This window comes from Streptomyces sp. SD15 (genome assembly GCF_054462255.1).
Window position 1 is genome coordinate 1 of record NZ_JBTLMO010000046.1, and the last position, 55598, is coordinate 55598.

At 69.1% G+C, this 55598-nt stretch carries 53 protein-coding genes and 10 pseudogenes (1 of these 63 running past the window's edge); 41 read left to right on the top strand and 22 right to left on the bottom strand.

What is annotated here, in order from left to right; translation table 11 throughout:
* Positions 1-240: 240 nt before the first annotated feature.
* Positions 241-804, bottom strand: a complete 564-nt coding sequence (locus ACX28W_RS33575; protein ID WP_459003783.1) for a hemerythrin domain-containing protein — start codon at positions 802-804, stop codon at positions 241-243.
* Between the two features lie 237 nt (positions 805-1041).
* On the opposite strand from ACX28W_RS33575, the gene ACX28W_RS33580 reads away from it, so the two are divergent.
* A complete protein-coding gene (locus tag ACX28W_RS33580; RefSeq protein ID WP_459003784.1) occupies positions 1042-1581 on the top strand; it encodes a hypothetical protein in 540 nt (179 codons plus the stop codon).
* 161 nt (positions 1582-1742) lie between these two features.
* On the opposite strand, the pseudogene ACX28W_RS33585 reads toward ACX28W_RS33580, so the two are convergent.
* A pseudogene (locus tag ACX28W_RS33585) lies at positions 1743-2065 on the bottom strand (plasmid stabilization protein).
* A gap of 435 nt (positions 2066-2500) precedes the next feature.
* Between ACX28W_RS33585 and qcrB the strand changes: the two are divergent.
* Entirely contained in the window at positions 2501-4054 is a 1554-nt protein-coding gene (gene qcrB, locus ACX28W_RS33590; protein ID WP_459003785.1) for a cytochrome bc1 complex cytochrome b subunit, read from the top strand.
* Here the strand turns inward: qcrB and ctaF are convergent.
* Positions 3972-4373, bottom strand: a complete 402-nt coding sequence (gene ctaF, locus ACX28W_RS33595; protein WP_459003786.1) for an aa3-type cytochrome oxidase subunit IV — start codon at positions 4371-4373, stop codon at positions 3972-3974. The genes qcrB and ctaF overlap by 83 nt on opposite strands.
* Positions 4370-6040: an aa3-type cytochrome oxidase subunit I gene (ctaD, locus tag ACX28W_RS33600; RefSeq protein WP_459003787.1), complete on the bottom strand. Its 1671-nt coding sequence runs from the start codon at positions 6038-6040 to the stop codon at positions 4370-4372. The genes ctaF and ctaD overlap by 4 nt, the downstream gene beginning before the upstream one ends.
* Before the next feature lie 504 nt (positions 6041-6544).
* Here ctaD and ACX28W_RS33605 point away from each other — a divergent pair.
* The gene (locus ACX28W_RS33605) at positions 6545-8083 is read left to right on the top strand and encodes a CYTH and CHAD domain-containing protein (RefSeq protein WP_459003788.1); all 1539 of its coding nucleotides are present in this window, start codon (positions 6545-6547) and stop codon (positions 8081-8083) included.
* Positions 8084-8102: 19 nt separating this feature from the next.
* Here the strand turns inward: ACX28W_RS33605 and ACX28W_RS33610 are convergent.
* Both ACX28W_RS33610 and ACX28W_RS33615 read right to left on the bottom strand, forming a co-directional pair.
* Positions 8103-8279: pseudogene (locus tag ACX28W_RS33610) on the bottom strand (IS5 family transposase); the annotation flags it as partial.
* 395 nt (positions 8280-8674) lie between these two features.
* A pseudogene (locus ACX28W_RS33615) lies at positions 8675-8761 on the bottom strand (NADPH-dependent oxidoreductase); the annotation flags it as partial.
* Positions 8762-9193: 432 nt separating this feature from the next.
* On the opposite strand from ACX28W_RS33615, the gene ACX28W_RS33620 reads away from it, so the two are divergent.
* The 4 genes from ACX28W_RS33620 to ACX28W_RS33635 all read left to right on the top strand — a co-directional run bounded on the left by ACX28W_RS33620 (position 9194) and on the right by ACX28W_RS33635 (position 11480).
* The gene (locus tag ACX28W_RS33620; RefSeq protein WP_459003839.1) at positions 9194-9400 is read left to right on the top strand and encodes a hypothetical protein; all 207 of its coding nucleotides are present in this window, start codon (positions 9194-9196) and stop codon (positions 9398-9400) included.
* 5 nt (positions 9401-9405) lie between these two features.
* Positions 9406-9756: a hypothetical protein gene (locus ACX28W_RS33625; protein ID WP_459003789.1), complete on the top strand. Its 351-nt coding sequence runs from the start codon at positions 9406-9408 to the stop codon at positions 9754-9756.
* Positions 9757-9823: 67 nt separating this feature from the next.
* Complete coding sequence (locus ACX28W_RS33630) at positions 9824-10789, top strand: LLM class F420-dependent oxidoreductase (protein WP_459003790.1); 966 nt, start codon at positions 9824-9826, stop codon at positions 10787-10789.
* 19 nt (positions 10790-10808) lie between these two features.
* On the top strand, positions 10809-11480 hold the full coding sequence (locus tag ACX28W_RS33635; protein WP_459003791.1) for an HAD family hydrolase: 672 nt from the start codon (positions 10809-10811) through the stop codon (positions 11478-11480).
* Positions 11481-11485: 5 nt separating this feature from the next.
* Here ACX28W_RS33635 and ACX28W_RS33640 read toward each other — a convergent pair.
* The 6 genes and pseudogenes from ACX28W_RS33640 to ACX28W_RS33665 all read right to left on the bottom strand — a co-directional run.
* Positions 11486-11641 (bottom strand): annotated as a pseudogene (locus tag ACX28W_RS33640) (IS630 family transposase); the annotation flags it as partial.
* Between the two features lie 151 nt (positions 11642-11792).
* Positions 11793-12023 carry a hypothetical protein gene (locus ACX28W_RS33645; RefSeq protein ID WP_459003792.1) on the bottom strand — a complete coding sequence of 77 codons (231 nt, stop codon included), beginning with the start codon at positions 12021-12023 and terminating at the stop codon, positions 11793-11795.
* A gap of 59 nt (positions 12024-12082) precedes the next feature.
* Complete coding sequence (locus tag ACX28W_RS33650) at positions 12083-12238, bottom strand: DUF6131 family protein (protein WP_459003834.1); 156 nt, start codon at positions 12236-12238, stop codon at positions 12083-12085.
* Positions 12239-12447: 209 nt separating this feature from the next.
* Positions 12448-12714: a DUF4235 domain-containing protein gene (locus ACX28W_RS33655; protein ID WP_459003793.1), complete on the bottom strand. Its 267-nt coding sequence runs from the start codon at positions 12712-12714 to the stop codon at positions 12448-12450.
* 203 nt (positions 12715-12917) lie between these two features.
* Entirely contained in the window at positions 12918-13982 is a 1065-nt protein-coding gene (locus ACX28W_RS33660; protein WP_459003794.1) for a YihY/virulence factor BrkB family protein, read from the bottom strand.
* Between the two features lie 71 nt (positions 13983-14053).
* Positions 14054-14171: pseudogene (locus ACX28W_RS33665) on the bottom strand (DUF6766 family protein); the annotation flags it as partial.
* A 1170-nt stretch (positions 14172-15341) separates the two neighbouring features.
* Here ACX28W_RS33665 and ACX28W_RS33670 point away from each other — a divergent pair.
* Both ACX28W_RS33670 and ACX28W_RS33675 read left to right on the top strand, forming a co-directional pair.
* Positions 15342-15503 (top strand): annotated as a pseudogene (locus ACX28W_RS33670) (flavoprotein); the annotation flags it as partial.
* Positions 15504-15534: 31 nt separating this feature from the next.
* A complete protein-coding gene (locus ACX28W_RS33675; RefSeq protein ID WP_459003795.1) occupies positions 15535-15744 on the top strand; it encodes a hypothetical protein in 210 nt (69 codons plus the stop codon).
* 59 nt (positions 15745-15803) lie between these two features.
* Here the strand turns inward: ACX28W_RS33675 and ACX28W_RS33680 are convergent, their stop codons facing one another.
* Positions 15804-18335, bottom strand: a complete 2532-nt coding sequence (locus ACX28W_RS33680; RefSeq protein WP_459003796.1) for an alkaline phosphatase D family protein — start codon at positions 18333-18335, stop codon at positions 15804-15806.
* Between the two features lie 705 nt (positions 18336-19040).
* On the opposite strand from ACX28W_RS33680, the gene ACX28W_RS33685 reads away from it, so the two are divergent.
* The 3 genes from ACX28W_RS33685 to ACX28W_RS33695 all read left to right on the top strand — a co-directional run bounded on the left by ACX28W_RS33685 (position 19041) and on the right by ACX28W_RS33695 (position 21888).
* On the top strand, positions 19041-19856 hold the full coding sequence (locus ACX28W_RS33685) for an endonuclease/exonuclease/phosphatase family protein (protein WP_459003797.1): 816 nt from the start codon (positions 19041-19043) through the stop codon (positions 19854-19856).
* Positions 19857-20695: 839 nt separating this feature from the next.
* A complete protein-coding gene (locus ACX28W_RS33690; RefSeq protein ID WP_459003798.1) occupies positions 20696-21610 on the top strand; it encodes a HipA family kinase in 915 nt (304 codons plus the stop codon).
* Complete coding sequence (locus ACX28W_RS33695) at positions 21607-21888, top strand: Rdx family protein (RefSeq protein ID WP_362072111.1); 282 nt, start codon at positions 21607-21609, stop codon at positions 21886-21888. The genes ACX28W_RS33690 and ACX28W_RS33695 overlap by 4 nt, the downstream gene beginning before the upstream one ends.
* 12 nt (positions 21889-21900) lie before the next feature.
* On the opposite strand, the gene aceB is transcribed toward ACX28W_RS33695, so the two are convergent.
* Positions 21901-23526 (bottom strand): malate synthase A, encoded by a 1626-nt coding sequence (gene aceB / locus ACX28W_RS33700; RefSeq protein WP_459003799.1) that lies wholly within the window; start codon positions 23524-23526, stop codon positions 21901-21903.
* Between the two features lie 103 nt (positions 23527-23629).
* The gene (locus tag ACX28W_RS33705; RefSeq protein ID WP_459003800.1) at positions 23630-24229 is read right to left on the bottom strand and encodes a nucleotidyltransferase family protein; all 600 of its coding nucleotides are present in this window, start codon (positions 24227-24229) and stop codon (positions 23630-23632) included.
* 231 nt (positions 24230-24460) lie between these two features.
* Here ACX28W_RS33705 and ACX28W_RS33710 point away from each other — a divergent pair, with 231 nt between their 5' ends.
* Complete coding sequence (locus ACX28W_RS33710; RefSeq protein ID WP_362072105.1) at positions 24461-24775, top strand: DUF5955 family protein; 315 nt, start codon at positions 24461-24463, stop codon at positions 24773-24775.
* Positions 24776-24947: 172 nt separating this feature from the next.
* On the opposite strand, the gene ACX28W_RS33715 is transcribed toward ACX28W_RS33710, so the two are convergent.
* Positions 24948-25757, bottom strand: coding sequence for an IclR family transcriptional regulator (locus tag ACX28W_RS33715; RefSeq protein ID WP_459003801.1), 810 nt, complete (start codon positions 25755-25757; stop codon positions 24948-24950).
* A gap of 278 nt (positions 25758-26035) precedes the next feature.
* Between ACX28W_RS33715 and allB the strand changes: the two genes are divergently transcribed.
* From allB to ACX28W_RS33730, 3 genes are all read left to right on the top strand, one after another.
* Positions 26036-27373 carry an allantoinase AllB gene (gene allB / locus ACX28W_RS33720; protein WP_459003802.1) on the top strand — a complete coding sequence of 446 codons (1338 nt, stop codon included), beginning with the start codon at positions 26036-26038 and terminating at the stop codon, positions 27371-27373.
* A 51-nt stretch (positions 27374-27424) separates the two neighbouring features.
* A complete protein-coding gene (gene alc, locus ACX28W_RS33725; protein ID WP_459003803.1) occupies positions 27425-28540 on the top strand; it encodes an allantoicase in 1116 nt (371 codons plus the stop codon).
* A gap of 117 nt (positions 28541-28657) precedes the next feature.
* Complete coding sequence (locus ACX28W_RS33730; RefSeq protein ID WP_459003804.1) at positions 28658-29692, top strand: hypothetical protein; 1035 nt, start codon at positions 28658-28660, stop codon at positions 29690-29692.
* Between the two features lie 12 nt (positions 29693-29704).
* Here the strand turns inward: ACX28W_RS33730 and ACX28W_RS33735 are convergent, their stop codons facing one another.
* On the bottom strand, positions 29705-30454 hold the full coding sequence (locus ACX28W_RS33735; RefSeq protein ID WP_459003805.1) for an SDR family oxidoreductase: 750 nt from the start codon (positions 30452-30454) through the stop codon (positions 29705-29707).
* A 102-nt stretch (positions 30455-30556) separates the two neighbouring features.
* On the opposite strand from ACX28W_RS33735, the pseudogene ACX28W_RS33740 reads away from it, so the two are divergent.
* From ACX28W_RS33740 to ACX28W_RS33765, 6 genes and pseudogenes are all read left to right on the top strand, one after another.
* A pseudogene (locus ACX28W_RS33740) lies at positions 30557-31075 on the top strand (AIM24 family protein); the annotation flags it as partial.
* A gap of 43 nt (positions 31076-31118) precedes the next feature.
* Positions 31119-31727 carry a dihydrofolate reductase family protein gene (locus ACX28W_RS33745; RefSeq protein ID WP_459003806.1) on the top strand — a complete coding sequence of 203 codons (609 nt, stop codon included), beginning with the start codon at positions 31119-31121 and terminating at the stop codon, positions 31725-31727.
* 125 nt (positions 31728-31852) lie between these two features.
* Complete coding sequence (locus ACX28W_RS33750; protein WP_459003807.1) at positions 31853-33265, top strand: alpha/beta hydrolase family protein; 1413 nt, start codon at positions 31853-31855, stop codon at positions 33263-33265.
* Between the two features lie 180 nt (positions 33266-33445).
* Positions 33446-34351, top strand: coding sequence for a DMT family transporter (locus ACX28W_RS33755; RefSeq protein ID WP_459003808.1), 906 nt, complete (start codon positions 33446-33448; stop codon positions 34349-34351).
* Positions 34352-34392: 41 nt separating this feature from the next.
* Positions 34393-34641 carry a MerR family transcriptional regulator gene (locus ACX28W_RS33760; protein ID WP_459003809.1) on the top strand — a complete coding sequence of 83 codons (249 nt, stop codon included), beginning with the start codon at positions 34393-34395 and terminating at the stop codon, positions 34639-34641.
* Between the two features lie 36 nt (positions 34642-34677).
* Complete coding sequence (locus ACX28W_RS33765; protein ID WP_459003810.1) at positions 34678-34917, top strand: hypothetical protein; 240 nt, start codon at positions 34678-34680, stop codon at positions 34915-34917.
* A gap of 245 nt (positions 34918-35162) precedes the next feature.
* Here the strand turns inward: ACX28W_RS33765 and ACX28W_RS33770 are convergent, their stop codons facing one another.
* Positions 35163-36320 carry an alpha/beta hydrolase gene (locus ACX28W_RS33770; protein ID WP_459003811.1) on the bottom strand — a complete coding sequence of 386 codons (1158 nt, stop codon included), beginning with the start codon at positions 36318-36320 and terminating at the stop codon, positions 35163-35165.
* A gap of 232 nt (positions 36321-36552) precedes the next feature.
* On the opposite strand from ACX28W_RS33770, the gene ACX28W_RS33775 reads away from it, so the two are divergent.
* Positions 36553-37236, top strand: a complete 684-nt coding sequence (locus tag ACX28W_RS33775; RefSeq protein WP_459003812.1) for a transposase — start codon at positions 36553-36555, stop codon at positions 37234-37236.
* Here ACX28W_RS33775 and ACX28W_RS33780 read toward each other — a convergent pair.
* A pseudogene (locus tag ACX28W_RS33780) lies at positions 37184-37692 on the bottom strand (hypothetical protein). The gene ACX28W_RS33775 and the pseudogene ACX28W_RS33780 overlap by 53 nt on opposite strands.
* 440 nt (positions 37693-38132) lie before the next feature.
* Between ACX28W_RS33780 and ACX28W_RS33785 the strand changes: the two are divergent.
* From ACX28W_RS33785 to ACX28W_RS33800, 4 genes and pseudogenes are all read left to right on the top strand, one after another.
* Complete coding sequence (locus tag ACX28W_RS33785; protein WP_459003813.1) at positions 38133-38972, top strand: enoyl-CoA hydratase/isomerase family protein; 840 nt, start codon at positions 38133-38135, stop codon at positions 38970-38972.
* Between the two features lie 125 nt (positions 38973-39097).
* A pseudogene (locus ACX28W_RS33790) lies at positions 39098-39254 on the top strand (citrate/2-methylcitrate synthase); the annotation flags it as partial.
* A 172-nt stretch (positions 39255-39426) separates the two neighbouring features.
* Positions 39427-39567: a hypothetical protein gene (locus ACX28W_RS33795; RefSeq protein WP_459003840.1), complete on the top strand. Its 141-nt coding sequence runs from the start codon at positions 39427-39429 to the stop codon at positions 39565-39567.
* 330 nt (positions 39568-39897) lie between these two features.
* Positions 39898-40101 (top strand): hypothetical protein, encoded by a 204-nt coding sequence (locus ACX28W_RS33800; RefSeq protein WP_459003814.1) that lies wholly within the window; start codon positions 39898-39900, stop codon positions 40099-40101.
* Between the two features lie 39 nt (positions 40102-40140).
* Here the strand turns inward: ACX28W_RS33800 and ACX28W_RS33805 are convergent, their stop codons facing one another.
* A complete protein-coding gene (locus ACX28W_RS33805) occupies positions 40141-40536 on the bottom strand; it encodes a guanyl-specific ribonuclease (RefSeq protein WP_459003815.1) in 396 nt (131 codons plus the stop codon).
* 279 nt (positions 40537-40815) lie between these two features.
* Here ACX28W_RS33805 and ACX28W_RS33810 point away from each other — a divergent pair, with 279 nt between their 5' ends.
* The 6 genes from ACX28W_RS33810 to ACX28W_RS33835 all read left to right on the top strand — a co-directional run bounded on the left by ACX28W_RS33810 (position 40816) and on the right by ACX28W_RS33835 (position 47220).
* The gene (locus ACX28W_RS33810; RefSeq protein ID WP_459003816.1) at positions 40816-41154 is read left to right on the top strand and encodes a CU044_2847 family protein; all 339 of its coding nucleotides are present in this window, start codon (positions 40816-40818) and stop codon (positions 41152-41154) included.
* Positions 41151-41978: a S1 family peptidase gene (locus ACX28W_RS33815; RefSeq protein WP_459003817.1), complete on the top strand. Its 828-nt coding sequence runs from the start codon at positions 41151-41153 to the stop codon at positions 41976-41978. Before ACX28W_RS33810 ends, ACX28W_RS33815 begins: the two co-directional genes overlap by 4 nt.
* 934 nt (positions 41979-42912) lie before the next feature.
* Positions 42913-44301, top strand: coding sequence for a S8/S53 family peptidase (locus ACX28W_RS33820; RefSeq protein ID WP_459003835.1), 1389 nt, complete (start codon positions 42913-42915; stop codon positions 44299-44301).
* Between the two features lie 418 nt (positions 44302-44719).
* Entirely contained in the window at positions 44720-45994 is a 1275-nt protein-coding gene (locus tag ACX28W_RS33825) for a hypothetical protein (protein ID WP_459003818.1), read from the top strand.
* A 267-nt stretch (positions 45995-46261) separates the two neighbouring features.
* Positions 46262-46516, top strand: a complete 255-nt coding sequence (locus ACX28W_RS33830; RefSeq protein ID WP_459003819.1) for a hypothetical protein — start codon at positions 46262-46264, stop codon at positions 46514-46516.
* Between the two features lie 350 nt (positions 46517-46866).
* Positions 46867-47220, top strand: coding sequence for an ArsR/SmtB family transcription factor (locus ACX28W_RS33835; protein WP_459003820.1), 354 nt, complete (start codon positions 46867-46869; stop codon positions 47218-47220).
* Between the two features lie 39 nt (positions 47221-47259).
* On the opposite strand, the gene ACX28W_RS33840 is transcribed toward ACX28W_RS33835, so the two are convergent.
* Positions 47260-48243 (bottom strand): LysR family transcriptional regulator, encoded by a 984-nt coding sequence (locus ACX28W_RS33840; RefSeq protein WP_459003821.1) that lies wholly within the window; start codon positions 48241-48243, stop codon positions 47260-47262.
* Between the two features lie 199 nt (positions 48244-48442).
* Between ACX28W_RS33840 and ACX28W_RS33845 the strand changes: the two are divergent.
* Both ACX28W_RS33845 and ACX28W_RS33850 read left to right on the top strand, forming a co-directional pair.
* A pseudogene (locus tag ACX28W_RS33845) lies at positions 48443-48553 on the top strand (type 1 glutamine amidotransferase domain-containing protein); the annotation flags it as partial.
* Between the two features lie 39 nt (positions 48554-48592).
* Positions 48593-49108 carry an SRPBCC family protein gene (locus ACX28W_RS33850; protein ID WP_459003836.1) on the top strand — a complete coding sequence of 172 codons (516 nt, stop codon included), beginning with the start codon at positions 48593-48595 and terminating at the stop codon, positions 49106-49108.
* A 112-nt stretch (positions 49109-49220) separates the two neighbouring features.
* On the opposite strand, the gene ACX28W_RS33855 is transcribed toward ACX28W_RS33850, so the two are convergent.
* Entirely contained in the window at positions 49221-50231 is a 1011-nt protein-coding gene (locus tag ACX28W_RS33855) for a Gfo/Idh/MocA family protein (RefSeq protein ID WP_459003822.1), read from the bottom strand.
* 128 nt (positions 50232-50359) lie between these two features.
* On the opposite strand from ACX28W_RS33855, the gene ACX28W_RS33860 reads away from it, so the two are divergent.
* The 6 genes from ACX28W_RS33860 to ACX28W_RS33885 form a co-directional block, all read left to right on the top strand.
* Positions 50360-51097, top strand: a complete 738-nt coding sequence (locus ACX28W_RS33860) for a GntR family transcriptional regulator (protein WP_459003837.1) — start codon at positions 50360-50362, stop codon at positions 51095-51097.
* A 118-nt stretch (positions 51098-51215) separates the two neighbouring features.
* Positions 51216-52208, top strand: coding sequence for a sugar ABC transporter substrate-binding protein (locus ACX28W_RS33865; RefSeq protein ID WP_459003823.1), 993 nt, complete (start codon positions 51216-51218; stop codon positions 52206-52208).
* A 233-nt stretch (positions 52209-52441) separates the two neighbouring features.
* Complete coding sequence (locus tag ACX28W_RS33870; protein WP_459003824.1) at positions 52442-53446, top strand: sugar ABC transporter substrate-binding protein; 1005 nt, start codon at positions 52442-52444, stop codon at positions 53444-53446.
* Entirely contained in the window at positions 53443-54510 is a 1068-nt protein-coding gene (locus ACX28W_RS33875) for an ABC transporter permease (protein ID WP_459003825.1), read from the top strand. The genes ACX28W_RS33870 and ACX28W_RS33875 overlap by 4 nt, the downstream gene beginning before the upstream one ends.
* Before the next feature lie 80 nt (positions 54511-54590).
* Complete coding sequence (locus ACX28W_RS33880; RefSeq protein WP_459003838.1) at positions 54591-55388, top strand: ATP-binding cassette domain-containing protein; 798 nt, start codon at positions 54591-54593, stop codon at positions 55386-55388.
* A gap of 171 nt (positions 55389-55559) precedes the next feature.
* Positions 55560-55598, top strand: the start of a protein-coding gene (locus tag ACX28W_RS33885; protein ID WP_459003826.1) for an ROK family glucokinase. It continues 1107 nt past the right edge of the window; 39 of the gene's 1146 nt are visible here — the first part of the coding sequence; its start codon is at positions 55560-55562; its stop codon lies off the right edge, out of view.

Below are 55598 nucleotides of genomic sequence, written 5' to 3' on the forward strand. Positions count from 1 at the left end.
GCGCAGGTGAGCGGGGTCTGGTGCGTCGAGCTGCAAGGCGGAGGAGGGCGTCGACGCGATGGGGGTCCCCCCTGTTCGAGCGAAGCCGAGAACTTGGGGGAGTCGGCAACCGACGGCAACGCCGCAGATCGGCGTGCCGGACCCCGCGTCTCCGGCATGATCCGCCGGACAGGCCCTAAGCAACGGGCATTCCGTCCTCCGCGGATGTTCGATCACGCCGTCCGGCACCGCCGTGCGGCTTCAGCTGTCCTTGCCGCGGCCCGAGAATGCGTCGCGCATGCGGTCGACCATTCCGACGCCCGGAGCGAGGAGCTTGTTGGCGGGCGGCTTGTCGGGAGCGGACGGGTGAGGACGCGTGGGTGCGGTCTTCTTGGCCTGGCGGACTTTGTCGCCCAGCTCGTTCAGAGCCTCAGCGGAACAGGAGTCACGCAACCGGGGGAAGAGGTTGCCCTCCTCGTCGGCGATATGCGTCCTGATCTCCGTCATCAGCTGGGCGATCAGCCGGTCGAATTCGGGGTCGTCCGCCTGGCACCGTTCCAGGTCCTTCATGGTGCGCTCGGCCGCGGCGTGGTCCTCCAGCTCCCGGTCGGCGAGCGCATCGCCACCGGGGACGTGTTCGCGGACCGCCGGGTAGAGGTAGGCCTCCTCCGCGACCGAATGCCGGACCAATTCGATGGTGGCCTTGTCCGCGTACAGCTTTCGCTGCGGATCGCCGGGAGGCAATTCCTCGAGATGGGTGAACAGCTCCTCCACTTCCTGGTGATCAGTGGTCAATTCGGCGATGACATCCCCGCCGTGTCCCATTCTCTTGCTCCTTCGTGTGTGGTGACGCGGCCTTTTCGGTCTTGCAAAGGCTCTTCCGGACGCCAGTGAAACTCCTCGGGGCCCGCCCGCGGCGCATTGCCGCACGTGCGGGCGCGGCGACTCGGCGATGTGGCCGAAGCCACTTCTTTTCCGTGGTCTGCGTCATTTCCCCGCCGGAAGCCAAGGGCTACGGTCTTACCGTCTGTCTCCCCGCTCCCCAGTAATTCGGACGGTCCAGTGCTCGCAGATCTCTCCCCGCTCATCGCGGCGACCGCTCAGTGGCTGACGTGTTCCTATCCGTCGGGCGAGAGCGCAATGGACCGCGTTCTTTCCGAGGTGCAGGCCCGGCAGGCCGTGACCGTCGCGGCGTGGCTGCGCTATCCGACGCCGATGGACGCCGAGCTGGTCGTCATGGCCGGGCCCCGGGGCTCCGCGCGGCTTGACTGGGTCACCGGCGCGGATGGGGGAGCGTATGGGCCCGTAGCCGACGCAGCGGACGGCCAGGCGTGGCGCACCTGGGTGGACGAGGTCGTGGCGAGCTGGGCCGCATGCCTGCTTACCGACTCCGAGCTGGCCGATACGGCGGTCGCCGCGCTCGCGGAAGACAGCCGTACGAGCGGAGTGCCGGTCGACTTCCGGCGTTTGGTCGCACCCGGCGACCGTGATCGGAAGGCAGCCGCCCTGTTGCGCCATCCGGACCTCCTCTCGCCTATAGCCGAACTGCACCGGGAAGGCCTCCTCGACCTTCTTGCGCCGGGACCGGCGCTGACCGCCTGAGCCGTGACACCGGGCTGGTTGAAGGAGGGCAGTCAGGTTCTGACGCCGATCGGTTTCGGCCAGGAGATTACGGCCGAGCTCGGCGCCCGTACGGCGTACGGGCTGCCGCGGTGTCCGCGGAGCCGCGGACTTCACGTGCGCGATCGGTCGGCGGCGCGTGGTCAGCGGCCGAGCGCCCTTTGCAGCTGCTCCTTGTTCATGGAGGATCGGCCGTCGATGTTGCGCTTCTTCGCTTCCTCGTAGAGCTGGTCCTTGGTCGGCCCCTCAGCACCCCTGTGCGAGCGTTGTCCACCGCGTTGGGCGGCGGACTTCGGATCGTGGGTGGATGTCTTGCTGGAGGTCTTCGCCTCGCCGGAACGAGCACGCTCCTTGTTGACCGTGCGGGCCGCGATCTCGTTCGACGCGGGGATTCGCCCCGGTCTTCGGCGTTTTCCTTGATGTGTTCGTACTGCCGTTCGCGCTTCTTGTTCGATCCTGCGGGCATCGCGTCGTCCCTTTCCTCGGTCGGTGGCTGATCAGCGGCTTCGTTCGGCAGGGTTGAGCCCGAGCCTTCGAGGCCGGGTGGACGCTCCCCGAGTCCCCGCACCGCGGATCGCATAAACGCGGTGGCGAACCCCCCTGAAGACGGGACGCGGTCGGTCGGCGGCTGCCCATTCGGACGCGCAGTGATGTCGCCCTGCGCGGTCCGAGGGCGATGGTGGGGGTACGCACGACCCCGCGTCCGAAGGTGGATTTCCCGTGTGTTTCTGCGGGCTCTGGCGGGTTCGGTGCGCCGGGCGAGTGTCGCGCGAGGTCGGGATACTCGCCCGGCGGCTTGGCGGCAAGACATGACCAGAAGCATGCGGAGCGTGCGCGCAGAGGAGGCATCCGTGGGACAGGAGCGGTGCGGCCGGTTCGTCGGCGAAGGGCCGGAGGCGAGGTGAGGGCGGCGCGGCGACGACGGGTCGAGCCGTCTCAGGACGCCGAGGGCCGACCGCCCGGTGAGCGCTTTGCCGACGCGTTCGATGCGAGGCTCCCGTTGACGGACGGTGGCGGGAGACTCCTGCGCAAGGCATTCCCGGACCACTGGTCGTTCCTGCTGGGCGAACTGGCGCTCTACAGCCTGATCATGCTGGTGTTGACCGGGGTGTGGCTGACGTTCTTCTTCGAGCCCGACATGGGTGAAGTGACGTACGGCGGAACGTACGTACCGCTGCGAGGCGTCCTTGTGTCGGAGGCGTACGACTCCACCCTGCGCATCGGTTTCGACGTTCGGGGTGGACTCCTCGTCCGGCAGACGCACCACTGGGCAGCCCTGGTGTTCGTCGGCGCGATCGGACTGCATCTGCTGCGGATCTTCTTCACGGGTGCGTTCCGAAGGCCCCGGGAAGTGAACTGGGTCATCGGACTGACGCTGTTCGTCCTCGCGCTCGCCGAGGGGTTCGCGGGCTACTCGCTGCCCGACGACCTCCTCTCCGGGACAGGGCTGCGCATCGCGCAGGGCATCATGCTGTCGATCCCCGTTGTGGGCACCTACGTGAGCATGTTCGCGTTCGGCTCGGAGTTCCCCGGCGAGGACATCGTCCCCAGGCTCTACGGCATGCACATCCTGCTGTTGCCCGGCGCGTTGATCGCGCTGGTCACCGTCCATCTGATGCTGATCGTCTACCTGAAGCACACCCAGTGGCGCGGACCCGGCAGGTCGAACGGGAACGTCGTCGGCAAACCGCTCTTTCCGCAGTTCGTAGCCTCCTCAGGAGGCCTGTCCTTCATCGTTTTCGGCGTCCTGACGCTGCTCGGCGGCCTCGCCCAGATCAACCCGATCTGGACATACGGCCCCTACCGCCCCGACCAGGCGTCGACCGGTGCCCAACCCGACTGGTACGTGGGGTTCCTGGAAGGCGCGCTGCGACTCGTGCCGCCGTGGGAGACGAACCTCGCCGGTCACACCCTCATGTGGAACGTCCTGCTTCCGGCCGTCGTCCTGCCCGGACTGCTCTTCCTCGTCCTGTACGCGTACCCGTTCGTCGAACAGCGGCTCACCGGCGAGTGGCGCCAGGAGGAGCACTTCTGCGACCGGCCACGCGAACGCCCGGTCCGCACGGGCCTCGGCGTCGCCGGTGTCACCTTCTACGGTGTACTGCTGCTGGCCGGCGGCAACGACGTCGTGGCCCAGACGTTCCGGATCTCGCTCAACACCTTGACCTGGGTGCTGCGCATCGCCCTCGTGGTGGCGCCTGTCATCGCGTTCATGCTGACGCGCCGGCTGTGCCATGCCCTGCTGCACGCTGAGCGGGAGCGCCTGGTGGAGGGTGAGGAGACGGGCGAGGTATGGCAGTCGGTGGAGGGCGGCTACGGCAGTGGACACCGGCCGGTCGAGAAGTTCCGGCCTGGATCGCCCAGGGCGCCGCTCACCCCTCCTGACGCGTCCCGCGGTCCGCGTACTGGAACGTCATCCCCAGAACACCGCAGGCCAGCACGCCGAAGCCGATGAGGAACAGCCACAGCCCGTAGACCACTCCTGTACACATGACGGTGAAGCCCGCGGCGGTGATGACGGGCCATGGGCTCTGGGCCGGGAAGAACTCCAGGGGACCCGCCCCGTCCGCCACCTCGGCATCGGTACGGTCCTGGGGGCGGCGTCCTTTGCGGCGGTACTGCATGGCGCAGAAGAAGGCGATCAGGGCGGCCATCGCGAAGGCGACGGAGAGGGCCGCAGTCCCGGCCGGTTCGCCGGACCAGAGGTGGTAGAGGGCGGTCGCGCCTGCGAAGAAGGCCGCGACGCCGCCGAAGAGCAGTGCCTCGACCTTCATCGCAGACCTTCCTCCTGCGCCTGTTTGACGATCTGTGGATGGCGCAGGTCGAAGGCGGGAGCCTCGGACCGCACCCGTGGCAGGGCCAGGAAGTTGTGGCGGGGCGGTGGGCAGGACGTCGCCCACTCCAGTCCTCGGCCATAACCCCAGGGGTCGTCAGAAGCGACCTGCTGTCCGTGCCTGGCCGTGTGCCACACGTTGTACAGGAACGGCAGGGTCGAGATACCGAGCAGGAACGCTCCGACGGACGAAAGAGTGTTGAGGAGAGTGAACCCGTCGGTGGGCAGGTAGTCGGCGTACCGGCGAGGCATCCCCTCCTCCCCGAGCCAGTGCTGCACGAGGAACGTGAGCTGAAAGGCCGGTAGCAACAGCCAGAAATGCAGCTTGCCGAGACGTTCGTCCAACAGTTTCCCGGTGAACTTGGGCCACCAGAAGTAGAAGCCGCCGAACATCGCGAAGACGACGGTGCCGAACAGCACGTAGTGCAGGTGCGCCACGATGAAATACGAGTCGGTGAGGTGGAAGTCGAGTGGCGGGGAGGCGATGAGTACACCGCTGAGGCCGCCCAGCAGGAACGACACCAGGAATCCCATCGCCCAGAGCATCGGTGTCTCGAACGACAGCGAGCCCCTGTGCATCGTCCCGATCCACGCGAAGAACTTGATGCCGGTGGGCACGGCGATCAGGAACGACATGAGGGAGAAGAACGGCAGCAGCACCGCGCCGGTGGCGAACATGTGGTGCGCCCAGACCACGGCGGACAGCATGGTGATCGAGATCGTCGCGCCGATCATCGGAAGGTAGCCGAACAGCGGTTTGCGCGAGAACACCGGAATGATCTCCGAGATGATGCCGAAGAACGGCAGGGCGACGATGTAGACCTCCGGGTGCCCGAAGAACCAGAACAGGTGCTGCCACAGAATGGCGCCGCCGTTGGCCGCGTCGAAGATGTGCGCGCCGAACTTCCGATCCGCCTCCAGGGCCAGCAGAGTCGCGGTGAGTACGGGGAAGGCGGGCAGTACCAGAATCGATGTGAAAAGGATGTTCCAGGTGAAAATCGGCATCCGGAACATCGTCATTCCCGGGGCGCGCAGGCACAGGATCGTGGTGATGAAATTGACGGCGCCGAGCGTCGTCGACACTCCCGTCACCACCAGTCCCATCACCCACAGGTCGCCGCCCGCGCCGGGGGAGTGGTACGCGCTGTTCAGCGGCGCGTAGGCGAACCAGCCGAACGCGGCGGCACCCCCCGGCACCAAGAAACCGGAGACGACCATCAGACCGCCGAAGAGGTACATCCAGTACGACAAGGCGTTGAGCCGGGGAAAAGCCACGTCCGGCGCCCCGATCTGCAGCGGCATCACGGCGTTCGCGAAACCCGCGAACATGGGCGTCGCGAAGAGCAGCATCATGATGGTGCCGTGAATCGTGAAGAGCTGGTTGTAGGTGTGCTCATTCACAAACTGCAGTCCGGGGCGGGCGAGTTCGGCCCGCATGGCCAGGGCGAGCAGCCCGGCGAAGAGGAAGAAGCAGAAGGCGGTGACCATGTAGAGGTTGCCGATCACCTTGTGATCGGTCGTAGTGGTCCAGCGCAGGGCCGCCCGGCCCAGAGAGCCATGGTCCGCGGTCCGCTCGGTTTCGGTGCCGCGTTCTGAAAGCTCGGTCATCGTCCTCCTCCGCGGACTGTCGCAGCCCGGCGCCGTTGGGGAGGCATGCGGGCCGGCGGCAGAAAAGCGCCTCGCGAGTGCCCCGGCCGACCCAGTGGAATCCGGAGGCCGGCGAAGTGCGTGCGTGGCGACTCACGCGACAACTCGGTCCCGCACCGCGAGCTACCGGCCAGGCCGGAGCGTGATCGTCCGGAGTGACGCTACCCGCGCCGCCGCTCGAGCCGCGCGCGCCACGCCTTACCGGGCACCCGACGCCTTGACGCGTTTACGCACGGCTGCACGTTCGGCGGAGGCCGCGTCATTGCTGGAGCCCTGATGTGGGCGGTCCGTCCGGGCATCAGGTGCGTCGGCGGTGGAGGGCCGACAAGACGTGATCACTGATGCGGCCCTGATCAGGTTCAGACCATGTCCTTCGATGCCGCCTTCGGCCGGGCCTCCTGGCCGGAGGCTGCATATGTTGCCTCACGAGTGTTTGAGCGGCGCTGAGGCGTGCACGCGGCCGGTATGACCCATTCGAAGCGAGAGACAGAGCGAAAGTACGAAGCCCCGTCGGCCCATGACACCTCGTGGCTGCCGGACCTCACCAGCGTGGACGGCATTGCATCGGTCGTGGGAAAGGGCCTCGACGAACTGGACGCCGTGTACTACGACACAGACGACCTGCGCCTGGCCGGCGCGTCGGCAACGCTCCGGCGAAGGACCGGCGGGGCTGATGCGGGCTGGCACCTCAAACTGCCCCTGCCCGGGGACAGCCGGGAGGAGGTGCAGGCCCCGTTGTCCGACACGGTTCCGGACACCCTGCGTGACCTGGCCCTTTCCCGCACCCGAGGGGTAGAGCTGAGGCCAGTCGTCCGTATCCGGTCCACCCGCAGCACACGGCACCTTGTCGATTCCGAAGGCGCGGTCCTCGCCGAGCTGAGCCTCGACGCCGTCCGCGCCGAGTCCCTGCTCGGCATGACCAAACGGGTGTCATGGACCGAGATGGAGGTCGAGCTCGCCGAGGACGCCGATCCCTTGCTGCTCGACCTCGTGGACCAGGCGCTGCGCAAGAACGGCATCGAACGTGCGGATAATCCGTCCAAGCTGAGCCGCGCCCTGGAGGAAACAGGCATGGGAGCGCCGCACCTGACGGACGCCCCTGCCGAGACCGTCGTACCCGGATCGGCCGCCGAAGGGGTCCTCAGGTACGTGGACGGGCAGGTCCACGCCCTGGTGGACCTCGATCCCGCGGTACGCCGCGGCCTGCCGGACTCGGTGCACAGAATGCGCGTCACCTGCCGTCGACTGCGCAGCACCCTGCGTTCCTACCGGGCGGTGCTGGAGCGTGAGGTCACCGATCCGATCCGCGAGGAGCTCAAGTGGCTGGGCGGCGAGCTCGGCGCCGAACGCGACCAGGAGGTCCTCATGGAACGGCTCGGCGCGCGCGTCGGGGCCTCGCCCGGGGAGCTGGTCCTAGGGCCCGTCGAAGCCCGGTTGCAGGTGTGGAACGTCTCCCGCACCTCCGAGGCGCGGCAGCGCACCCTCGACGCCCTGCTCTCACCCCGTTACCTGGCCCTTCTGAATTCTTTGGCCACGCTCACGCAGCAGCCCCCGCTGCGTCGTAAAGCCGCTCGCAAGCCGGAGAAAGTGATGGTCAAGGCAACCCTCAAGGAGTACGACCAGCTGGCCGGCCGGGTAGCACAGGCGCTGGAGCTCTCCCCGGGGACAGAATGCGACGCGGCCCTCCACCAGGCCCGCAAGGCGGCGAAGAAGACGCGGTATGCCACTGAACCGGCGCGCGCCTCGCTCGGTAAACCCGCCAAGCGGCTCGGTAAGCGCGTCAAGGCCGTGCAGAAGGTGCTCGGGGACCATCAGGACAGCGTCGTGGCGCGGGACGCCCTGCGGCACCTGGCCCTGGCGGCGCATGCGGCAGGAGAGCCCGGTTTCACCTGGGGCCTGTTGTACGGCCAGGAGCAAGCCGTGGCCGAAGGGCGCGAACGGGAACTGCCGACCGCGTGGGCCGATGCATCGAAGCCCGGGCTGCGCAAGGCGCTCGTTCACTGAGAGGTCGTTCCCTGCAGCGTTTTGGTCCTGGGACGCGCGCGGAGATCTCCGTGTCGATGCCGAGAGTGGCGGTGTGTTCTACGAGGCGCCTGTAGCAGCCACCGTCGAACCAGACTCTGCGGATGCCGGGGTGGTCGGTGGCGACCTGGTCGAGAAGCCGGGTGCCGGCCACGGAGTCCTGCCTGCCGGCCGCGGTGGGACGGCAGCGGCGAGGTGCAGCGAAGACCGTGAGGGCGGCGACAGGGCGCCTCGTGGTCGGGGCGGCAGTGGCGTGGAGGTCACCGGACGGGCCGGTGCCCGCGAGCGCGTCACTGGGCTACGTCCGGATGCGCGGGCTGTGGCTGCGAGCGATGCTTGCCGAATGACCGAGCGTTCCGTGATCGTTTGCCCGCCCGTCCAGGGGGAGGGGCGCCAAGTGCGCGTGGACGGGGAGCCCATGGGGGCGGCCTGCAGTCTGCGTGACTTGTCCGAGATCATGCGGCGGGCGGGCTGGGCTGGTATGGATGAGATCGATGTGGCGGACTCACCGGTCATCGAGTGGCACGGCGGCGGGCCTGAGGTGTGGTGACGGCATGTTTGAGTCTCCAGCGCCATGGCTTGGCCGACCCAGTAGGTGACGGCGTTCGGGGTGGGGAAGAACCCGACGTCGTTGAGGCCGCGGGAGAGGTTGGCGCTGACCCCTTAGCCCGCTGGTTTACCAAGATCACCGTGAAGGAGCTCGGGCGGGAGAAACACCGTGTCAACGGCTTACACCCCGGCGTCAGCGGGACACCGTCGGCCTACGACCCCGCCACCGGCGAGCTGATCGTCGGCGTCAACGATCAGCCGATCCCGCGTCCGGCCGAACGAGATCAGCAGCCTCGCAGCCTCGTCCTGTTCCGCGTCGGACGACGCGGGATACTCGACCGGCGCGACGTGCTTCGCCGACGGCGGCTACCTACTCGCTCCCGCCCCCGCCGCGCAGCCCTGACCGCAGTCGACGTCCGGGGCATCCCATGCCCGACGAACCGCCCGCCTGACGCTCCGCGCGCCGCGGGAGCCCCGACGGGTGACGCTGGGAGGGATGCCCGCGACTGTCGACAGGAGTCCGGCCGCACGAGAGGACACGTCATGGGTGTACGCACCTGGGTCAGCGACTGGCCCGTCTATCGACAGCTGACCGGAGCCGACCGCCGGCGCGTGGCCGGGCGGCCGTATCCGGGTGGGCTCGCACTGCCGGCGTGTTCGGTCTGCACCCGCATCGGGGTCTTCGCGGCGGGCATCGCCTCCGCGGAGGACCCGAAGTACACCGTCGTACCTGAGCGGAAAGGAAGGTGACCCCGATGGTCACTGTGTGTCTCACCGGAGCGTCCGAGCAGGACGCTGCCACCGTCTTCGACGTCCTGCGGACGGCGTTCCCCCCCATCGACCAGCCCGCCGACGCCGTGCCCCATGAGCAGCCGGGGGACCGCCCTGCCGTGTGGACCGCGGAGTTCGAGCCGACGCAGAAGCGCGTACCCACTGGGCCGACCCCGCTGAAGGGTTCGCTCAGCGCAACGCTGCAGGGCGGCTACGTCGCCGTGGACCAGCTCTGCGAAGCCCTGAGAGCCGCGTTCGCCGTAGACGAGCGGGGCACGGCGTCGGGAGACCAGGAGAAGGAGGTCGACCTGCAGCTCCGGGGGAAGCGGTCCTGACACGGAGACCGCGTTTCGCGGCGCCCCGCGCGCATGAGCGGCCCCCGACCACGAGGAGAAGAGCGACATGGTGCAGATCGGGTACACGATGATGACCGAGCAGGCCGGCCCGCGAGAGCTCGTCGGCCATGTGGTCGGAGCCGAACGCGCCGGCTTCGACTTCTCCGTCACATCCGATCACTACTTCCCCTGGCTGGAATCCCAGGGACACGCCCCATACGCATGGAGCGTACTCGGCGCCGCCGCGCAGGCCACCGAACGCATTCCCCTGATGACGTACGTGACGTGCCCGACGACCCGCTACCACCCGGCGGTGGTTGCCCAGAAGGCCGCCACCATGCAACTCCTCTCCCAAGGGCGCTTCCGCCTGGGACTCGGCTCTGGGGAGAACCTCAACGAGCATGTGGTGGGAGGCGGATGGCCCGCCGCGCACGTCCGGCTGGAGATGCTGGAGGAGGCCGTGGAGATCATCCGCTCGCTCTTCACGGGAGAGAACGTCAACCACCATGGTGTCCACTTCGACGTCGAGAACGCCAAACTGTGGGATCTGCCCGACACGCCCCCGCCGATCGGTGTCGCCGTCTCCGGTGACCGCTCGTGCGAACTCGCCGGTCATCTCGCCGACCTTGTGATCGCCACTGAACCCGAGCAGGCGCTGATCTCCGCGTTCGATCGGCACGGCGGCGCGGGCAAGCCCAAGGTCGGCCAGTTGCCGATCTGTTATGACACCGACCGCGACGCGGCGATCGCCCGCGCCCACGACCAGTTCCGCTGGTTCGGCGGCGGCTGGCCGGTCAACTCCGAACTGCCCGGACCCGCCGGATTCGCCGGTGCCACCCAGTTCGTACGGCCCGAGGACGTGGCCCGGTCCATTCCCTGCGGTGACGACGTGGACGCCGTCGTCGAGGCCGTATCCACCTACGTCGACGCGGGGTTCACCGAGGTCGCCCTCGTCCAGATCGGCGGCGGCCACCAGGAACCGTATCTGGAGTGGGCCCAGCAGAAGCTGCTTCCCGCCCTGCGCGAACTGTGAAAGGCCGAGGACACCTGAGATGACCACGAAACGTGCTGCGATCTTCGATGTCGACGGAACACTTGTCGACACCAATCACCTGCATGTCGTCACCTGGTGGGAGGCCTTCCGGCAGGCCGGTCACCACATCCCCATGCATGAGATCCACCGGGCCGTGGGCCTCAGGGGCGGCGACCTGATCGACCACCTGCTCGGCGACGACCGCGACCCTGACGACGACGAGCAGCTCAACGCGGCCCACCACGCCCTCTACGCGACGTACTTCGAGCGACTGCCGTCACTGGACTCGGCGGGCGACCTGCTGCGCGCCCTGGCCGCGCGAGGCTGGGCGATCGTACTGGCCACCTCGGCGAGCGGCGCGGAACTCGCCGCGCTACGAAGTGCCATCGACGCGGACGACGTCATCCTCGGATCAGCCAGCGCGGACGACGTCGCCGACGGCAAACCCGCCCCCGACCCCGTCGAACAGGCCAGGGAACTCGCCGGCGTGCCGAGCGAACGAGCCATGTTCGTCGGCGACACCGTCTGGGACATGAAAGCCGCCGTACGGGACGGCGTAGCCCCCGTAGCCCTGCTGTCCGGCGGGATCCCGCGTGCAGACCTGGAGGCAGTCGGCGCTTGCGCGGTGTACCGAGACCCCGCCGACCTCCTGGCACGCCTGGACACCAGCGTCTTTGCCGACCGGGAGTGACCGGATTGAGCGATGACCGGGACGCGGCTTCCGTCGGCGGAAGCCAGCAGCATCATCGCGCGGCGACAGCGCACCGAGCTGGTACTGCCCCGGCGCACGATTTGCTGCAGCTTCTGTCCTTCCTGATCGGTCAGTCCGCGCACCCGCACAGGCTCGGCCACCCCACCTCCAGCCGTCGGAACGGACTTCACCGATTCCGTCCGCCAGTGCAGATGGAGCCCGCCGGCGCAGATTCCGGTGGAGGCGGATGCGTCCTTGGTCCCGCTCGGACGCCGGGAGCGGCCCCTGGGGCCGGTGTCGCGCGCCTTCTCGTCACTGCCGGGCTTGCTCTGCTCTTCTCCGCTGTGACTCACGCTCTTCCACGGGCCTGCCGTGCGGATTCCCGGCGTCCTGGTCGGAGACCTTGCACCTGGGGTCCTTGTCGGGAGCGTACTGGTAGGGGTGGAACGCGTGGTGGGCGCCCAGGTCGTCCTGTCGGCGGGTCCCGTCGGCGTCCGGAGACCAGCCGTGCTGGTGGACGTCCTTCTGGGCCGGGGCCCTCACCGCGCGCAGGCTGGGATGACTTCGGCTGCTTTCGGAACTCCCTGTGCCGATCTTGGTTGCTACCAGTAGTGCTTGCGTCCGCCGACAGCGTGGCCGAGGGCGCCCACAATCCAGAGGATTGCCCCGATGATGACGAGGATGACGCCGATGGTCCACAGGATGCTGATGCCGGCGACGAGACCGATGACGAGCAGAATGACACCGAGGACGATCATCATGCCCTCCGACTAGTCGCTGTGATGCCTCTTCCACAGTAGGCGCGTTCGCCCCTCACTGCTCTGCCATACGCGTGCCACCTCCTCCGGTATTCGGCCGGCCCAGGTCTGACCGGCGCCGGCCTGCTTCGGTACTTGCCCGGCAGAATCCGCGGCGCCGCGGCCTGCCCGTCGGCGTCCGCAGAGCTGGGGTGAAGCCGGCCGAGAGGTCAGCCGGGCCAGATGCCGGTCAGGCGGCGGGCTGCTACGGCGCCGCCTCGGTCGACCGCGGCCTTGACTCCGGCGAAGATCGCGCCCTGCAGGACAGCCGCCGACAGGATCTCGCGCCAGTCGCGCTGCTCGTCGGTGGCGTCGGGGGCGTCCTCTTCATGCCCGAGCTTCTTCCAGACCTGCTTGAACACTTTGCCGGCCAGCACGCCGCTCACGGTGCCCAGAACCAGCCCCACAGGCTTGTAGACGATCTTCGAGGCTTTCATCGCCGCCTCCTGACACGACGTACGACCGGCAGTGCGATCAGCGTTGTCGTGCTGATCGGTTACCCGAGTACCCCCGACGCCTCGCCTCACCGGTCGTCAGAGCACTCGTCGCCGAAGGATCACGGCCCCCACGCGATCGCTCGCCTGGCCGGCCGACGATCCCCCTCGCTCAGCGCACCCGCCGCGCGCACGTGCTCCTCCACTCAGGATCCGAGGCGGCGGCGGTCCTGCTCGTCCCACTTCCGGGTGTCGCGTGGCTGGACGTACGGCTCATCGTCGGCCGGATGGCCGCCGGCGACGGCGCGTTGGCGTACCAGCTCCGCATCGAACTCCAGGCCGAGCAGGATCGCCAGGTTGGTGATCCACAGCCACACCAGGAAGACGATCACCCCGGCGACGGTTCCGTAGGTCTTGTTGTACGAGGCGAAGTTGGCCACGTAGAGCGCGAACCCGGCGGAGGCGATCATCCAGATCAGCAGCGCGAGGAAGCTGCCGGGCGTGATCCAGCGGAAGCCGCGGACCTTCGCGTTCGGGGTCGCCCAGTACAGGATCGCGATCATGACGGTGACCAGGACCACCAGCACCGGCCACTTCGCGATCGACCACGCCGTCAGCCCCGCGTCGCCGACCCCGAGCGCGGTGCCCGCCTGCCGTGCGAGACCGCCGGTGAAGACGACGATCAGCGCGCTGATCACGGCCATCACCATCAGCACCACGGTCACCCCGACCCGCACCGGCAGCACCTTCCACACCGGACGGCCCTCGGGGATGTCGTAGACCGCGTTGGCGCTGCGGATGAACGCGGCGACATAACTGGACGCCGACCACACCGCGAGCACCAGGCCCACAATCGCCATGACCGACCCCAGCCCTGCGTTGCCCTGCATCTGCCGCACCGCGTTGCGCAGGATGTCCTGCGCGGGGCCCGGGGCGAACTTCTGGATGTTGTCCAGCACCTGCTGCGTCGCCGACTGTCCGACGATGCCCAGCAGCGACACGAGCGCGAGCAGCGCGGGGAACAGTGCCAGGATTCCGTAGTAGGTCAGGGCCGCTGCCCGGTCAGCCAGTTCGTCCTTCTTGAACTCCTTCAAGGTGCCTTTCAGCACCGCCCCCCAGGCGCGTCTGGACAGGTTCGTCGGGCTGTCCGGCGCCCGCCGCTCCACCTGCTCGTCCGGCCCGGCGGCGGCCGGAGCCTGTACGGTCTCGCCGTCGCGGTCGGCCGTGAATCGCCCGCTGTGCCGTCCATGCCGCTTCAATGTCCGTACCATTCCGCACGGGTATCCGGCCCGGCGCCGCCCATGCGCGGATGTGTGGCATATCGGACTTTTCTTCTCTGTCCTCAGCCTTCCACGCCGGTGGCGCCGTGGGCCGCTCCCGCCGGTTTCGACACTGGGGAACCTCGTTGCCGCAGGGTAGATCGAGAGCACTGCCATGGAGGCGACGGCGAGCAGTTCGGACGCCGTCCGTCCACGGCGAAGCTCGTGGCAGAGGTCGTCCGGGAGCCGGCCCGAGACCGCCCACTGCACGAGCGGTTCGGCGCGTTGCCTCGAAGGACCGGCTGTGCGCCGCGTGGTCGAAGACGCCGTGGGCGCCGTGGTCGGTGCCTTGCGACTGGTCGACCGGTTCGAAGAGGTTGCGCTCGGCGCTCGGCGGCTGCTGGCCGGTCTGCTGGGCGTCGCAGCCGGTGCGGGTGAGGTAGCGGTCGAGCAGGGCGGGGGCCAGGCGATTGGCCCAGAACGTCGCCCCTGTCGTAGCGCCGACGTAGTACTGCTAGCAGGGCCGCGCGGTCGACGCGCACCGCTGGCTCGAACGGGGCCGCGGCGCCTGCGGAGCGTCCGGCCTGTACGCCGAGGAGTTCGACATCGCCCACTTCATCCACCGCTTCCGCCACGACGACCGACCCCTCTGTCGCGGCTGGAGATCACACGGGAGACCGTCGCGCAGGTGCTGGCGGAGTTGTCGGCCGCGGAGGCCGAACCGGACGTTCCGGCGAGGGATGTGCCGGAACCGAACGAGACGTCGGCGCCTCATGGCATCGGGGTGATGATGGTGCCGCCGTGGCGGGAGGGCCTGGTCGTGGCGGTGTTGCCGGATGTGTACCGGGACTTCGTGGAGCTCATCGCTGATGCTCCGGGACCGTTGCAGGCCAAGCAGATCGTGCCGCGGATCGGTCTGCCGACGACGACCGGGAAGATCAAAAGTCTAAGACCGACCGGCAATTGGAGGGTGGGAGAAGGAGCGGGGTCTGGTGCGTGCAGCTGCAAGGCGGAGGAGGGAGTGATGGCGGAGCCATCGCGACCGACGACAACGCGGCAGATGTGCGTGCCAGACCCCGCGACGCCGCCCTCCAATTGCCGGTCGGTCTAAAGCGAGGCGTTGCCCGCCCGGCAGCCACGAGATGTCACGATCCGGCACTCGAACATCCCGAGGAACAACCGCTCTCTCGGAGCGCCCTTAGCAAGGGATTAGGTGCCAACCAAACCGAATCACTCCCGAAGAAGAGCCCCGAGGGAACCGTACGACGCCCTGGGTGAAGCTGATCCGTACTTCGCCTCCCGTGATGCCTTCGAACGCCTCGTCCGGGCGCTGGCCGTCGGCCGGCGCGGGGCATGGCCCACGACGAGCTGGAGTTGCTGGAACTGACCCTGCCGGAGACCGGCGTGTGCGGCGGCGCGGGCCTGTTCGACGACCCCGACGCCGCCCAGGGCAACGAGGGCGGTGGGTGCTGCGCCGCCCCGCCCGCCCTGCAGATCGGCACCGGCGCCCCGCTCTTCTCCGGCGGCTGCTGACCTCTCAAGCCACCCCAGCAGGAGGTACGCCATGTCCCGCCTACAACTCGCCCTCCGCGTCCCCGACCTGGACGCGTCCGAGGCCTCCTACAGCAAGCTGTTCGTCACTCGTCTCGACCTCGACGCCGAGGTTGCAGAGCCCGCGCAAGGCCGTCGGGTCACGGACCGCTCTGGACGCCTCGTCGCTGAGGGCACTCGCGTCCCAGAGCCGCTCGGGGGTGGTTGCGGATGGCGGAGGTGACCGTGCTCGGCGGCACCCTCCGGCCCCGTCCACGCCGGACGGGGCCGGGACATGCTGAGTCAGAGTGTCGCCAGGACCGCGAACGGGTCGGCGGTGCCGCCGTTGTCCACGGCCGTGATCCGCCGGCGGAGCGTGAACGTCTGCCCGGGCTGGAGCGTCAGTTGACGCTGGGTCATGGCCCAGATCCCGCACGCGTACGCAGTGAATCCGGCCTCCTCGTACAGCAGTCCGTACGTCTGGCGGTCGGAGCCGGACATGCCGATCCACGGCGCGGTCGGCGTGAAGTCCTGCGGGGTGGAGGCCGTGATGGTGCCGTGCCCTGCGACACCGCTGCGCTGGCCGGTACCGTCGTGGTCCAGGACATCACCCACCCATACGGTCTGCGGCGTGGCACCGAGGTTGGTGAACACCGTCTCCGCCGTGACCCACGGCTGGCCCGCGCGCACGCTGTACGTCGTGGTGACACCGAGGTCGGGCACCGAGGTACTGGCGCCGACGGCCCGGACCGAGGCGACGGGGCCGCCCGCCGAGACCACCTCGACGGACGTGGAGCGCACGGTCCGCTGCTGCCAGGCGTTGGAGCCGCGCGGCTGCTGGGCCGACGCGTACGGGAGGTTCAGCCAGTCGAGCTGGTCCAGGTGGCCTACGGCCGCCAGGTCCAGCGGCTTGCCGAGGGTCACCCCGGAGAGCTGGGAGTCCTCGGAGCCCGCCGACACGGCCAGCGCCAGCTTGTCGTTGGACAGCACGATGTCGTCCGCCGTCGCCTGCGACTGGGGGCCCGGCACTGTGCGGCCCGTGCCCGCGCGGACCGCTCCGGGCGCGAGGGACAGCACTGCCCGCGTCTGGGTGCCCTTGGTGATGGTCGCGGTCGCCGACTCGGGCTCGTAGCCGGCGCCGACGGCGGTCAGGTTGTACGTCCCCGGCGGGGCGAACGCGAGGAACTCGCCGTCGGGGTCGGTGATGCCGGCGCCGACCCGGGTGCCGTCCATCGCGGTCACGGTCACCTCCACGTTGGGCAGCGGTGCGCCGGAGAGCCGGTCCGTCACGTGGCCCGAGAGCCCGTCGCCGGCGTCGATGCGCCGTGCGCCGGGCCTGCCGTCCTGTACCTCGAACGCGGCGATGGTGAACGCGGGCGAGGCCGGATTGCGCGCGTCGAGCACGATCCGCAGGTCGCTGCGCCAGCGTTCGGGGGTGACGTCGCACAGGACGTAGCCGCGGTAGGACCCGTTGTAGAACCGGACATGGGGGTTGGCGGGCAGACCGAGCCGCACGTCCGCGTCCCAGCCGGCGCCCGAGGAGATCGAGGTGCCGACGAACTCGGTGGCGACGGTGGGGGAGTGGGGGTCGTCGAAGTCGGTCTTGAGGTCGTTGACCCAGTGCGTGTGCCAGTCGCCGCTGAGCACCACCGGGTTGGCCGGCCTGTGCTCGGCGATGAAGTCCAGGATGCGAGAACGGGCCGCGGCGTAGCCGTCCCACTGGTCGAGGTTGACGATCTTGCCGGGGCCGAGGTCGTAGTCGAACTGGGCCATGATCGTCTGCTGGGCGATGACGTTCCACCGGGCCTTCGAGTGGCTCAGACCGTCCAGCAGCCACTGCTCCTGGACCGGTCCGGTCAGGGTCCGGGCGGGGTCCAGGACGTCGGGGCCCGGTTCTTTGCGGCCGTCGCCGTACGCCTGGTCCGTGCGGTACTGGCGGGTGTCCAGGATGCTGAACTCCGCCAGCCTGCCTGCCCGCACGCGCCGGTACATGGTGGCGTCGGGGCCGTGCGGCTGCTGCGCCGGCCGCATCGGCAGGTGCTCGTAGTACGCCTGGTAGCCGTTGGCGCGGCGCTCCAGGAAGGGGCGGCCGTCCCCGGCGCCGCCGGGCACGTCGCCGGCGTAGTTGTTCTGGACCTCGTGGTCGTCCCAGGTGAGGAAGAACGGGAAGCGGGCGTGAGCGGCCCGCAGGTCGGGGGAGGTCTTGTACAGCGCGTGCAGCCTGCGGAACTCGGTCAGGCTGCCGGCCGTGGTCTCGTAGATGTAGTCGCCGAGGTGCAGGACGAAGTCGACGTCCTGCTCTGCCAGGTCACGGTAGGCAGGGTAGGGGCCGCCGACCCAGGACTGGCAGGAGACGAACGCGAACCGTATGCGATCGGTCTCGGCGCCGGGCGGCGGCATGGTGCGGGTACGCCCGACACGGCTGCGGACGCCGTTGTGGCTGAACCGATACCAGTACCAGCGGTCCGGCGCCAGCTCGTCGACGACCACGTGGACGGTGTGCGCCGACGCCGCGTCGGTCGTCACCCGGCCCGCGCGCACCACGTGCCGGAACTGCTCGTCGAGCGCCACCTCCCACTCCACCAGGGCCGGTACGGCGGGCATACCGCCGGTCGAGGCGTCGAGGGGATCGGGCGCCAGCCGGGTCCACAGGACCACGCTCTCGTGGTCGGGCTCACCGGAGGCGACGCCGAGGGTGAAGGGGGCCGGGTCGAGCTCGGCGGCCCGGGCGTCCAGGGCGTTGGCCAGTTGCGCGACCGCGATGCCGCCCAAGGCACCGCCCGTCAATGCGAGGAATCTACGGCGGTCAAGTGTCCGGAAACCAGTGCTTGTCATGGCTGAATCCTGCGTTCCTATACCGGCAGGGCCATGACATTTCTGTGAATGTCGTGCGTACGGCGGCTGTCGTGCTGCACGTCCCGTCCGTACCAGCCGAGGCCCGAACGGCGATGACGCCCGCGTGGCGCCGGCCGTCAGTGGACAGGGTCACGGTGCCCTTGCGGTGCGCGGTGACCCGGTCGACGGAGGCGACGCGGGTATCGCTGGAGGGCCAGACGTGCGAGGCCGGGTCGGCGATGGGCGTCGTCAGTCGGCCAGGTTGTCGCCGCCGATCAGGGTGCCGGTGGCGCTCGGTGGCACTGTGTCACCCGTGTTGAGCGTCGCCGCCGGGGCGGTGACAACACCGGAGGTGAGCGCGGGTTCCACGGAGAACCGGATGCCGCCTGTCGGGGGCGATGTGCAGGAGGCCGAAGTGGTGGAAGTCTCCCCGATCCGCCGAGGCGTGGGCGGACATGTCCCCCGGCACCGCCTGGATCGGGGGCACGACACGCGGGCCGCGACGCGCCGCACCCGCCAACTGCCTTGTACCGCAAACCGGTTCGGCCCACCCAGGCCCCGTGCAGCGGGGGTCCGCACGCTCGGACGGGACGTGGCTCCTGAAAACCGCGGCCCTGCCGACGTCAGTGACGCCCGCATGAGGCGATGATGAACACTTTTCGGCCACTCTTCCGGATCTTGTGGTGGCGCCAGGAGAATCCCACCGTGATCCGACCTTCCCTGACACATCTGCGTGCACTGACCCTCGCCTGCCTGGGCGCCGCCGGACTGCTGCTGTCCCCGAACGTCGCCGTGGCCGACACCGCAACGCAGTCCACCAAGGCTCCGTCGCGGGACGCGCACCCGCCCTACTCGCTCCTGCACATGAACGTCTGCTCCAGCGGATACGCCCGCTGCTACGCCGGCACCGAGTACCCGAAAATCGTCGACGAGGTGGTGGCCCGTATCCAGGCCAACGACGTCAACGCGGTCACCCTCAACGAGGCGTGCAGCGGGGACGTGGCCGACATCGCCGCGCGCACCGGCTACCACTACCGCTTCGCCACGGTGATCTACAGCGGCGCCCCCCTGCCGTGCAAGTCGCCCGACGGGCGCGGCGTGTTCGGCAACGCCGTGCTGACCAAGGAGGCGATCCGCGCCTCCGAGGACGCGCCGTTCTCCGTGTTCAGCGGAGTGGAGCAGCGACGCTGGCTCTGTGTGACCACTGCCCGCGGCCTGGACGTGTGCACCACCCACCTCTCCACCGACGGAGAGGCCTCCGGCACCACCAACTCGATCCAGTGCGCGGAGCTGACCCAGGTGCTCGCGTCCCGCGGCCGGCCGACCATCTTCGCCGGCGACGTCAATCGGCGCTCCTCGTGCGCGCCGGAGGGCTACTGGACGCTGACCGACGCGGCCGCCACCCAGGCACCGGGCATCCAGCATGCCTACGGAAACCTCGCGGCGCCGACACTGGAGATCGAGTCGACGACGTACACGGACCACGACGCGCTCGTGGTCCGGGCCGGGCTCCCGAACTGACGTGAGTTGACGGCTGGTCCGCGGCGCCGCGCCCGGACCAGCCGTACCCGTGCCCCCATGCGCCACCTTCCGCTGCGAGGGGCCCAGCGTTGCGTGGACGCGTAGGCAAGGCAGGTCACTGGGCGAAGGCGCGAGCCGTGGTCAGTCCCATCCCGGCCGGCACGCGGCTCGCAGCGGCCGCCCACAAGGGTGCCGACATCCGCCGCTGGGATATATCGCCTGGGCTGTGTCCCCGGATCCCATCCGGACGGGAGGGAGCCATCAGCGCGGCCCAACCCGGTGAACCTTCGCGGTCACAGCACTGGTCGCGGCGTACTGGCGGACGAACTTAGCCTCCGCGTGGGAGAAACCGGGGGCGGACAGGCCGCGGAGGAAGTTCTCCCTTCTGGTCACCACACGGTTCGGCAACGCCGTGGCCGTGAACACGTGGAACACCTACACCTGGAAACCCGCGCCGGCCAAGGCCGGCATCATCCCACCGCGCCCCAAGGGGGCAAAGCCGTGGCAGTGGGAGGCGGCGCTGAAGGACGGGTTCCATATGCTGCGGCACACCTATGCCTCGATCATGCTGGAGGTGGGGGAGTCCGTGGTGACTCCGGCGCGGTGGCTCGGGTACTCCTCGCCGGCTGTCACGCTCGGTTACTATGCTCACTCCATGCCGGAGGCCGGAAGTACGGGGCGCACCGTCATGGACGGGATGCTCGGGAGGCAGAGGAATCGGCATGCCAGTCGAAACTCCCCAGATTCTCCCCAGGGCTGATCGCGGCAGACTCCCTGGAGTGAGAGCGTCTGGAGTGGATCGTGGTTTGTAAGGCAAAAGACTCGGATGGCCTGGGAAAGTGTTGAGGGAAGTCACCGTAACCCGCTATGTCGCACCCCTGACGGCCGGCGGCTCCGTCCCCGGAGTCATCGAGGCCGACGACCTGGGGACGTACGTCGTGAAGTTCACCGGTTCCGCGCAGGGCCACAAGGCGCTGGTCGCCGAGGTGATCGTCGGGGAGCTGGCGCGCGCCCTCGGGCTGCGGTTCCCCGAGCTGGTCCTCGCGCACTTCGACCCGGCGGTCGCGGAGCACGAGCCGCACCAGGAGGTGCAGGACCTGCTGCGCGCCAGTTCCGGGATCAATCTCGGCATGGACTATCTGCCGGGCGCGAAGGACTTCACCCCGGAGATGGCGGGGACCTTCCCCGTGGACCCGCTGGAAGCGGGCAGGGTGATCTGGCTGGACGCCCTCACCGTCAACGTGGACCGCACGGTGCACAGCTCGAACCTGATGATCTGGCCCACGTTCGGCATCGCGCCCCCGCGCCTGTGGCTGATCGACCACGGCGCCGCCCTCGTCTTCCACCACCGCTGGGACGCGTCCGCGCCGGACAAGGCGTACGACTTCCGACGCCACGCGCTCGGCGGCTACGCCCCGGACACGCGCGCGGCCGACGCCGAGCTGGCACCCAGGGTGACCGAGGAACTGCTGCGCGAGGTCACGGCCGAGGTGCCGGACGCCTGGCTGGCGGAGGAGCCCGGGTTCGCGACCCCGGACGAGGCACGCGAGGCGTACGTCGGCTACCTCCTCGCCCGGGTGAAGGCGTCCGCGGCATGGCTGCCCACGGATTTCCCGAGCCGCGAACAGCTCGCCGCGGAAGAAGCGGATCGCGCGGCGAAAACCCAGCAGGGCCGACCGAACTGGCTCAAGCGGGTCCCTGACCTGCACGGCAAACCGGCGGCGGAACAGGATTGGTCGGTGCACCTCGGATGACCACGGAAAACACGCACAGGGTGCAGATCGAGTACTGCACCCAGTGCCGCTGGCTGCCGCGCGCCGCGTGGTTGGCCCAGGAGCTCCTCACCACGTTCGAGACCGAGCTGACGGAGCTGGCGCTCAAGCCCGGCACCGGCGGTGTCTTCGTCGTGCGCGTCGACGACGAGGTCGTCTGGGACCGGCGGGAGCAGGGCTTCCCCGAGCCGACGGCCGTGAAGCGCCTCGTACGCGACCGAGTGGCCCCGGAAAAATCCCTGGGCCACTCGGAGAAGTGAGACGGGGTCGGCTCAGCCGACCAGCTGCTCGTACGCCGGCAGGGTCAGGAAGTCCGCGTAGTCCTCGTCCAGCGCCACCTTCAGCAGCAGGTCGTGGGCCTGCTGCCAGTTGCCCGCCGCGAAGGCCTCCTCGCCGATCTCGGCGCGGATGGCCGCGAGCTCCTCGGCGGCGACCATGCGGGCCAGCTCCGGCGTGGCCTTCTCGCCGTTCTCGAACTCGACACCCGCGTTGATCCACTGCCAGATCTGCGAGCGCGAGATCTCCGCTGTCGCCGCGTCCTCCATGAGGTTGAAGATCGCGACCGCGCCGAGGCCGCGCAACCAGGCCTCGATGTAGCGGATGCCGACCTGGACGGCGTTGACCAGGCCGTTGTACGTCGGCTTGGCGTCGAGGGAGTCGACGGCGATCAGGTCACCGGCGGCGACGGAGACGTCCTCGCGCAGCCGGTCCTTCTGGTTGGGCCTGTCGCCGAGGACCGCGTCGAAGGACGCCATCGCGATCGGGACCAGGTCGGGGTGGGCCACCCACGATCCGTCGAAGCCGTCGCCCGCCTCGCGGTCCTTGTCGGCCTTCACCTTCTCGAAGGCGACCTTGTTGACCTCTTCGTCGCGGCGGGACGGGATGAACGCCGCCATGCCGCCGATCGCGTGCGCGCCGCGCTTGTGGCAGGTGCGGACGAGGAGTTCGGTGTACGCGCGCATGAACGGGGCCGTCATCGTCACCAGGTTGCGGTCCGGCAGCACGAACTTCTGGCCGCCGTCACGGAAGTTCTTGACGATGGAGAAGAGGTAGTCCCATCGGCCCGCGTTCAACCCGGAGGCGTGGTCGCGGAGCTCGTAGAGGATCTCCTCCATCTCGTAGGCCGCCGTGATCGTCTCGATCAGGACGGTCGCGCGGACCGTGCCCTGCGGGATGCCGACGTAGTCCTGCGCGAAGACGAAGACGTCGTTCCAGAGCCGGGCCTCCAGGTGCGACTCCGTCTTCGGGAGGTAGAAGTACGGGCCCTTGCCGAGGTCGATCAGCCGCTGCGCGTTGTGGAAGAAGTACAGGCCGAAGTCGACGAGCGCGCCGGGGACGGGCTTGCCGTCGGCGTCGACGAGGTGGCGCTCGTTCAGGTGCCAGCCGCGCGGCCGCATGACGACGGTCGCCAGCTCGTCATTGGCCTTGAGGGCGTACGACTTGCCGGACTTCGGGTCGGTGAAGTCGATGCGGCGGGTGTACGCGTCGGTCAGGTTGAGCTGGCCGAGGATCACGTTCTCCCAGGTGGGCGCGGAGGCGTCCTCGAAGTCGGCGAGCCAGATCCTGGCGCCCGAGTTGAGGGCGTTGATGGTCATCTTGCGGTCGGTGGGGCCGGTGATCTCGACCCGGCGGTCGTTCAGGGCGGCGGGGGCGGGGGCCACTCGCCAGGAGTCGTCCGCGCGGATCGCGGCGGTTTCCGGGAGGAAGTCGAGAGTGGAGGTGCGGGCGATCTCGGCGCGGCGCTCGGCGCGGCGGGCGAGGAGCTCGTCACGCCGGGGCGTGAACAGCCGGTGCAGCTCGGCCACGAAGGCGAGGGCCGCGTCCGTGAGGACCTCCTCCTGCCGGGGCAGGGGCTCGGCGTCGACGATGGCCAGCGGGGACGGCGCTGGTGCGGACATGAGCTGTCACTTCCTTCGGGTGGCACGGGGTGTAGTGGATATTAGTTTCCTCATGGTGGAAGTTCAATGATTTGTTGATGTCGAGATAGAGCTGCTCGGGGTGTCACTCAAGATGGACCAGGTCCTCGTCCGTGTCGATGTCGAACGCCTGCGCCACATCCCCGCACTCGACGAGGGTGATTGCGCCACCATGGGCCTTCAGGTAGGCGCGTGCCCCCCGGTCACCCGTGGCGGTCGCGGCGATCCCGGCCCAGTGGTCGGCGCCGAAGAGCACCGGGTGGCCGCGCTCCCCGTCGTACGCCGCCGCGGCGAGCGACAGCGGCGATTCGTATACGGCGAGCACCCGGGCCACCGCCTCCCGGCCGATCCCGGGCTGGTCGACGAGCGACACCAGCGCCGCCCGCGCGCCCGTGCCGGCCAGCGAGTCGAGCCCCGCCCGCAGCGAGGAGCCCATGCCCTCCTCCCACTGAGGGTTGTCCACGAGGACGCAGCCGGGCAGCTCCGCCCTTTCCCGTACGGCATCGGCCTGGGCGCCCAGGACCACATGGACCCGGGTGCAGCCGCCCGCGCGCAGGACCGCGACCGCGTGTTCGACAAGGGGCCGTCCGCGGTGGGGCAGGAGCGCCTTGGGGCGCCCGCCGAGCCGCCGTCCACCGCCGGCCGCCAGCAGCAGCCCGGCCACCTGGGGCTTGTTCTCCGTCATGTCCCCTGCATACCCGATGCGTACCCGACCCGGCCGGGGCGCGCGCCGTAATCCGGGTGGGCCTTGCGATGTCTGGGGACTGAATTTCGGTCATCGGAGTGGCGCCCACCGCGCCGGGTGGCGTTTACTGGCCCGCGTCCCATGGCGCCCGACCACCGCCACGGGTGTTGGTCCGGCATACGAACGGCATGGGAACGACTTGCGCACAAGGGCGTGCGAGGGGGGAGAGCTGTGTTGCGGAGCTTGGGGCAGAGGTCAGTGACCGGCAGTGACGAGGACCCGAGGGTGGCGGAACTGCGTACGGCCGTCTCCCGGCTGCGCCGTGAACTCGCCGCGCACCCGGCGGAGTTCCCCGACCGGGGCATCGCCGAGGACGAACTCGCGGCGCTCGCCGCGATGGCCGTCGGCGGCGTCCCCGAGATTCCGCGGCTACGCCGCTCCCTGTTGCTGATCGCGGGCGCGATCGGCTCGGTCAGCGCGCTGGCGACGCGCCTCGCGGACGTGCGCAGCGCGGTGGAACTGTTCGGGGAACCGCCGCGCCGGTGACGCGGTCGGCGGTGGTGCCCCGGTCATGGCCGACCGCGCGCCGGGCCGCCGATCCACCCGGTGGCCGCCAGGGCCTGTCCGGCGGGACGGGTCGCAGGAAAGCCACGGAGCCTGATCAGCGCCGGTGGGCGTGCCAGGCCCCGCGTCTGCGGCATGATCCGCCGGACAGGCCCTACGGCTGGGCCGTCGGCCCCGAGCTCGCCAGTGCCTCCGACAGCTCCGCCGCGACCTGTTGCAGCACGGGCACGATCTTCTCCGTGGCCGCGTCGGTGACACGACCCGCGGGACCGGAGATCGAAATGGCGGCGGCGGTGGGGGAGTCGGGCACGGAGACGGCGAGGCAGCGGACGCCGATCTCCTGCTCGTTGTCGTCGACCGCGTAGCCGAGTCGGCGCACCTCCTCGAGCGCGGTGAGGAAGCCGTCCGGCGTGGTGATCGTCTTCTCCGTCGCGGCGGGCATGCCGGTACGGGAGAGCAGCGCGCGCACCTCGTCCGCCGGGGTGTTCGCGAGCAGCGCCTTGCCCACGCCCGTGGAGTGCGGCAGCACCCGGCGGCCGACCTCGGTGAACATGCGCATCGAGTGCTTGGAGGGCACCTGGGCCACGTACACGATCTCGTCCCCGTCGAGCAGCGCCATGTTCGCGGTCTCGCCGGTCTCCTCGACCAGGCGCGCGAGGTAGGGACGGGCCCAGGTGCCGAGCAGCCGGGACGCGGACTCGCCGAGGCGGATCAGACGGGGGCCGAGCGCGTACCGGCGGTTCGGCTGCTGACGTACATAACCGCAGACCACCAGCGTGCGCATCAGACGGTGGATGGTGGGCAGCGGCAGTCCGCTGCTGGCCGAGAGCTCGCTCAGGCCGACCTCGCCCCCGGCGTCGGCCATCCGCTCGAGCAGATCGAAGGCGCGCTCGAGAGACTGGACACCACCGCTCGGAGCGGATGACTTGGCGGCGTCGGTGGTGCTGGCGCTGGACGTCGGCACGGCGCGGTCCTTTCACGACTGACAGGCAGTGATGCAGCCTACCCGGCAGTCGGTTGACTCCTTGGTTGCGCACGGTTACGTTCTGCTGTGTGGAATTATAATTCCGCGTTGCGGAAACGTCCAGAGGGGGCGCATCGGGGGCAGAGTGAAGAAGCGCGCTCTTGACGGCGCGAGGGCTGGAGTGAAGACTCCTTCAACAGAACGTTGAATTCCGTTACGTGGAAGTTAACAGGGTTGACAGCGGTATCGGGAGTCAACAGCGGCAGAGAGGGGTCCGGGTGTCCGACGTCGAACTGGTGCTGCGCTCGACGCGCGTCATCACTCCCGAAGGGACACGCGCCGCCTCGGTCGCGGTCGCCGCCGGGAAGATCACGGCCGTACTCGCGCACGACGCCGACGTACCGGCCGGTGCCCGCCTGGAGGACTTCGGTGACGATGTCCTCCTCCCCGGCCTCGTCGACACCCACGTGCACGTCAACGACCCCGGCCGCACGGAATGGGAGGGCTTCTGGACCGCGACGCGCGCCGCGGCCGCCGGCGGCATCACGACCTTGATCGACATGCCGCTCAACTCCCTCCCGCCGACGACGACGGTCGACAACCTCCGCACGAAGCGGGAAGTCGCCCGCTCCAAGGCCCACATCGACGTCGGCTTCTGGGGCGGCGCGCTGCCCGACAACGTCAAGGACCTGCGCCCCCTGCACGACGCGGGCGTCTTCGGCTTCAAGGCGTTCCTGTCGCCGTCCGGCGTGGACGAGTTCCCGCACCTCGACCAGGACCGGCTCGCCGGGTCCCTCACCGAGATCGCCGGATTCGGCGGCCTGCTGATCGTGCACGCCGAGGACCCGCACCACCTCGCCGCCGCCCCCCAGAAGGCCGGCCAGAAGTACGGCGACTTCCTCGCCTCGCGCCCGCGCCACGCCGAGGACGCCGCCATCGCGAACCTCGTCGCCCAGGCCAAACGCCTGCACGCGCGCGTGCACGTGCTGCACCTGTCGTCCTCCGACGCGCTGCCACTGATCGCCGCGGCCAAGGCCGAGGGGGTACGGATCACCGTGGAGACCTGCCCGCACTACCTCACCCTCACCGCTGAGGAAGTCCCGGACGGCGCCAGCGAGTTCAAGTGCTGCCCGCCCATCCGCGAGGCCGCCAACCAGGACCTGCTGTGGCAGGCGCTGGCCGACGGCACGATCGACTGCGTCGTCACCGACCACTCGCCGTCCACGGCCGACCTGAAGACCGACGACTTCGCGACCGCCTGGGGCGGCATCTCCGGCCTCCAGCTGAGCCTTTCGGCGGTCTGGACGGAGGCCCGGACGCGCGGCCACGACCTCGAGGACGTCGTCCGCTGGATGTCCGAGCGGACGGCGCGGCTGGTGGGGCTCCGTCAGAAGGGCGCCATCGAGGCGGGCCGCGACGCCGACTTCGCGGTCCTCGCACCCGACGAGACGTTCACTGTCGACCCGACGGCCCTCCAGCACCGCAACCGCGTCACGGCGTACGCGGGCAAGACCCTCAGCGGTGTCGTGAAGTCCACCTGGCTGCGCGGTGAACGCATCGTGGTCGACGGTGAGTTCACCGAGCCGAAGGGTCAACTGCTCACTCGTAGCACCTGATCGAATCCCGCACCCGCAGCGGCCGACACCTGAAAGGCAGACCTGATCACCGTGACGGCGATTCCCAGCTTTACCGGCGACGCGAACCCCTACGGAGGCGGCGACCCGTACGCGGACCACCGCACCGCCGACTTCCCGTTCACGCAGTACGCCAACCTCGCGGACCGGCAGCTCGGCGCCGGCGTCATCGCCGCCAACGACGAGTTCTTCGCCCAGCGCGAGAACCTGCTCGTGCCCGAGCGCGCCGAGTTCGACCCCGAGCGCTTCGGGCACAAGGGCAAGGTCATGGACGGCTGGGAGACCCGCCGCCGACGCGGCGCCTCGGCCGAGCATCCGTGGCCGACGGCCGAGGACCACGACTGGGCCCTGATCCGCCTCGGCGCGCCCGGCGTCGTACGAGGCCTGGTGGTCGACACGGCCCACTTCCGCGGCAACTACCCGCAGGCGGTATCGGTCGAGGGCGTGTCGTTCCCCGGCTCCCCGTCGCCCGAGGAGCTCCTCGCCGACGACGTGAAGTGGACGACGCTCGTGCCGCGCACGGCGGTCGGCGGTCACGCGGCGAACGGCTTCGCCGTCTGCGTCGAACAGCGTTTCACGCACCTGCGCCTCAACCAGCACCCCGACGGCGGCATCGCCCGTCTGCGCGTGTACGGCGAGGTCGTACCCGACCCGAAGTGGCTCTCCGCGCTCGGCACCTTCGACGTCGTCGCCCTGGAGAATGGCGGCCAGGTCGAAGACGCCTCCAACCTCTTCTACTCGCCCGCCACGAACACCATCCAGCCGGGCCGCTCCCGCAAGATGGACGACGGCTGGGAGACGCGCCGGCGCCGCGACACCGGCAACGACTGGATCCGCTACCGGCTGGTCGCCCAGTCCGAGATCCGCGCGATCGAGATCGACACGGCGTACCTGAAGGGCAACGCGGCGGGCTGGGCTTCGGTGTCGGTGAAGGACGGCGAGAACGGCGACTGGACCGAGCTCCTGCCCCGCACCCGCCTCCAGCCCGACACCAACCACCGCTTCGTCCTCGCCGCACCCTCCGTCGCCACCCACGCGCGCGTGGACATCTTCCCCGACGGCGGCATCTCGCGACTGCGACTGTTCGGCTCACTGACGGAGGCGGGCGCCCTGGGCCTGACGGCCCGGCACCAGGAGCTGGGCGGCTGACCCTCCGACACCGTGGGGCGCACCGGCTGTACGGCCTGGGTGCGCCCTGCGCGCCGTCGTGTTCCGCTAGGTTGAACTACCGTTTGTAGGCGGGAAGTTCGCGCCCAGGGAGATGCGATGGCCGTTCTGCTCTACTACCCGTTGGTGACCCCGCCCACGGAGATCGTCCATCAGGCGCTGCTCTACTGGGACGGCGTCGCCTCGGTCGTACCGCGAGACTCCGAGATCTACGACGCCGCGGTGTCGGCGGAGCTGAAGGACCTGAAGCAGCGAGGCCTGTACAAGCCGCTCACCTTCGGCCGCGACTCCATGGACTCGCTGGACGACCCCCAATACCGGGGCGCATTCCGTGGCGGTCTGGCCTCCCAGGTGCTGCGGGAGGAACTGCGCCGGCTTTCCTGGGACCCTGGCTGGCGTGAGTTCCGAAACCGTGACCGGCAGGCGCTCCCACCGGCCGCTGTCATCTACGGCTCCAAGCTGAGCTATTGGCTCGAGCGGGAGCTGCTGGACCTCGACCTGGCCGTGCCGAACCGTGAGCGCGGCTTCTGGAGTCTGACCGTGCCGGCCGAGGTCTGGGAGCTGATCATCGGCGTCACGGTGCCGGAGCTGGCCTGCGGCAACCGCGCGTCGTACGTCCCGTACACCGACGACGACGTGGCGTCCAGCTGGGCCTTGAGTGCCCCCGCACAGGACCGTGTGCCCGCCTGGGAGGTTGAACTCGGCAAGCTGCTGCCCGTCCCCGCCCCTGGCACCGCGACCGCCGACGTCCTCGCCTTCCGTGAGCGCTACGAAGACGAACGGCTGCGCCTGATGCGCGCCCTGCACCGCATGCTCGGAGACCTGCGGCGGGACTACGACCATCCCGCCGACGTCCTGGCGCAACTGGAAGTGGAACTGAAGCAGGCGGTGAAGGACTACGGGGGAGCGGCGAAGAGCAGCCGGATGGCGTGGGTGAGCAGGAGCGTCACGGTCACGGTGGGGGTGGCCGCCGCGGCCCTGGGCGCCCTGGTGGTGCCCGACCTCGGGTGGCTCCTGGGCGTCGGCGGCGGCTACGCGATCAACGTGGCGACCCGAGAGATCCGCCCGCTGAGCAAGGCCCGCGACGACCACGACTTCAGCTATGTGCACCGGGTGGAGCGGGGCCTGTCCTGAATCCCTCGGCCGTCAGGCGGCGTGCCCGCCGTCGACCGCGAACTCCGCCCCCGTGACGTACCCGCCCCCGGCTCCCGCCAGATGCGTGACCATCGACGCCACCTCCTCCGCGGTCCCGAAGCGTCCCAGGGCGGTCATCGCCGCCTGGGCCGGAGCGTACGGCCCGTCGGCCGGATTCATGTCCGTGTCGATCGGGCCGGGGTGCACGATGTTCGCGGTGATCCCGCGCCCACCCAATTCCCGTGCGAGCGCCTTGGTCAGACCGATCAGTGCCGACTTGCTCATGGCGTAGAGCGTCCCGCCCGGCCCCGGTACCCGCTGCGTCATGCACGTGCCGATGGTGACGATCCGGCCACCGTGCTCCATGCGGGCGGCCGCGGCCTGGGAGGCCAGGAAGACCCCGCGGACGTTGACGGAGAGCACCCGGTCCACGTCGGCGAGGGACAGCGAGTCCAGGGGACCGAGCACCCCCACCCCCACGTTGTTGACGAGCACGTCGAGCCGCCCGAACACCTCGACCGCCCGCCCCACCGCCCCGACGGCCTCCTCCGCGTCCGAGGAGTCCGCACACAGGGCGAGCCCCCGTCGCCCGAGCGCCTCGATCCTCCGTACGACGTCCGCCGCGGCCTCCTTGTCCCGCACATACGTGACCGCCACGTCCGCGCCCTCCGCGGCGAGCCGCAGCGCGGTCGCGGCCCCGATCCCCCGGCCGCCGCCGGTCACCAGGGCCACCTTGCCGTTCATGGTTCCGTGAGTAGTCATGGATCCATCCCAGCGGCCAAGGCGCACGGACGCTGGCGGCAAATGGACACCACATTCTCGTTGGGCTGAAACTCTCCCCTCCGCTTTCCGCGTTCCCCTGTCGTGACTCTTGAGCAAGACATCGTCGGCAACGCCATGCAGATGGCGGTCGTCACCCTGCGTCCCGGCCAGACCGTGTACTGCGAGGCGGGCAAGTTCCTCTTCAAGACCACGAACGTGACCATGGAGACCCGGCTCTCCGGGCCGGCGGGCGGCGGCAGCGGCCAGCAGTCCGGCGGAGCCGGTGGCATGGGCGGCATGCTGCGCCAGGCCATGGGCACGGCGATGCAGGTCGGTCAGCGTGCGCTCGCGGGCGAGTCGCTGGCGTTCCAGTACTTCACGTCGACCGGCGGCGAGGGAACCGTCGGCTTCGCGGGAGTACTGCCAGGCGAGATGCGCGCGTTGGAACTGGACGGCACGCGCGCGTGGTTCGCGGAGAAGGACGCGTTCGTCGCCGCCGAGTCGACCGTCGACTTCGGCATCGCCTTCCAGGGCGGGCGCACCGGCCGTAGCGGCGGCGAGGGCTTCGTCCTGGAGAAGTTCACCGGACGGGGCACGGTGATCATCGCTGGCGCGGGCAACAGCTGATGACGACAGACCCCACCGAAGGAAGAAGGCACCCGTCATGGGCAAGCTCACCCTCACCAGCTTCGTCACCCTCGACGGCGTCTACCAGGCTCCCGGCGGCCCTCAGGAGGACCTCCGCGGCGGCTTCGAGCAGGGCGGCTGGAGCGTCCCGTACGGGGACGACGACTTCGGACGCTTCATGATCGACGTCTTTTCCCGTGTCGACGCCTTCCTGCTGGGCAGGCGCACGTACGAGATCTTCGCCGGCTACTGGCCGAAGGTCACCGACCCCGCCGACCCGATCGCCTCCAAGCTCAACGGCCTGCCGAAGTACGTCGCCTCGTCGAGCCTGACCCAGGCCGACTGGAACGCCACGACAGTGATCAGTGGCGACCTCGACAAGGAGGTCACGGCGATCAAGGACGCCACCGAAGGCGAGCTCCAGGTCCACGGCAGCGGCGCCCTCGCCCAGTCCCTGTTCGCGCTCGACCTGGTCGACACCCTGCACCTGCTGACCTTCCCGGTCGTACTCGGGGCCGGCCTTCGCCTCTTCGCCGAGGGCGCGGTCCCCACCGCGTTCCGGCACATCGGGGGCAGCACCACCGGCTCGGGCGTCGCCATCCACACGTACGAGCGGGCAGGCCGCCCCACGTACGGCAGTTACTAGATGTATTGATCACGGGGCGAGCGGCGGCCTTCAGCCGGCCCGCAGGGGAACCCGTGGCCCCGTTCGGGGGAGGCCGGTGCGTGGTGCGCGGGGGTCCGGTTACCGGAGTCGTACGTTCATGTCGTATGACGACCGTATTCGGAGACCGTGCGCACACGCCCACCCGTCGCACCGCACTTGCCGGGCTCGTCGGCGGAGCCGGGGCCGTGCTGGCCGCCGGGTGCACCCCGTCGGGGGCGACGCCCGCGAGCGCGCCCACACCCAGCCCCACGGCGACGGCCTCCGGCCCGGCCGGCGGGCCCACGCCGGGGGTGATGACGCTGTTCAAGGACCCGGCGTTCAACTTCAGCGGGCTCATGGCGCTGGGCGGCTCCGGTTCGGGCGCCGGTGAGGTGGGCGAGGTGCTCACCGCCGTGAACACGATCAACAAGGCGGGCCTCTCCTCGCAGTCGTACGTCGAGACCTTCAGGAAGCTCGGCGACCAGCTCATGGCGGCGCCCGAAGGTGGCAAGCCCGACGATCAGACCACGCGCTTCCGTGCCTTGCGGGCCGCGCAGTACTACGGCCAGGCACTGTTCTTCGTCCTCGGCTCCGACGACCCCGGCAGCGAGGAGCAGCTGTACAAGGCCGGACGCGGTGCCTGGGACACGTTCTGCGACCTGTGCGATCCGGCACCGGTGAAGACGAACGTCCCGTACGAGAAGACGCCGCTGCCCGTGTGGTTCTTCCGGCCGGACGAGTCCGAGCGGCGCCGCCCCACCGTGATCCTCACGAACGGCAGCGACGGCCAGAACGTCGACATGTGGACCTACGGCGTCCCGGCCGCCCTGAACCGAGGCTGGAACGCCCTCGTGTACGACGGGCCGGGCCAGGGGCAGCTGCTCTTCGTGGACCGGGTGGTCTTCACGCCGACCTGGGAGAAGGTCGTCACCCCGCTCGTCGACTGGCTGGTCGCCCGCCCGGACGTGGACACCGAGAAGATCGCCCTGACCGGGCTGAGCATGGCGGGCGACTTGGCGCCCCGGGCCGCGGCCTTCGAGGACAGGCTCGCCGCCGTGGTGGCGATGCCCGGCTGCCTGACGCCCTGGCTGGGCTTTCCTCCTGAGATCCGGGAGATTCTCACCCCGAGCAAGGAGGAGACCAACAACATCTGGAACAAGGAGGTCGTTCCCGAGTTGCCTCCGGCCGATGCCGCGACGATGAAGAAGCGCTTCGAGCCCTTCTCCGTGCCGGCGATGCTCGACGCCCGCAAGGGCAAGATCTTCACCGACTTCTACACCCCCGCGAAGGGCGTCGAGGCGCTGGACATCACGGACGTCGTCGGCCGCATCAAGACGCCCACGCTGGTCCTGGACTACGAGGACGAGCAGTTCTATCCCGGCCAGGCACGTCAGATGTTCGACAAGCTGACCTCTCCCAAGGACTACATGAAGCTCACTGCGGCCACCGGCGCACAGCTGCATTGCTCCCCGATGGCCCCGCAGCACCACTGCGAGGTCGTCTTCGACTGGCTGGAGGAGACGCTGTCGGCCCGCTGACTTCCGCACCATGTGCCTGCGCCGGCGCGACCGCAGCCACGTCCGATCCGCCACGCCCCCGCAGGCACCCGCCGAACAAAACGGTGTAGCCCTCACGCACTCCCGCCGGTACGGTGATCGTCCCCGTGCGAGCCGCCGCCGTCTCCACGCCTGCCCGCACGCACGCTGGAGACCGCTCTCATGTCGTCGATCGCCGTAGCCGGCACGCTCGCGCCCCGTCGCGCCTGGCTCACCGACCTGCCCGTACTGTTCGTCGCGGTCGTGTGGGGAGCCAGTTATCTCGCGGCCAAGGACATCACCACCGCGCAGACGGTGATCGCCGTCCTGGTGCTGCGTTTCGGGATCGTGCTGCCGGTACTGGTGATCGCGGGGTGGCGGGCGCTGCGTGCCCTGACCGCCGCGCAGTGGCGCGGGGCCGCGGTGCTCGGGCTGATCCTGAGCGGGATCTTCCTGCTGGAGACGTACGGCGTCGTGCACACCTCGGCGACCAACGCGGGCCTCATCATCAGCCTCACCATGATCTTCACGCCGCTCGCCGAAGCGGCCGTGACCCGCGTCCGACCCCCGCGTGCCTTCCTCGCCGCGGCCGGGATCTCCGTGCTCGGCGTCGTCCTGCTCACCCAGGGCGGCGGCTTTACCAGCCCCTCGCTGGGTGACCTGCTGATGCTGCTCGCGGCGCTGGCCCGGACCGTGCACGTGCTCGCCATGTCCCGCATCAAGTCCGTCCAGGGAGCCGACGCACTGCCGCTGACCACGGTCCAACTCGGCGCCGCGGTGGCCGTGTTCGCGGTGCTCGCGACCGGGGTCGACGCCACGCCGTGGGGCACGGCGACGGGCTTCGGGGCGCGGGAGTGGGGCGGGTTGCTGTTCCTCGCCGTCTTCTGCACGCTCTTCGCGTTCTTCGTGCAGATGTGGGCCGTGCGCCGGACCTCACCGTCCCGGGTCAGCCTGCTGCTCGGCACCGAGCCGCTGTGGGCCGCCGCCGCGGGGATCGCCCTCGGCGGGGAACGCCTCGGTGCGTTGGGGCTGGTGGGCGGCGTCCTTGTCCTCGCCGGGACCGCGTGGGGGCGCCGCGCGGCAGGTTAACTCCCCGATCCGGGTACCGGACCTACGACGCTGCCGCGGTCGTGCGACTGATCCGGATCCACACCCTGGCAGATGCCGGCGTGCCGCCGGCCAGGGTGCAGGAACTCCTCGACGCCGGCCCGGAGGAGTTCGCCGATGGCGTCCAGGAGATCGACAAGGACCTGCGTGCCGAGATCCGGCGGCTGCAGGGCACGCGCAGACGGCTCGCCCGGCTCGCCGCCGGAGAGCACCTGGCGCTCCCCCAGAGCGTCGTGGACTACCTTGACCGGCTGCGCGGCCCCGGTGTCTAGGAGCGGTACATCGAGCTGGAGGGGGATGCCTGGATCATGATCGCCGCCCAGGTGCCGCACCTGATCGACGCCGTGATCGCCAAGAAGCACGAGCAACTGGACGACCCCGACATGGTGAGGCTCTACAGCTTTCTCAGAGGGGCGCTCGACCGGCCGGCCGACGATCCGCGGGTCGTCGAGGTCGCCGACATCCTGGAGCGCCTGAGTCTGCCGTGCAGATTGTCTGGCAGGGCGGATTCGGGGTTTTCCGCTCGACGTCGCCGGTGTTGCTCGTAACGTCGCGCAGGCCAAGCCGGGCCGTGTCTCCAAGGCCGTCCTCGTCTCGGCCGTGCCCCCGGTCATGGTCAAGAGTTCTAGAAGGACGCGGTGCACATCGGACACTCCACCGGTGGCGGCGAGCTCGCGCGCTCAGGCTGAGGGCGTCGGTCAGCACGACGTCGTCGGCGACGTAGGTGTCCATGTCGTGGCCGGTGGCGGTCTGGCTGGAGCGGGGTGGTCGACTCCGGATGCGTGGCTTTCCCTCACTTGCCGGCGACGGGGGTCGTCGGCGCGTAGAGCGCTTGGTGAAGGGTTGCCGTGGTCTGGGCGAGTGCCTCCTTGTTGGCCTGCGTGTCACGCAGCGCGTTCAGCATCATGAAGTCGTGGGTGACTCCGCTGTAGTGCGACGAGGTCACCTGCACCCCTGCCGACCTCAGCTTCGCGGCGTAGGAGTTGGCCCCGTCCAGCAGCACGTCGGAGTCGGTGATCACCAGGGCCGGCGGCAGACCGCGCAGCTGTTCGACGGTTGCCTTCAGCGGTGAAGCCAGTGGGTTGGAGCGGTCGGCGACCTTCGGCGCGTAAGCGTTCCAGAACCACTTCATGGCGGGCCGGGCGAGCCAGCAGTTCTCCGCGTATCGGTGGTACGACGCCGTGTCGAAGTTGGCGTCGGTGACCGGGTAGAGCATGACCTGCTGGCGGAAGTGCGGGCCACCGCGCTGCTTGGCCATCAGCGTGACCGCGGCGGTCATGTCGCCACCGACGGAGTCACCGGCGACGGCCAGTCGGCTGGAGTCCAGGCTGATCTCGGCGCCGTGGGCGCCGACCCACTTGGCGACGGTGTAGGCCTGCTCGACCGGGACCGGGAACTGGGCCTCGGGAGAAGGCGTGTAGTCGACGAACACGACCTCGGCGCGGGCGCCGTTGGCGAGTGCGCGGATGAGGCGCTCGTGGGTCTTGAAGTTGCCGAGCACCCAGCCGCCGCCGTGGATGTAGACGATGCCGGGCAGCGTCCCCTTGACGCCCGCGGGGCGCACGATGTGCACGTTGACCGGGCCGGTAGGGCCGCCCGGCACGGTGCGCTGGGTGATCTGCGCGGGCAGCATCGGGACGGGGCCCGCCTGGAGCTTGTTCAGCACGTCCCGGGCGGCCGGGTACGACAGGTCGTACAGCGGCTTGCCGCCAGCGGCCGCGAGCTGGTCCAGGAATTCTTGGTCGATCGTCTCCAGCTTCTGCGGCGGGTTGCCGCACGACACGTACTTGGCGTCCTTGGCCACCGCCGCCATGTCGCGGTCGGTACCGGAGACGGCACCGTCACGGGCGGTGCCGCAGGCGCTCATTGTGGTGGCTGTCGCGGTCAGGAGTGCTACCACGGCGACGTGGCGCAGGCGGCGGGCCTTGGGCACGCTGTGTATCGCTCTCATGTCTGCGGATTCCCTACGTGAAGGAGTTGCCCCCTCCGTAACTGTGGCGGCACCGTGCGGCCTACACCACCAGCGTTAGGCCAGACGGGGGCTGCAACACGGTGAGCTTTGGGAGATGGCGTGAGAAGCCGTATCTCAACCGATCTTGGAACGTGTGGATCGAACGGAGTTCCTGGTCGGGTGATCTTCCGGCGGTACGCGCATGAAGGCAGGGCCTCCTCATAGCTCGGGGGTGCGACCCCATTCCGAGCGGTTCCCGGAGGCCCTGTTGTCGTTGTTGTGCGCGCCCGAGCCCGTTGACTTCAACTCGCCCGCCGTGTCGTGCGATTGCCTCGCGCACGTGTACGGCAACGCGGCCGATCATCTCGATCGGGTCCGTGAGCGCGAGGGCCGTGAGGCCGAGCCCACGGCGGGGATCATCGACGCGCAGTCGGTGCGGGCCGCCGCGACGGTGCCGGCCGCCTCACGCGGCTACGACGGCGGGAAGAAGGTGCCGGACCGCAAACGGCACATGGTGACCGACACTCTCGGTCTGCTCCTGGTCGTCACGGTCACCGCCGCGAACATCGGCGACCGGGACGCCGCGGCAGGCCTGCTGAGACGGCTGCGCCGCCTGCACCGCGACCTCACCCTCGTCCGGGCCGACGGCGGCTACACCGGCTCCCTCGTCGGCTGGTGCCGGGACAAGCTCGCTCTGACCTTGGAGATCGTCAAGCGCACCGACGACATGGAGGGGTTCGTGGTGCTGCCGAGGCGGTGGGTGGCAGAGCGTACGTTCGCGTGGTTGATGAACTCCCGCCGTCTGGCCCGGGACTACGAGACCCTGCCTGCCACCAGCGAGGCGATGATCCGGTGGTCGATGGTCACGCGGATGAGCCGGCGTCTGGCGCGGCCACGGGCCGCCGGCCGGCGCTGAATGCCCCCGACGCCTCCAGCAGGAGCACCCGCGCTCGGCCAGGCGCCGGGCTTTCGACCGCACCCCCTCGACCTTCGCCGGCGTCGCCCCAAGGCCCAGCTCCACCGCGATCTCCTTGGCTCGAAGCGGTCCGTGACCCGTGGATCGCTGCTGTTCCAGCACGCCCAAAATCCGCTGATAGTCCGGCGCCAGAACCGTCACCGGCAGCCCTTCCCGCCAGGGCGGCACTGTCGAGCCCGGCACCGGCGCAAGCGACGGCGCCGCTTCCTCCTCCTCGGTCGTGGTCACGGCACTGGACTCCGCCGCAGAGACTGCCAGGGCCTCGACCAGTTCCTCCCGCGCGATCACCCGCCGGTCCAACTCGATCTCCGCGGCCTCCAACACCTCAGCCAACCGCGCGACTTCCTCCCGCAAACCCTCCACCCGTACGCGGGCAGCCGCCTCCCGCGAAACCAGCGCAAAGTTACGGTCATCAGGAGATCGAGGCCGTAAGCCGGCCGCGAATCGGGCCTGGGCCTTCGTCCTTGGAACGGGTGACGGGAATCGAACCCGCGCTCTGAGCTTGGGATCACTGCCTTCTTCACTCGGATTCCGGTCTGACCTGTGACGACGGTGCTACAGCGAACCCTTACCGACCTGTCGGGCATGCATCGGACAGATATTCGATTCCAGCTCGGTCCGGACCACCCCAGGGAGCCCACTGGCGAGGGGTGCCATAGCATGGCAAAACCTGGCGAAAGGCTCACTTTCAAGCCCGGGGCGATCTGGCGCGGCGCGATGAGCTTCGGCCGGGTCACCATCCCCGTTCCAGGTCGTCGCAACCGCCGAATCCCACGACATCACCCTGCACCGCGTCCACGAGAAGGACGGGGCTGAGCGATGACAGGAAGACCGAGATGACCGCCTCGTACGAAACCATCAAGACCAGGCTGGATGGCACCGTTCTGTCTGCCACGTTCAACGCGCCGCCGATGAACCTCATCGGTCCCGAGGTCGTGCGGGACCTGGTCGCACTGCTCGAGGAACTGTCCCACCCGACTGCCCCACGCGTGGTGATCTTCGACAGTGCGGACGCCGACTTCTTCTTCCCGCACGTCGACATGACGAAAGTCCCCGAGTACACCGCTGAGGCCGCGAAGGCCGGAGGCCCTGGCGATGCCTCCCTCGGAATGCTGTTTCGCAAGCTGAGCCGGCTCCCGGCTGTCACCATCGCCAAGCTGCGCGGCCGTGCCCGGGGCGCGGGCAGTGAGTTCCTCCTTGCCTGCGACATGCGCTTCGCCTCCCGGGAGAACGCCATCCTGGGCCAGCCCGAAGTGGGAATCGGAGCACCCCCCGGCGCGGGCGCGATCCAGCACCTCACCCGTCTGCTGGGCCGGGGCCGTGCACTCGAAGCCGTGCTGACGTCGTCGGACTTCGACGCCGACCTCGCCGAACGCTATGGATGGGTCAATCGTGCGGTCCCTGACGCCGAACTGGACGACTTCGTAGCAGGCATCGCCGCGCGCATGAGCGGTTTCCCCCGCGATGCGCTGATCGCAGCCAAGTCGGCAATCAACGCCATCAGCCTGCCGGCTCCTGCCGAAGTACGCGCAGACGCCGCGCTGTTCCAGCAACTCGTCCGAGGCGAGAAAGTACAGCAGCGCACGGCTGAGCTGTTCAAGCAGGGCTTCCAGACCCGTGGTGCCACCGAACTCGAACTCGGAGAGGCCCTGGGCCACTTGAAGGCCGTCGACTGATGAAGAATTGCCGTGAGGTCGGTGGAGTGAGTTTGGTCGGTGGCCTGCCCGGTCTGGGGTCGAGCGTGATCGGGAGGCCGAGCCGACCGGCAGGGGGCGTGAGGCCCACTCGGATGAAACGGCACGCGGCCATGGCGGCCGTACCGACGCTGCTGACGGCGCTGTATCGCCAGGGTCAGGGCCTGGACCGGTCGAGCCCCGTGAGGACTGCCGTACGCCGCGAACTACCTCTACATGCTGACGGGTTCGGAACCGGACACGGGCCGGGCAAGGGCGATCGAGCACAGGACGCCGACGCTTGCCGGCGTGGTGAAGACCTGCTGCGAGCGGACTTCCGAGGGCCCGCGTCGTAGTAGGCGTTGTCGATCGTGGTGTGCCTGCTCCAGGGGCCTGCGGCGGCCGATGGGTGGACGCGGCCGCGGAGGCGAGGGACAAGGCGCTCGAGACAGGAGCAATGGGCGTCGATGCCGCCAGAGGCCTCGGCAACGAGACCCTCGACCGGGCCAGCTCGGTAAAGGGCAAGCTCTCCAGCGGGATCGCCGAGCGAGCGCGCCGTCGGCGCGGGGACGAGGAGGAACGCGACGAGGAAGGCTGAGTGAGCGCCGGCCGTCAGCCACGCGCGCAGCCCGACTACACCCTCAACTGCGAAGAGCCCCTCTTGTCACCTGCAGGACAAGTCTCGCCTTCCTTGTGACTGCGCATTGTGCACGGCGACACTGACAGCCGTGCCGTGGCTGGCAGAGCGTCGGCGGCATGCGGGGCGTGTGGAGATCTTGGCCGGCGTCAGGTAGCAGCGCGCCTTCCCGAGGACGCCTGCTGGTGGGCGACAACGCGGTTCTCAGCACGCGGGCCACCGGACCTCGACCGGATGCACCTCGCCCCGCGGCCGATGAGAGTGGGGGGTCCGCGGGGCGAGGAGCCTTGCATGAAGCAGGTGCTGGAGTTTCTCCGTGTGATCGCCGTCATTCAGGGCGTGGCAGGCCTGGTGTACGAGTTCACCGGCTGGCTGCGCGGCTGGGGCCTCGTACAACGGCTCGACTTCCTCGACGGCCGCGAGATCTACGGGAGCATCGCGCTGCTGGTGCTGTCGTTCGCGCTGTTCGCGGCCGCCGAGAGCCGGAAGCCTTGATGAGCACACGCCGGGCTTCCGGCGAACGCCTCGTACTGGTCAGCAGCTGTAGTTGACCAGCTTGAACGAGGCGTAGTGGTCGGAGGTGTAGTAGTCCTCCTGGTTCTCCTCACCGGTGACGATGCGACGGGCACCGCGCGTGGACGAACCGGGCGTGATCACTGTGTACTCGTGATAGTAGCCAGTGGACTGGCTGGGAAGGATGCCTTCCCGGTTCTGGAAGACGCTGCCGTCCTGCGAGTAGGGGAAGGGACCGCCCTGCTCGATCAGTTCCAGCGTGTCGTGTGCCTGGGACGGCAGGCTGCCGTAGCAGATGCTGCCGACTGCCGCGGCGGACGTGTCCGCGGCGTTGGCGGTGACGGTGCCGCCCACAAGGAGGGCGGACAGGACGGCGGCTGCGGCGCCGATGCGAGTGATTCGTGGGGGGAATCTCATGGGGCCATGATGACGCGCGTAGACGGTGGCATGTCAATGTCAAGTTCGAAGATTTTCCCGTCAAGTCCGATGAGTTTTCGGGAAGTTAACCTGCCGCATGACGTCTCCATGCCGTGTGCGCGTCCGGCCCCTGGAGGCCTTGGCACTGTTCGTCGGCGTGGCCTGGCCCCCGACCAGCTCTCTCGCTGAAGAGAGCAAATTCGTCACACAGATGTCGGCACGCGAGCTCGCGGGACTACGCTGAGGCGGTCGGCCTGGTCGTGGGGGAGGGGCTCCACTATGGGGGAATTGCCGCAGGTAACTGCCGTACCGCTGGTGCGAGTTGAAACCGTGGAGCTCGATGGACACGGAACCAGGCAGATTGGGAGCAGGACACGCCAGTCCGCGCCGCTGGCTGACCGCTCGGAGGAGTTGGGGGAAGCGATCGTGCAGGCGTCGGCGATCGCGCAGGAATCTCTTGCCCAGGTGCCGGAACGGCACGGCTGGTCCGTCACGAGCATGCAGGTGGTCTTCGGGCTCACGCTGGCGGCCGAGGCCGGGGTGATCCTTTCGAAGGCATCGGCGGAAGCCTCGTTCGAGGTGACGCTCACCGTGCAACGGACCACTGGCGCGCCATGACCGAACGGCACTACTGGGTGCGGATCAGGAAGGGCGGCCGTCCTCTCGGCGCAGGCTTCCTCCTGACGCAAGAGTTCGTGCTCACGGCCATGCATTGCGTACGGGAGCTGTCGTCGGACGACTGTCGCGCGGAACTCGAACTGCCGGACGGGCGGCTCATTCCCGGGCGGCTGTGCGACTCGGTCAAGGGCGCCGACCTTGCCCTGATAGCCGTCGACGACGCGCGGTCCCACGAGCTGCCACTGGCTCCGAAGACGGATTGGCCGCGTCCGAATACGAGGTGGCGCGTCACGTACTGTCCGCCGGGAGAGTCCACACAGCTGAGCGGATACGTGACGCATGAGCCGGTCGACTACCCCAGCCTTGCAGGCGGCGGGTTCAAAGGCGTCCAGCTGACGGTGGAGCAGGAGCTGGGGACCTACGCCGGGTACTCCGGAAGTCCCGTGGACACCGACCCAAAACGTCCGGTCGTGGGGATCCTGATGGAGGAGCAGCGCAGTCGCGAAGACCCCAACAGGGGGAGCAACGTTCTGTTCGCTGCGTCTGTACAACACGCAATGGATCAGTTCCCGCAATTCAGAGTCCATCGGCTGCGCGACTGGATCCTTGCTGCAGAACCGCCGTCCAGCGGGTCCGCCTCGGACGACAGTGACACTGCGCCCGATTGGATACCTGCGCATGAGGCCGATGTTCTTCTCAAGCGGCTGAAGCAATGGGAGGAGGGCGGCTACATCACGGCGGCGGAAGCCGCGGAACAACGGCGCCGGACGTTGCAACGGCTTGGAGACCTCGCGTTGGGAGGGGACCTCGATGAGCGTGGGTGAGACCTCCCCATCTCGGTGGCAGCGGCGAATCGATGCCGCCGAAGCGGCGGTGCGAGGTGATCGGCAGGCCTGGGCCGAACTGCACGACGAGGTGCGTCGTCTCAGCGAAGATGAGCATCTACTCGACAGCGGCGCCGCTGCGGGCCACATGTCCTATTTCCTGGCCATGCTCCGGGAGCTGGGCGAGGAGGCGCAGGCAGATTACGCGCACGCAACCCAGGTGATCAGCGACTGGGTGGGGAATGCACGGGTGCCTGCGGAGCACGTGTGCGTGGTCCACAACCGGATGGCCACCGCTCTGGCTGAGAGCGGGAATGGCCAGGGGGCACGCGAGGCTCTCCAGAAAGCCCAGGAAGCCGCTCGGACAACGTTGGAAAGGGCCATCACGCTCACCCAGCTCAGCGTTCTGGAAGCCAGCCTTGGAGAGTGGCCTCAGGCTCAGCGGTATGCCGGTCAGGCCGAGGAACTCATCCCGGCCGACAGCGGTGAGGCATGGCTGGACGTACGGATGCGTACAGTGTGCGTGAGGTTCCGCAGCGAGCGGCTGTCCGGTTCGCGTGACCAGCAGGACGCGCAGATGCTGGGCCAGCACCTCGTCGAGGTATGTAGCCAACAGATCGATCGCTGGGGCGGTGACCACCCCAGGGCGCTGGAAGCTCTCGTCATCATGGCCTCGGCCCAGCACGCGGTGGCGGAGACGCGCCGTGATCTGGACACCATGGCGCGCACCACAGGTGTGTTGGAGGTTGCTGCCCAACGGTCATCGACCCTGCTGGGCGCCCGCCATCCCCAGTCCACGGCGGCCCGCGCCGCTCTCCTGGAGTCGCATCAACGCACCAAGCGGTTCCGCGACCGCGAGACCTCACCACATTCGAAGCCGCTGCGGCGAGTTTTGAGTCGAGGATTGTCGAGATTCGAGCAGGTTCAGAGCTCGATGCCAGACGTCCCCTTGGCGGTGGGGCCGGACGATTTCAGTGAGTTCATCTACGAGAAGGGCGTCGTGCTGGCCCGCGACGGCGAGGAAGCCCGTTTCGTCGAGGACACCGTGCGCATGCACTTCACCGAGGCGCCTGGGCTGAACCCCGACCATGTGCGCCGGGTGAGTCTGGAGACCAACCGCTCGGGCGTCACACGCATCCAGGTGGGCGATCCGAGCCTCGGCGACCGGCGTGGTGATCGCATGGTTGCGGCCGCGCTGAGGGCGCTGAGGGAGGCGGAGGGACGCGCCGGACGGCGCCTGATCAGCCGTAACCATGTGGTGTCGATCGCCCCCGTCAGCGCTGGGCCTGGCGACGAGGCCGTACCCGCCTCACTCACCCAGGGGACCAACCCTGCCCTGGCCGAGGCCCGCTACGTCGCGGGCACCGCCGTCGACGTCCTCGTCATCGACAACGGCCTCACCCATGACTACACAGTCGTCCCACTGCTCGCCCATGTCCAGGGCGACCTGCACGGCACCGAGACCGACAGCGACGGCGTCCTCCTGCCGTACGTCGGTCACGGTACGTTCATCGCCGGCGTCCTCGCGGCCGTCGCACCCAACACGGACATCATCGTCCGCAACACGCTCAACGATTCCGGTGCCATCCTGGAGGCTGAGTTCGGCGAGAGGCTGTTCGACGTCGTGGACACGCACGGCTGGCCGGACGTCATCGTCCTGTCCGCTGGCACTTCCAACGGCCGTACGGATGGCCTGCTCGGCATGGAGAGCTTCATGGAGGAGCTGCGTCAACAGCGCACCCTGCTGGTCGCAGCGGCCGGAGACAACGCCAGCGCGACGCCGTTCTGGCCTGCCGCCTACGCCTCCGTACCTGGCTACGAGGACGTCGTGTTGTCGGTCGGCGCGCTGCGCAGCGATGGCGAGTACGGTGCCTGCTTCAGCAACCATGGCTCTTGGGTGGACGTCTACGCCCCCGGCGAGCGCCTCATTAGCACGCTCACCGGCTTCGTCGCGCCCGTCCCGTACGTCTACCAGTACTCCACGCACGCGGTCTGCCGCTTCGGTGCCCGATACATGTGCACCTGCCAGTACCCGCGGCGCACGGGCGAGCCGAGCGAGGCCAGCAGCCTCGCTACCAAGCCGGACCAGGTGATGTTCGAGGGGTACGCGTACCTGAGCGGCACGGCGTTCGCCACGCCGGTGGCCGCTGGCATGGTCGCTGCCCATATGACGGCCCACAAGGAGTGGGCCCCGCGTGGCGCGGGGCAGCAACTCCTCGCCGCGAGCACCCAGTTTGCTGAGGTGCGTGGGGCGCATGTGCGGGCGATGCGCCCGACCAACTGGAGCCCCGCGCCGGTATTGCAGCGCTCCGCCGGCGCATGAGGGCCGCTGTTCCTCACTCGCGAACAACATGTCGCGTGGGTGCCAGGAGTAATGTCGGCCTCTTCGAATGAGTCGGGGATCTATTGCGCGTCACCCACGCTGGAAAACGCGTCGGTCATGCGTCGCACCCCTGCTGAACAGACGAAGCTCAGCGATCTCAGTGAACGGGAACCGCGGACACGGCACCGCCCGGGGGGTGGTGCCAGCCTCGGGGTCGATCCACTGCTATAGGTGCACCCTCTGCGCCGGCCGGGTGGCTGAGGCGTGGGCACCGGGTATGTATGCCGCGTTGGGGCAATACACGTCACGCGCGTCATCACAGTCGAAAGACGATGTCCATTGCCTGCTGAGCCGCATGGTTCGGGACGCATCGTGCAGTAGGTGGGATGAGTGGTGGTTGTAGCCGGCGGGGGGCACAGTGACAGAACTGGTGCAGAGGCTGGTCGACTGCGTAACCCGCGGCGAGTTCATGGATCTGGCTGGTGGCGAGGACGTGGACGAGCCGGCGATGCGCTTCTGGGGAGAAGAGCTCACCATTCCTGCCAGCGTGATCCGCGACATCCTGCGCGGGCGTTTGGCTCCAGAACCAGATCCACGCGGACTCAGGCTGCGTGCCGTTCGTATTGAAGGGCGCCTGGATCTGACACATCTCACCTCTGACGTACCACTGGAGCTCCGTGACTGCCTGCTCACTAGCGGAGTGAGGGCACAGGACGCCCGCTTGTCCGCTCTCTCACTGAACGGCTGTCTGCTGCAACACCCAGACCGGCCGCCTGTTGATGCGGACAGGCTTGTTGCTCCGGTGGTCTCCCTCAAGGGCGCGACGGTGCTGAGCGCCTCCTCCCATGGCGCCGTCAGCCTGGTAGGCGCCCATATCGGTGGTGTCCTCGACTGCAGCGGGGCGAGACTGCTCAATAGCGTCGGCGCAGCCCTGCACGCCGACAACCTCCGCGTTGACCAGGACGTCTTCCTGCGGGACGGATTCGAGGCCACAGGCAGCGGCGAGCAGGGAGCGGTGCGGCTGTTCGGGGCGCGCGTCGGCGGCGCTCTGGTCTGCACCGGCGCACAGCTGCGCAACGACGACGGCCCCGCCCTGCACGCGGACAACCTGCAGGTCGATCAACCCGCCTTTCTCGCTGACGGGTTCAAAGCGATGAGCAGCAGCGAGGACGGAGCGGTGCGGCTGTTCGGGGCGCGCATCGGCGGCTCGTTGATCTGCACCGGGGCACAGCTGCGCAACGACGCCGGCCCCGCCCTGCATGCCGACAACCTACGCGCTGAGCAGGACGTCTTCCTATGGGACGGATTCGAAGCGACGGGCAGTGGCGCATGGGGCGCGGTCCGGCTGTCCGGGGCGCGCATCGGCGGCACCCTCAATTGCCGTGGTGCGAAGCTGCGCAACGACACCGGCCCTGCCCTGCACGCGCGCAATCTGCAGGTTGGCGAGGATATCCTTCTGCGCAAGGGATTCGAGGCCGTGGGAGGCGGCGAGGACGGCACCGTTGAGTTGTCGGGGGCGCGTATCAGCGGCGCTCTGTTCTTCGATCCGAGCCGCCTTGAGCATGCGATGCCCTCGCGCCGACTGGAAGTGGACGGACTGCAGTACGCGGGCCTGCCTGAAGGCCACTGGCGCACCTGGCTGAAGCTACTGCAAGAAGCGACCCCGTCCTACACGGCACAGCCCTACCAGTAACTGGCCGCAGCGCATCGTGCAGCGGGCCATGATCGCGAGGCACGTACCGTACTCATTACACAGCGCCGCGACCAACTGCGCAGGGCAGCAACCACTCGTGGAGAAAGAGCCTGGGGACGCCTGACCTGGCTCACGCTCGGGTACGGCTACCAGACGTGGCGGGCCCTTCTCGGCCTTCTCGCCGTGGCCCTCGTTGCGATGTCTATGACATCGCTGGGCCCCGGCGCCCATGGTGGCCTGGACGTCGCCGGGAACCCCCGTACTACGGTGAACCGGTGTACCAGCGTCGACCGCATCGGCATCGGCCTTGAGCTGGGGCTGCCTCTGATCAAAGCCGGAGTCCGCAACAGCTGCCACATCACCGACAACGCCGCCGGCCACGCCCTCGTCCTCACCGGCTGGGCCCTCCAAGCTCTCGCTTGGGCATTTGCCAGCCTATTTGTCGCCGGTTTCACCAGCGAAAGTCCGCAAAACCTGATGCTGACTGGCTTGGCCCCTCTTGGCCGGGCCGAGGATTGCTAAAACCACGGGCGGCGTCCGGAACCGACCTCCAATCGGTGCCAGCGAAGCCTCCAGGATTGCCGTACTGGAGGCGTTCGTATGCCTGGGCCGAGTGGAGGCAGGCGTTCCCATCACGGCTCGACCACGTCGAATCGGGGTGGCCGTCAGGGGACTCACGCCCTGATCGACACCGTCCGACCTCGGCCGACTCGGAGCCGGAACAGAGGGCGGTTGCCTCTGACCGACTCTGAGCGGCCCCGGTCGAATCGGGGTCGAATCAGAGCGTTTTCCTCTGACTGCCTCCGATCACCTATGCAACCCGTCCTAGCAGGTCACAGCCGTTCCGGTCTTCGTAAGCCCTGGTCAGAGGGGTGCGGCAGAATTACCACGCGTACACGATCGTCACGCCCGGCTCCTCGACGCGTGGCGCCCGTCGCATCGTCACCGGAAACAGGACGAACGAGCTCGCCGACCCGATGCGGATGCGCGTCGTCCGCGCGCTGGCCGAGGACGGCGGAGAGCTGTCCTGCAGCGACATCGAGCTGCCGGTCACCAAGTCGACCCGCACCCGTCACTACCGGGCGCTGCGGGAGAGCGGAGTGCTGCGCCAGGTCTACCGGGGTACCGCCAAGATGAACCGGCTGCGCCGCGAGGATCTGGATGCCCGCTTTCCCGGGCTGCTCGACACGGTCCTCGCCGCCGCGGCCAACAGTCCCGAACTCTGACGCGCCGTGCGTCCGCGCGGCGTCTGCCGGATGCCGGGTCTACCAGGTTCGGGCCGCCTGCCGGAGGCGGTCGCGGACGCGGTTCACGTCAGGGTTGGCGTCGGCGCCGGGGCGCTGGACCAGGAAGAGGGTGTTCAGCGGCGGCTCCTGCGGCTCGTGGAGGAGGGCGAGGCGGCCGGAGTCCAGGTACTCCTGGCACAGCGAGCGGGGCAGCACGCTGTAGCCCGCGCCCGCGTTGACCGCCGACAGCACCGCGTACAGGTTGGGCACGGTGACGGCCGCGCGGGCGGTGAGCTGCTTGCCGAAGATGCTGCGCCAGTAGCGGCGCACGATCGGCAGATCCTCGGCGTACGTCACCATCGGGACGTCGCGCAGGGCGGCGCACGGGTCGTCGGCCTCGCCCTGCCCGGCGACGCGCTCGGCCCAGGCGGGGCTCGCGACCAGCAGATACTCCTCGTCGGCGAGTGGCACCGACTCCAGCGCCCGGCCGCGCGGCCGCCGGGAGACGATCACCAGGTCGTGCCGGCCGGCCCGCATCTCCTCGAGCAGGGGCTCGGGCAGGCCCTGGGTGACGCGGAGCTGGACGCCGTCGGCGACGAGCGGGACCAGGGCGGGCAGGACCCGGACGCAGAGCAGCTCCGACGGTCCGGCCAGATGCACGGGCGCGGCCACCGCGCCGGCATCGTGCAACGTGGCCAGCGCGTCCAGCGGGCCGGCGATCTGCCCGGCGAGTTCGTGGGCGTGGGGCGTGGGCTCCACCCCGCGCGGCAACCGGGTGAACAGCTCGCGCCCGGTCTGCTGTTCCAGGGTGCGGATCTGCGCGGTCACGGTCGGCTGGGACAGTCCGAGCCGCGGCGCGGCCGCCGTGAACGACCCCGAGCGGTACACGGCCAGGAACGTGCGCAGCAGGTTCAGGTCCGCGTGCGGCGGGAGCTGCTTGCCACCGGCCGCCGGGGTTGCGCCGGGAGCCTCGCTTGTGGTCCTGCCCAGGATCTCGCCCGTGGCGAGCGTCTGGTTCTTCATGGCATCCAGCGTAGCGACCGATTCCATCGGGGTTCCGATAGCAGGAATCGGCCTCTCTATTGGTAATCGGATAGGAGCCCGGCCTACTTTCTTGGACGTCGCCGAGTGCGGACGGACCGCCCGAGTGCGGACGGACCGCCCGAGTGGGGACGGACCGCCCGAGTGGCGACGATGCAGCCCGGAGCACGGGAGACAGCACGTCGAGACGGGCGAGCCGTGGGCGGCGCACGTCGAGGTCGACCGCAACGTCGTCACCGGCCAGAACCCGGCATCCTCCGGCCCCCTCGCCGCCGAGCTGCTCAGGAAGCTCGCCTGCCCCCGACCCCCACACACGCAAAGGAACATCCCCATGACGACGCAGCACGCCATCAACTGGCCCGCGAAGTACCTGCCCGGCACCGGCGACAACTTCGTCTCCAACGAGGTCATCGCCAAGGACCTCAACGCCACCGACGTCTGGCACTACCTGATCGACACCTCCGAGTGGGAGGGCTACTACGACAACGTCGCCGACATCTCCTTCCCGCAGGGCGGTGGCCCCGAGCTGAAGAACGACCTCGTCTTCAGCTTCGGCACCTTCGGCTTCCCGCCCCTGGACGCCCACGTCGTCGAGTTCCAGGCCCCGGCCGAGGGTGTCCCGGGCCGGCTGTCCTGGACCGCCGAGCAGGACGGCAAGCCAGAGGAGCAGCTCGATGTGCTGCACGCCTGGCTGGTGGAGGACCTGCCCGGCGGCCGGGTGCGGATCCTGACCCAGGAGACCCAGATCGGCGAGCCCGCCGCGGCCCTCGCGAGCGAGCGCCCGAACCCGATGCTCAACGGCCACCAGGCGTGGCTGGACGGCCTCGTCCGCGCGGCCTCCAAGTAACCCGCACTCCGGGTGCGCCCCGGCCTTCAGGGGCCGCACCCGGGTCCGGCGGCCTCCAGACCGTCGCGGTGCGGCTCCGCACAGGCGGAGCCGCACCGCGGAAGGCTTGGGTTCAGCCCCGCGCGCCGGGGATCTCCGACAGCCGCACCGGGCGCCGCTCGTGCCGCGACAGCTCGCAGGCCTCCGCGATGCGCAGCGCGTGCAGGGCCTCCCGGCCGTCGCACGGGTTGGCGCGTTCGCCGCGGACGACCTCGACGAAGGCGGCGAGCTCGGCCTCGTACGCGGGGCCGAAGCGCTCCAGGAAGCCCATCCACGGCTTGTCGGCGGGCGGCGGCCCGGCCGGTTCCGTGGAGGCGATCGGCGTACGGTCGTCCAGGCCGACGCCGATCTGGTCCAGTTCGCCGGCCAGCTCCATGCGGACGTCGTAGCCCGCGCCGTTCAACCGGGTGGCCGTCGCCGTGGCGAGCGTGCCGTCGTCCAGGGTGAGGACGGCGGCGGCCGTGTCGACATCGTTCGCCTCGCGGAACATCGCGGGCCCGGCGTCGGAGCCGGTCGCGTACACCTCGACGACCTCGTGGCCCGTGACCCATCGCAGTATGTCGAAGTCGTGGACCAGGCAGTCCCGGTAGAGCCCGCCGGAGAGCGGGAGGTAGTCGGCCGGCGGCGGCGACTGGTCGGACGTCATCGCCCGGACGGTGTGCAGCCGTCCGAGGCGTCCCGACCGGACCGCCTCGCGCGCGGCCGTGTAGCCCGCGTCGAAGCGGCGCTGGAAGCCCAGCTGCAGAACCGTTCCGGCGGCGTCGACCTCGGCGAGCGCGGCCAGCGTGCCCGGCAGATCGAGGGCGATGGGTTTCTCGCAGAACACCGGGAGCCCGGAGCGAGCCGCCCGGCCGATCAGTTCGGCGTGGGCCGAGGTGGCCGCGGTGATGACGATGGCGTCCACGCCCCAGGTGAAGATCTCGTCCACACTGGGCGCCGCCGTCTCGCCCAGGCGGTCCGCGAGCTCTTGAGCCCGCGCGGTGTCCGCGTCCGTCACGATGAGGGAGCCGACCTCGCGGTGACGACTGAGAGCGGTCGCGTGGAAAGTACCGATACGACCCGTTCCGATGAGTCCGATGCGCATGAGAACAAACTGAGGGCGGACCAGGCACTGTGTCAATGGTTTGTCCGGACAATCGAACTTCAGAACTTCCCGTCAACATCTCCCGGAGCTACGCTCGGGCCGTGCCGAAACCAGATGTGGATCCGACCGTGTCGCTCCAGCTCAGCGTCGACCGCAGCAGTCCGGTCCCGCTGTACTTCCAGCTGTCCCAGCAACTGGAGGCCGCGATCGAGCGCGGAACCCTGACCCCGGGCAGTCTGCTGGGCAACGAGATCGAGCTCGCCGCACGGCTCGGCCTGTCCCGGCCCACGGTCCGCCAGGCCATTCAGTCCCTCGTCGACAAGGGCCTGCTGGTACGGCGCCGCGGCGTCGGTACCCAGGTCGTGCACAGCCAGGTCAAGCGCCCGCTGGAACTCAGCAGCCTGTACGACGACCTGGAGGCGGCCGGGCAGCGCCCCGCGACCCGGGTGCTGGTCAACACCGTCGTGCCGGCCTCCGCCGAGGTCGCGGCGGCCCTGGGCGTCGCCGAGGGCAGCGACGTACACCGTGTGGAGCGGCTCCGCCTCGCGCACGGCGAACCGATGGCGTACCTCTGCAACCATCTACCTCCCGGCCTGCTGGAGCTGGACAGCGCCCGGATGGAGGCCACCGGCCTGTACCGGCTGATGCGCGCCGCGGGCATCACCCTGCACAGCGCCCGCCAGTCCGTCGGCGCCCGCGCGGCCACCGCGGAGGAGGGTGAGCGGCTCGGGGAGCCCGCCGGAGCCCCGCTGCTCACCATGCAGCGCACCACCTTCGACGACACCGGCCGCGCCGTCGAGTTCGGCTCCCACACCTATCGCGCCTCGCGCTACTCCTTCGAGTTCCAGCTGCTTGTGCGGCCGTGAAGGACCGGCGGATCTCAATCGTAAGAATGTTCTGACAAGCCCATTGACTGACGCGCGGACCCGGAGCTAGAACTCCCCTCAGCCGCAAAGGGGCGGCGGGAGAGAGGGTGGTCCCACCATGCGTACAGCCCGAACCGCAGCAGCGGTGATAGCCGTCATCGCGCTCGCGGCCGGATGCAGCAGCTCCGGTGGCAAGGACTCCGAGAACAAGGCCGACAGCAGTGAGAGCGGTGGCAAGGCGGCCACCACGCCCCGTCTGAAGATCGCCATGGTGACTCATTCCGGCGAGGGCGACACCTTCTGGGACATCGTCCAGAGCGGCGCCAAGCAGGCGGCCAGTAAGGACAACGTCGACTTCCTGTACTCCAACGACAAGGAAGCCAACGGCCAGGCGCAGCTCGTCCAGGCCGCCATCGACAAGAAGGTCGACGGCATCGTGGTCACCCTGGCCAAGCCCGAGGCCATGAAGGACGTCCTCGCCAAGGCCGAGCAGGCAGGCATCCCGGTCGTCACGATCAACTCCGGCGCCGAGTACTCGAAGCAGTTCGGGGCGCTCGTGCACTTCGGCCAGGACGAGTCGGTCGCCGGTGAGGCCGTCGGCGACGAGCTCAACAGGCGCGGTCTGAAGAAGGCCGTCTGTGTCATCCACGAGCAGGGCAACGTCTCGCTGGAGCAGCGCTGCGCGGGCGTGAAGAAGACCTTCCAGGGCTCGCTCGAGAACCTCAACGTCGACGGCACCAACGCCCCCGCCACCCAGTCCTCCATCGAGGCGAAGCTCCAGGCCACCGAGGGCATCGACGCCGTCGTCACGCTGGGCGCCCCGATCGCCGCCGTCGCGGTGCAGGCCAAGACCGACGCGGGCAGCAAGGCCGAGATCGACACCTTCGACCTCAACGCCGAGGTGGTCAAGCGTCTGAAGGCCAAGGAGGTCGGCTTCGCCGTGGACCAGCAGCCCTACCTGCAGGGCTACGAGGCCATCGACGAGCTGTGGCTCTACAAGACCAACGGCAACGTGCTCGGCGGCGGCCAGACGGTCCTCACCGGCCCGGCCATCGTCACGGAGAAGGACGTACCGCAACTCGAGAAGTACACCGCGCGCGGGACTCGCTGATGGGGTGCACCATCCCCGTGTCCGCTGTGTCCACCTGGGGGGCGACCCTCAGCCCCCCGGCCGAGGGTCGGCCGCGGTGCCCGGGACCTGGGCGGCGGCGGCGATCGAGGGTCGGCGATACTTGGGCGTTCGGGGCCGGAGGACATCCGGCCCCCGGGGCCTACGGGACGGCCCACCGGGCCGGTCCGCGGGCCCTGGCGCACCAAGTAGCACAGCAAGAAGGGCACGGCCTCGTGGCACGGACTCGGACCTGGGTAAGCATCGCGCTCGCAGGGGCGCTGGGGGTGTCCCTCGCGGGATGCAGCAGCACCGGCGGGAAGCGGGCCGAGGACGCCCGTAAGGCGGCGGCGGCCCAGGGCAAGGCCGCGGTGAACACGCCCAACTGGACGTTCGCGATGATCACCCACTCGGGGGACGGCGACACGTTCTGGGACATCGTGCAGAGCGGCGCCCAGCAGGCCGCCGTCAAGGACAACATCAACTTCCTGTACTCGCACAACGCGGAGGCGCAGCAGCAGGCGCAGCTCGTCGACGCCGCGGTGGACAAGCAGGTCGACGGCATCATCGTCACGCTCGCCAAGCCCGACGCGATGAAGGCGGCCGTCGCGCGCGCCGAGAAGGCCGGCATCCCGGTGATCACGGTGAACTCCGGATCCGAGGAGTCCAAGGCGTTCGGCGCGCTCACCCACATAGGCCAGGACGAGACGATCGCCGGTGAGGCGGTCGGCGACGAGCTGAACAAGCGGGGCCGGAAGAAGGCCCTGTGCGTCCTGCACGAGCAGGGCAACATCGGCCACGAGCAGCGCTGCGCCGGCGTCAAGAAGACCTTCGACGGCACCGTGCAGAACCTCTACGTCCAGGGCACCAGCATGCCCGACGTGCAGTCCTCCATCGGCGCCAAGCTGCAGGCCGACAAGTCCATCGACTCGGTCGTCACGCTCGGCGCCCCCTACGCCGACACCGCGGTGAAGGCCAAGAAGGACGCGGGCAGCAGCGCCGAGATCGACACCTTCGACCTCAACGCGAAGGTCGCCGCGGAGCTCAAGGACGGCACGCTGGGCTTCGCCGTCGACCAGCAGCCCTACCTCCAGGGGTACGAGGCCGTGGACCTGCTCTGGCTCTACAAGTACAACGCCGATGTCCTCGGCGGCGGCAAGCCGGTCCTCACCGGACCGCAGATCATCACCAAGGACCAGGCCGCCGCGCTGGAGGAGTACACGAAGCGGGGAACCCGATGACCGCCACCGCACCTGCACCCGCCCCCGCGCCGTCGCCGGGCACCAAGGCCGACGAGCGCCTTCTGAAGACCTCGCCGCTGCGCAAGCTCATGGGCCGTCCCGAGCTCGGCTCCGTGGTCGGCGCGATCGCGGTCTTCCTCTTCTTCGCGATCTTCGCGGACAGCTTCGTACGGGCCGCGAGCCTGAGCACGGTCCTGTACGCCTCGTCGACGATCGGCATCATGGCCGTACCGGTCGCGCTGCTGATGATCGGCGGCGAGTTCGACCTCTCCGCGGGCGTCATGGTGACCAGCTCCGCGCTGATCTCCTCGATGTTCAGCTACCAGATGACCGCGAACGTCTGGGTCGGCATCCTGGTCTCGCTGGTCGTCACGCTGGCGATCGGCGTCTTCAACGGCGTCATGCTGACCCGCACCGACCCACCGAGCTTCATCATCACCCTCGGCACCTTCCTGATGCTGACCGGTATGAACCTCGGCTTCACCAAACTGATCAGCGGAACGGTCTCCACGAAGTCGATCGCCGACATGGAAGGCTTCTCCTCCGCCAAGGACGTCTTCGCCTCGACGATCACCATCGGCGGCGTCGACTACAAGATCACCATCCTGTGGTGGCTGGCCCTGGTCGTCGTCGCCACCTGGATCCTGCTGCGCACCAAGGTCGGCAACTGGATCTACGCCGTCGGCGGCGGCGAGCTGGCCGCCCGCGCGGTCGGCGTCCCGGTCAACAAGACGAAGATCGGCCTCTACATGGGCGTCGCCTTCGGCGCCTGGGTCTCCGGCCAGCACCTGCTGTTCTCGTTCGACGTCGTGCAGTCCGGCGAGGGCGTCGGCAACGAGTTGATCTACATCATCGCGGCCGTCATCGGCGGCTGTCTGATCACCGGCGGCTACGGCTCCGCGGTCGGCGCGGCGGTCGGTGCCCTGATCTTCGGCATGGTCAGCAAGGGCATCGTGTTCGCCGAGTGGAACCCGGACTGGTTCAAGTTCTTCCTGGGAGTGATGCTGCTCCTGGCGACCCTGCTCAACCACTGGGTCCGCAAGCGCGCGGAGGCGACGAAGTGACGAGCGGTGGCGACGAAGTGACGAGTGGAGGCGACGACATGACGACGGACGCGGACAGGGCGACGGACGCGGACAAGGCGATGGACGCGGCCTCCGCGGAACGTACGGCACTCGTCGAGCTCGACGACGTCAGTAAGTACTACGGCAACATTCGCGCCCTCGAAGGCGTCTCGCTGATGGTGCACGCCGGGGAGATCTCCTGCGTCCTCGGCGACAACGGCGCGGGCAAGTCCACCCTCATCAAGATCATCGCGGGGCTGCACCGGCACGACGCAGGAACGCTCCGCATCGAGGGCGAGGAAACCCGTCTGTCGTCCCCGAGGGAGGCTCTGGACCGCGGTATCGCCACGGTCTACCAGGACCTCGCCGTCGTCCCGCTGATGCCGGTCTGGCGCAACTTCTTCCTCGGCTCCGAGCCGTCGAAGGGCGTCGGGCCCTTCAAGCGCATGGACGTCGACTTCATGCGCAGGACCACCCACGCGGAGCTTCTGCGCATGGGCATCGACCTGCGTGACGTCGACCAGCCCATCGGCACCCTCTCCGGCGGTGAGCGCCAGTGCGTGGCGATCGCCCGCGCCGTCTACTTCGGCGCCAAGGTTCTCGTCCTCGACGAGCCCACCGCCGCCCTCGGTGTGAAGCAGTCCGGCGTGGTCCTCAAATATGTGGCCGCCGCACGAGACGCCGGACTGGGTGTTGTGTTGATCACCCACAATCCGCACCACGCGTACCTGGTGGGCGACCGTTTCGTCCTCCTGAAGCGCGGCACCATGTCCGGCAGCCACACCCGCGACGAGATCACCCTGGACGAGCTGACCCGCCAGATGGCGGGAGGCAGCGAACTGGACGACCTCAGGCACGAGCTGGAGCGCACTTCGTAGGAGTCTTCGCCGCGAGCCGGAGCGCCCCGACAGGGGCGCGGGGCTGAGATATTTGTGACGTCGCCGCGTGGGCGCGACCAGCCACAACGGACCCGCAGTTCACACACGACAGGCACCGCCCCACCGCTCCCGCAGTGCAGCCAGGCGGCGGCGTAAGGCAGAATCGGCCCGATGAGCACCTACCGCGACCTCGCACACCGCGGCTCCGCG

What these genes read in the sequence shown, in the direction of transcription:
- ACX28W_RS33795 (WP_459003840.1), top strand. Translation starts at nt 39,427, where the DNA reads ATGGGCGTCGATGCCGCCAGAGGCCTCGGCAACGAGACCCTCGACCGG.
- ACX28W_RS33650 (WP_459003834.1), bottom strand. Translation starts at nt 12,238, where the DNA reads ATGATCGTCCTCGGTGTCATTCTGCTCGTCATCGGTCTCGTCGCCGGC.
- ACX28W_RS33660 (WP_459003794.1), bottom strand. Translation starts at nt 13,982, where the DNA reads ATGGTACGGACATTGAAGCGGCATGGACGGCACAGCGGGCGATTCACG.
- ACX28W_RS33820 (WP_459003835.1), top strand. Translation starts at nt 42,913, where the DNA reads ATGCCAGACGTCCCCTTGGCGGTGGGGCCGGACGATTTCAGTGAGTTC.
- ACX28W_RS33730 (WP_459003804.1), top strand. Translation starts at nt 28,658, where the DNA reads ATGGCCGTTCTGCTCTACTACCCGTTGGTGACCCCGCCCACGGAGATC.
- ACX28W_RS33770 (WP_459003811.1), bottom strand. Translation starts at nt 36,320, where the DNA reads ATGAGAGCGATACACAGCGTGCCCAAGGCCCGCCGCCTGCGCCACGTC.
- ACX28W_RS33675 (WP_459003795.1), top strand. Translation starts at nt 15,535, where the DNA reads ATGTCCCGCCTACAACTCGCCCTCCGCGTCCCCGACCTGGACGCGTCC.
- ACX28W_RS33705 (WP_459003800.1), bottom strand. Translation starts at nt 24,229, where the DNA reads ATGACGGAGAACAAGCCCCAGGTGGCCGGGCTGCTGCTGGCGGCCGGC.
- ACX28W_RS33765 (WP_459003810.1), top strand. Translation starts at nt 34,678, where the DNA reads ATGATCGCCGCCCAGGTGCCGCACCTGATCGACGCCGTGATCGCCAAG.
- ACX28W_RS33575 (WP_459003783.1), bottom strand. Translation starts at nt 804, where the DNA reads ATGGGACACGGCGGGGATGTCATCGCCGAATTGACCACTGATCACCAG.
- ACX28W_RS33785 (WP_459003813.1), top strand. Translation starts at nt 38,133, where the DNA reads ATGACCGCCTCGTACGAAACCATCAAGACCAGGCTGGATGGCACCGTT.
- ctaF (WP_459003786.1), bottom strand. Translation starts at nt 4,373, where the DNA reads ATGAAGGTCGAGGCACTGCTCTTCGGCGGCGTCGCGGCCTTCTTCGCA.
- ACX28W_RS33695 (WP_362072111.1), top strand. Translation starts at nt 21,607, where the DNA reads ATGACCACGGAAAACACGCACAGGGTGCAGATCGAGTACTGCACCCAG.
- ctaD (WP_459003787.1), bottom strand. Translation starts at nt 6,040, where the DNA reads ATGACCGAGCTTTCAGAACGCGGCACCGAAACCGAGCGGACCGCGGAC.
- ACX28W_RS33745 (WP_459003806.1), top strand. Translation starts at nt 31,119, where the DNA reads ATGGGCAAGCTCACCCTCACCAGCTTCGTCACCCTCGACGGCGTCTAC.
- ACX28W_RS33865 (WP_459003823.1), top strand. Translation starts at nt 51,216, where the DNA reads ATGCGTACAGCCCGAACCGCAGCAGCGGTGATAGCCGTCATCGCGCTC.
- ACX28W_RS33635 (WP_459003791.1), top strand. Translation starts at nt 10,809, where the DNA reads ATGACCACGAAACGTGCTGCGATCTTCGATGTCGACGGAACACTTGTC.
- ACX28W_RS33755 (WP_459003808.1), top strand. Translation starts at nt 33,446, where the DNA reads ATGTCGTCGATCGCCGTAGCCGGCACGCTCGCGCCCCGTCGCGCCTGG.
- ACX28W_RS33735 (WP_459003805.1), bottom strand. Translation starts at nt 30,454, where the DNA reads ATGACTACTCACGGAACCATGAACGGCAAGGTGGCCCTGGTGACCGGC.
- ACX28W_RS33680 (WP_459003796.1), bottom strand. Translation starts at nt 18,335, where the DNA reads ATGACAAGCACTGGTTTCCGGACACTTGACCGCCGTAGATTCCTCGCA.
- ACX28W_RS33655 (WP_459003793.1), bottom strand. Translation starts at nt 12,714, where the DNA reads ATGAAAGCCTCGAAGATCGTCTACAAGCCTGTGGGGCTGGTTCTGGGC.
- aceB (WP_459003799.1), bottom strand. Translation starts at nt 23,526, where the DNA reads ATGTCCGCACCAGCGCCGTCCCCGCTGGCCATCGTCGACGCCGAGCCC.
- ACX28W_RS33605 (WP_459003788.1), top strand. Translation starts at nt 6,545, where the DNA reads ATGACCCATTCGAAGCGAGAGACAGAGCGAAAGTACGAAGCCCCGTCG.
- ACX28W_RS33850 (WP_459003836.1), top strand. Translation starts at nt 48,593, where the DNA reads ATGACGACGCAGCACGCCATCAACTGGCCCGCGAAGTACCTGCCCGGC.
- ACX28W_RS33815 (WP_459003817.1), top strand. Translation starts at nt 41,151, where the DNA reads ATGACCGAACGGCACTACTGGGTGCGGATCAGGAAGGGCGGCCGTCCT.
- ACX28W_RS33875 (WP_459003825.1), top strand. Translation starts at nt 53,443, where the DNA reads ATGACCGCCACCGCACCTGCACCCGCCCCCGCGCCGTCGCCGGGCACC.
- ACX28W_RS33810 (WP_459003816.1), top strand. Translation starts at nt 40,816, where the DNA reads ATGGGGGAATTGCCGCAGGTAACTGCCGTACCGCTGGTGCGAGTTGAA.
- ACX28W_RS33750 (WP_459003807.1), top strand. Translation starts at nt 31,853, where the DNA reads ATGACGACCGTATTCGGAGACCGTGCGCACACGCCCACCCGTCGCACC.
- ACX28W_RS33855 (WP_459003822.1), bottom strand. Translation starts at nt 50,231, where the DNA reads ATGCGCATCGGACTCATCGGAACGGGTCGTATCGGTACTTTCCACGCG.
- ACX28W_RS33840 (WP_459003821.1), bottom strand. Translation starts at nt 48,243, where the DNA reads ATGAAGAACCAGACGCTCGCCACGGGCGAGATCCTGGGCAGGACCACA.
- ACX28W_RS33630 (WP_459003790.1), top strand. Translation starts at nt 9,824, where the DNA reads ATGGTGCAGATCGGGTACACGATGATGACCGAGCAGGCCGGCCCGCGA.
- ACX28W_RS33625 (WP_459003789.1), top strand. Translation starts at nt 9,406, where the DNA reads ATGGTCACTGTGTGTCTCACCGGAGCGTCCGAGCAGGACGCTGCCACC.
- ACX28W_RS33880 (WP_459003838.1), top strand. Translation starts at nt 54,591, where the DNA reads ATGGACGCGGCCTCCGCGGAACGTACGGCACTCGTCGAGCTCGACGAC.
- ACX28W_RS33800 (WP_459003814.1), top strand. Translation starts at nt 39,898, where the DNA reads ATGAAGCAGGTGCTGGAGTTTCTCCGTGTGATCGCCGTCATTCAGGGC.
- ACX28W_RS33805 (WP_459003815.1), bottom strand. Translation starts at nt 40,536, where the DNA reads ATGAGATTCCCCCCACGAATCACTCGCATCGGCGCCGCAGCCGCCGTC.
- ACX28W_RS33620 (WP_459003839.1), top strand. Translation starts at nt 9,194, where the DNA reads ATGGGTGTACGCACCTGGGTCAGCGACTGGCCCGTCTATCGACAGCTG.